Annotated in this window: 59 protein-coding genes and 1 tRNA gene (1 of these 60 running past the window's edge); 40 read left to right on the forward strand and 20 right to left on the reverse strand. The window is 66.2% G+C overall.

Annotated features, from left to right (window positions below; translation table 11 throughout):
* The 12 genes from AAG801_RS05125 to AAG801_RS05180 form a co-directional block, all read left to right on the forward strand.
* Positions 1–721: hypothetical protein (locus AAG801_RS05125; protein ID WP_341887456.1), on the forward strand; the 721-nt coding region annotated here is incomplete at its 5' end.
* Positions 718–3,705, forward strand: a complete 2,988-nt coding sequence (locus AAG801_RS05130; RefSeq protein ID WP_341887457.1) for a T6SS effector BTH_I2691 family protein — start codon at positions 718–720, stop codon at positions 3,703–3,705. The genes AAG801_RS05125 and AAG801_RS05130, both read left to right, overlap by 4 nt.
* Positions 3,698–4,780 carry a DUF6708 domain-containing protein gene (locus AAG801_RS05135; protein WP_341887458.1) on the forward strand — a complete coding sequence of 361 codons (1,083 nt, stop codon included), beginning with the start codon at positions 3,698–3,700 and terminating at the stop codon, positions 4,778–4,780. The genes AAG801_RS05130 and AAG801_RS05135 overlap by 8 nt, the downstream gene beginning before the upstream one ends.
* A 43-nt stretch (positions 4,781–4,823) precedes the next feature.
* Positions 4,824–5,183, forward strand: coding sequence for a hypothetical protein (locus AAG801_RS05140; protein ID WP_341887459.1), 360 nt, complete (start codon positions 4,824–4,826; stop codon positions 5,181–5,183).
* A complete protein-coding gene (locus tag AAG801_RS05145; RefSeq protein ID WP_341887460.1) occupies positions 5,180–5,698 on the forward strand; it encodes a hypothetical protein in 519 nt (172 codons plus the stop codon). Before AAG801_RS05140 ends, AAG801_RS05145 begins: the two co-directional genes overlap by 4 nt.
* 126 nt (positions 5,699–5,824) lie before the next feature.
* Positions 5,825–8,749, forward strand: a complete 2,925-nt coding sequence (locus AAG801_RS05150) for a type VI secretion system Vgr family protein (protein ID WP_341887461.1) — start codon at positions 5,825–5,827, stop codon at positions 8,747–8,749.
* The gene (locus AAG801_RS05155) at positions 8,746–9,882 is read left to right on the forward strand and encodes a hypothetical protein (protein WP_341887462.1); all 1,137 of its coding nucleotides are present in this window, start codon (positions 8,746–8,748) and stop codon (positions 9,880–9,882) included. Before AAG801_RS05150 ends, AAG801_RS05155 begins: the two co-directional genes overlap by 4 nt.
* A gap of 4 nt (positions 9,883–9,886) precedes the next feature.
* Positions 9,887–10,630 (forward strand): hypothetical protein, encoded by a 744-nt coding sequence (locus tag AAG801_RS05160; RefSeq protein ID WP_341887463.1) that lies wholly within the window; start codon positions 9,887–9,889, stop codon positions 10,628–10,630.
* 67 nt (positions 10,631–10,697) lie between these two features.
* Positions 10,698–11,663, forward strand: a complete 966-nt coding sequence (locus AAG801_RS05165) for a LysR substrate-binding domain-containing protein (protein ID WP_341887464.1) — start codon at positions 10,698–10,700, stop codon at positions 11,661–11,663.
* Between the two features lie 136 nt (positions 11,664–11,799).
* The gene (locus AAG801_RS05170; protein WP_318646642.1) at positions 11,800–12,384 is read left to right on the forward strand and encodes a Dps family protein; all 585 of its coding nucleotides are present in this window, start codon (positions 11,800–11,802) and stop codon (positions 12,382–12,384) included.
* A 102-nt stretch (positions 12,385–12,486) separates the two neighbouring features.
* On the forward strand, positions 12,487–13,350 hold the full coding sequence (gene ubiA / locus AAG801_RS05175; RefSeq protein WP_341887465.1) for a 4-hydroxybenzoate octaprenyltransferase: 864 nt from the start codon (positions 12,487–12,489) through the stop codon (positions 13,348–13,350).
* Between the two features lie 15 nt (positions 13,351–13,365).
* Positions 13,366–13,833 carry a MaoC/PaaZ C-terminal domain-containing protein gene (locus AAG801_RS05180; RefSeq protein ID WP_341887466.1) on the forward strand — a complete coding sequence of 156 codons (468 nt, stop codon included), beginning with the start codon at positions 13,366–13,368 and terminating at the stop codon, positions 13,831–13,833.
* Between the two features lie 6 nt (positions 13,834–13,839).
* Here the strand turns inward: AAG801_RS05180 and proC are convergent, their stop codons facing one another.
* The gene (proC, locus tag AAG801_RS05185; RefSeq protein WP_341887467.1) at positions 13,840–14,697 is read right to left on the reverse strand and encodes a pyrroline-5-carboxylate reductase; all 858 of its coding nucleotides are present in this window, start codon (positions 14,695–14,697) and stop codon (positions 13,840–13,842) included.
* Entirely contained in the window at positions 14,694–15,872 is a 1,179-nt protein-coding gene (locus AAG801_RS05190) for an esterase-like activity of phytase family protein (RefSeq protein WP_341887468.1), read from the reverse strand. The genes proC and AAG801_RS05190 overlap by 4 nt, the downstream gene beginning before the upstream one ends.
* 215 nt (positions 15,873–16,087) lie before the next feature.
* Here AAG801_RS05190 and rplN point away from each other — a divergent pair, with 215 nt between their 5' ends.
* The 18 genes from rplN (at position 16,088) to AAG801_RS05280 (ending at position 25,009) form a co-directional block, all read left to right on the forward strand.
* Complete coding sequence (gene rplN, locus AAG801_RS05195; protein ID WP_009124801.1) at positions 16,088–16,456, forward strand: 50S ribosomal protein L14; 369 nt, start codon at positions 16,088–16,090, stop codon at positions 16,454–16,456.
* 12 nt (positions 16,457–16,468) lie between these two features.
* Entirely contained in the window at positions 16,469–16,801 is a 333-nt protein-coding gene (gene rplX / locus AAG801_RS05200) for a 50S ribosomal protein L24 (protein WP_062474813.1), read from the forward strand.
* Positions 16,802–16,812: 11 nt separating this feature from the next.
* Positions 16,813–17,352 carry a 50S ribosomal protein L5 gene (gene rplE, locus AAG801_RS05205; protein WP_056576993.1) on the forward strand — a complete coding sequence of 180 codons (540 nt, stop codon included), beginning with the start codon at positions 16,813–16,815 and terminating at the stop codon, positions 17,350–17,352.
* Between the two features lie 8 nt (positions 17,353–17,360).
* On the forward strand, positions 17,361–17,666 hold the full coding sequence (gene rpsN / locus AAG801_RS05210) for a 30S ribosomal protein S14 (protein WP_101491467.1): 306 nt from the start codon (positions 17,361–17,363) through the stop codon (positions 17,664–17,666).
* Positions 17,667–17,686: 20 nt separating this feature from the next.
* Entirely contained in the window at positions 17,687–18,082 is a 396-nt protein-coding gene (rpsH, locus tag AAG801_RS05215) for a 30S ribosomal protein S8 (protein ID WP_056516708.1), read from the forward strand.
* A gap of 24 nt (positions 18,083–18,106) precedes the next feature.
* Positions 18,107–18,640 carry a 50S ribosomal protein L6 gene (gene rplF / locus AAG801_RS05220; RefSeq protein ID WP_099793808.1) on the forward strand — a complete coding sequence of 178 codons (534 nt, stop codon included), beginning with the start codon at positions 18,107–18,109 and terminating at the stop codon, positions 18,638–18,640.
* A gap of 14 nt (positions 18,641–18,654) precedes the next feature.
* Positions 18,655–19,020 carry a 50S ribosomal protein L18 gene (gene rplR / locus AAG801_RS05225; RefSeq protein ID WP_056577252.1) on the forward strand — a complete coding sequence of 122 codons (366 nt, stop codon included), beginning with the start codon at positions 18,655–18,657 and terminating at the stop codon, positions 19,018–19,020.
* A gap of 18 nt (positions 19,021–19,038) precedes the next feature.
* Complete coding sequence (gene rpsE, locus AAG801_RS05230; RefSeq protein WP_099793806.1) at positions 19,039–19,557, forward strand: 30S ribosomal protein S5; 519 nt, start codon at positions 19,039–19,041, stop codon at positions 19,555–19,557.
* A gap of 35 nt (positions 19,558–19,592) precedes the next feature.
* Positions 19,593–19,775, forward strand: coding sequence for a 50S ribosomal protein L30 (gene rpmD, locus AAG801_RS05235; RefSeq protein ID WP_019653974.1), 183 nt, complete (start codon positions 19,593–19,595; stop codon positions 19,773–19,775).
* An 11-nt stretch (positions 19,776–19,786) separates the two neighbouring features.
* Positions 19,787–20,218, forward strand: a complete 432-nt coding sequence (rplO, locus tag AAG801_RS05240) for a 50S ribosomal protein L15 (protein WP_101491466.1) — start codon at positions 19,787–19,789, stop codon at positions 20,216–20,218.
* Positions 20,219–20,245: 27 nt separating this feature from the next.
* Positions 20,246–21,559: a preprotein translocase subunit SecY gene (secY, locus tag AAG801_RS05245; RefSeq protein WP_101491465.1), complete on the forward strand. Its 1,314-nt coding sequence runs from the start codon at positions 20,246–20,248 to the stop codon at positions 21,557–21,559.
* Between the two features lie 64 nt (positions 21,560–21,623).
* Positions 21,624–21,737 carry a 50S ribosomal protein L36 gene (gene rpmJ, locus AAG801_RS05250; protein WP_013544106.1) on the forward strand — a complete coding sequence of 38 codons (114 nt, stop codon included), beginning with the start codon at positions 21,624–21,626 and terminating at the stop codon, positions 21,735–21,737.
* A gap of 23 nt (positions 21,738–21,760) precedes the next feature.
* Complete coding sequence (rpsM, locus tag AAG801_RS05255) at positions 21,761–22,126, forward strand: 30S ribosomal protein S13 (protein WP_101491464.1); 366 nt, start codon at positions 21,761–21,763, stop codon at positions 22,124–22,126.
* Between the two features lie 12 nt (positions 22,127–22,138).
* Positions 22,139–22,543 carry a 30S ribosomal protein S11 gene (gene rpsK, locus AAG801_RS05260; RefSeq protein WP_009124825.1) on the forward strand — a complete coding sequence of 135 codons (405 nt, stop codon included), beginning with the start codon at positions 22,139–22,141 and terminating at the stop codon, positions 22,541–22,543.
* Between the two features lie 130 nt (positions 22,544–22,673).
* Entirely contained in the window at positions 22,674–23,297 is a 624-nt protein-coding gene (gene rpsD, locus AAG801_RS05265) for a 30S ribosomal protein S4 (RefSeq protein WP_056576976.1), read from the forward strand.
* A gap of 142 nt (positions 23,298–23,439) precedes the next feature.
* A complete protein-coding gene (gene rpoA, locus AAG801_RS05270) occupies positions 23,440–24,429 on the forward strand; it encodes a DNA-directed RNA polymerase subunit alpha (RefSeq protein WP_101491463.1) in 990 nt (329 codons plus the stop codon).
* A gap of 86 nt (positions 24,430–24,515) precedes the next feature.
* Positions 24,516–24,914 carry a 50S ribosomal protein L17 gene (gene rplQ / locus AAG801_RS05275; RefSeq protein ID WP_056576970.1) on the forward strand — a complete coding sequence of 133 codons (399 nt, stop codon included), beginning with the start codon at positions 24,516–24,518 and terminating at the stop codon, positions 24,912–24,914.
* Between the two features lie 18 nt (positions 24,915–24,932).
* Positions 24,933–25,009 (forward strand) — tRNA-Met (locus AAG801_RS05280).
* Between the two features lie 202 nt (positions 25,010–25,211).
* Here AAG801_RS05280 and AAG801_RS05285 read toward each other — a convergent pair.
* Genes AAG801_RS05285 through AAG801_RS05310 form a run of 6 tightly spaced genes read right to left on the reverse strand, consistent with a single transcriptional unit; the run spans position 25,212 to position 32,161 of the window.
* Complete coding sequence (locus tag AAG801_RS05285; protein ID WP_101491462.1) at positions 25,212–25,610, reverse strand: RidA family protein; 399 nt, start codon at positions 25,608–25,610, stop codon at positions 25,212–25,214.
* A complete protein-coding gene (locus AAG801_RS05290) occupies positions 25,607–27,238 on the reverse strand; it encodes an AMP-binding protein (protein WP_341887469.1) in 1,632 nt (543 codons plus the stop codon). Before AAG801_RS05290 ends, AAG801_RS05285 begins: the two co-directional genes overlap by 4 nt.
* Positions 27,239–27,242: 4 nt before the next feature.
* Positions 27,243–28,436, reverse strand: a complete 1,194-nt coding sequence (locus AAG801_RS05295) for an acyl-CoA dehydrogenase family protein (protein WP_341887470.1) — start codon at positions 28,434–28,436, stop codon at positions 27,243–27,245.
* Between the two features lie 8 nt (positions 28,437–28,444).
* On the reverse strand, positions 28,445–29,299 hold the full coding sequence (locus AAG801_RS05300) for an enoyl-CoA hydratase family protein (RefSeq protein ID WP_341887471.1): 855 nt from the start codon (positions 29,297–29,299) through the stop codon (positions 28,445–28,447).
* Entirely contained in the window at positions 29,296–29,775 is a 480-nt protein-coding gene (locus AAG801_RS05305) for a MarR family transcriptional regulator (protein WP_101491458.1), read from the reverse strand. The genes AAG801_RS05300 and AAG801_RS05305 overlap by 4 nt, the downstream gene beginning before the upstream one ends.
* 1 nt (position 29,776) lies before the next feature.
* Positions 29,777–32,161, reverse strand: coding sequence for a bifunctional salicylyl-CoA 5-hydroxylase/oxidoreductase (locus AAG801_RS05310; RefSeq protein WP_341887472.1), 2,385 nt, complete (start codon positions 32,159–32,161; stop codon positions 29,777–29,779).
* Positions 32,162–32,280: 119 nt separating this feature from the next.
* Here AAG801_RS05310 and AAG801_RS05315 point away from each other — a divergent pair, with 119 nt between their 5' ends.
* Both AAG801_RS05315 and AAG801_RS05320 read left to right on the forward strand, forming a co-directional pair.
* Complete coding sequence (locus tag AAG801_RS05315) at positions 32,281–33,552, forward strand: class I SAM-dependent methyltransferase (RefSeq protein WP_341887473.1); 1,272 nt, start codon at positions 32,281–32,283, stop codon at positions 33,550–33,552.
* Positions 33,553–33,569: 17 nt separating this feature from the next.
* Entirely contained in the window at positions 33,570–33,899 is a 330-nt protein-coding gene (locus AAG801_RS05320; protein ID WP_341887474.1) for a DUF1840 domain-containing protein, read from the forward strand.
* A gap of 17 nt (positions 33,900–33,916) precedes the next feature.
* Here the strand turns inward: AAG801_RS05320 and AAG801_RS05325 are convergent, their stop codons facing one another.
* A complete protein-coding gene (locus tag AAG801_RS05325; protein ID WP_341887475.1) occupies positions 33,917–34,951 on the reverse strand; it encodes a tripartite tricarboxylate transporter substrate binding protein in 1,035 nt (344 codons plus the stop codon).
* Positions 34,952–35,022: 71 nt separating this feature from the next.
* Complete coding sequence (locus AAG801_RS05330; protein ID WP_341887476.1) at positions 35,023–35,952, reverse strand: LysR family transcriptional regulator; 930 nt, start codon at positions 35,950–35,952, stop codon at positions 35,023–35,025.
* Positions 35,953–36,075: 123 nt separating this feature from the next.
* Here AAG801_RS05330 and AAG801_RS05335 point away from each other — a divergent pair, with 123 nt between their 5' ends.
* Positions 36,076–36,852 (forward strand): SDR family oxidoreductase, encoded by a 777-nt coding sequence (locus AAG801_RS05335; RefSeq protein WP_341887477.1) that lies wholly within the window; start codon positions 36,076–36,078, stop codon positions 36,850–36,852.
* On the opposite strand, the gene AAG801_RS05340 is transcribed toward AAG801_RS05335, so the two are convergent.
* From AAG801_RS05340 to AAG801_RS05360, 5 genes are all read right to left on the reverse strand, one after another.
* Positions 36,840–37,289 carry a MarR family winged helix-turn-helix transcriptional regulator gene (locus AAG801_RS05340; RefSeq protein WP_341887478.1) on the reverse strand — a complete coding sequence of 150 codons (450 nt, stop codon included), beginning with the start codon at positions 37,287–37,289 and terminating at the stop codon, positions 36,840–36,842. The genes AAG801_RS05335 and AAG801_RS05340 overlap by 13 nt on opposite strands.
* Positions 37,290–37,316: 27 nt before the next feature.
* Positions 37,317–38,282 carry a transketolase C-terminal domain-containing protein gene (locus AAG801_RS05345; RefSeq protein WP_341887479.1) on the reverse strand — a complete coding sequence of 322 codons (966 nt, stop codon included), beginning with the start codon at positions 38,280–38,282 and terminating at the stop codon, positions 37,317–37,319.
* The gene (locus AAG801_RS05350) at positions 38,273–39,295 is read right to left on the reverse strand and encodes a thiamine pyrophosphate-dependent dehydrogenase E1 component subunit alpha (RefSeq protein ID WP_341887480.1); all 1,023 of its coding nucleotides are present in this window, start codon (positions 39,293–39,295) and stop codon (positions 38,273–38,275) included. Before AAG801_RS05350 ends, AAG801_RS05345 begins: the two co-directional genes overlap by 10 nt.
* 100 nt (positions 39,296–39,395) lie before the next feature.
* On the reverse strand, positions 39,396–40,622 hold the full coding sequence (locus tag AAG801_RS05355; RefSeq protein WP_341887481.1) for an ABC transporter substrate-binding protein: 1,227 nt from the start codon (positions 40,620–40,622) through the stop codon (positions 39,396–39,398).
* Positions 40,619–42,781: an alpha/beta hydrolase fold domain-containing protein gene (locus tag AAG801_RS05360; protein WP_341887482.1), complete on the reverse strand. Its 2,163-nt coding sequence runs from the start codon at positions 42,779–42,781 to the stop codon at positions 40,619–40,621. The genes AAG801_RS05355 and AAG801_RS05360 overlap by 4 nt, the downstream gene beginning before the upstream one ends.
* 63 nt (positions 42,782–42,844) lie before the next feature.
* Between AAG801_RS05360 and AAG801_RS05365 the strand changes: the two genes are divergently transcribed.
* The 5 genes from AAG801_RS05365 to AAG801_RS05385 all read left to right on the forward strand — a co-directional run bounded on the left by AAG801_RS05365 (position 42,845) and on the right by AAG801_RS05385 (position 48,378).
* Positions 42,845–43,576 carry a TetR/AcrR family transcriptional regulator gene (locus AAG801_RS05365; protein ID WP_341887483.1) on the forward strand — a complete coding sequence of 244 codons (732 nt, stop codon included), beginning with the start codon at positions 42,845–42,847 and terminating at the stop codon, positions 43,574–43,576.
* A gap of 468 nt (positions 43,577–44,044) precedes the next feature.
* The gene (gene xylF, locus AAG801_RS05370; RefSeq protein WP_341887484.1) at positions 44,045–45,073 is read left to right on the forward strand and encodes a D-xylose ABC transporter substrate-binding protein; all 1,029 of its coding nucleotides are present in this window, start codon (positions 44,045–44,047) and stop codon (positions 45,071–45,073) included.
* 147 nt (positions 45,074–45,220) lie between these two features.
* Positions 45,221–46,411, forward strand: coding sequence for an ABC transporter permease (locus AAG801_RS05375; protein ID WP_341887485.1), 1,191 nt, complete (start codon positions 45,221–45,223; stop codon positions 46,409–46,411).
* 1 nt (position 46,412) lies between these two features.
* A complete protein-coding gene (locus AAG801_RS05380; protein WP_095747145.1) occupies positions 46,413–47,216 on the forward strand; it encodes an ATP-binding cassette domain-containing protein in 804 nt (267 codons plus the stop codon).
* A 1-nt stretch (position 47,217) separates the two neighbouring features.
* Positions 47,218–48,378 carry an ROK family transcriptional regulator gene (locus AAG801_RS05385; RefSeq protein ID WP_341887486.1) on the forward strand — a complete coding sequence of 387 codons (1,161 nt, stop codon included), beginning with the start codon at positions 47,218–47,220 and terminating at the stop codon, positions 48,376–48,378.
* A gap of 19 nt (positions 48,379–48,397) precedes the next feature.
* Here the strand turns inward: AAG801_RS05385 and AAG801_RS05390 are convergent, their stop codons facing one another.
* The 4 genes from AAG801_RS05390 to AAG801_RS05405 are packed head-to-tail and all read right to left on the reverse strand — an operon-like array spanning position 48,398 to position 52,167.
* Entirely contained in the window at positions 48,398–49,399 is a 1,002-nt protein-coding gene (locus AAG801_RS05390; RefSeq protein ID WP_341887487.1) for a tripartite tricarboxylate transporter substrate binding protein, read from the reverse strand.
* 44 nt (positions 49,400–49,443) lie between these two features.
* Positions 49,444–50,325 (reverse strand): isocitrate lyase/PEP mutase family protein, encoded by an 882-nt coding sequence (locus AAG801_RS05395; RefSeq protein WP_341887488.1) that lies wholly within the window; start codon positions 50,323–50,325, stop codon positions 49,444–49,446.
* Positions 50,326–50,365: 40 nt separating this feature from the next.
* Entirely contained in the window at positions 50,366–50,881 is a 516-nt protein-coding gene (locus AAG801_RS05400) for a 3-isopropylmalate dehydratase (RefSeq protein WP_341887489.1), read from the reverse strand.
* The gene (locus tag AAG801_RS05405; protein WP_341887490.1) at positions 50,878–52,167 is read right to left on the reverse strand and encodes an aconitase family protein; all 1,290 of its coding nucleotides are present in this window, start codon (positions 52,165–52,167) and stop codon (positions 50,878–50,880) included. Before AAG801_RS05405 ends, AAG801_RS05400 begins: the two co-directional genes overlap by 4 nt.
* A gap of 124 nt (positions 52,168–52,291) precedes the next feature.
* On the opposite strand from AAG801_RS05405, the gene AAG801_RS05410 reads away from it, so the two are divergent.
* Positions 52,292–53,149 (forward strand): IclR family transcriptional regulator, encoded by an 858-nt coding sequence (locus AAG801_RS05410; protein WP_341887491.1) that lies wholly within the window; start codon positions 52,292–52,294, stop codon positions 53,147–53,149.
* Between the two features lies 1 nt (position 53,150).
* On the opposite strand, the gene AAG801_RS05415 is transcribed toward AAG801_RS05410, so the two are convergent.
* Positions 53,151–54,422, reverse strand: a complete 1,272-nt coding sequence (locus tag AAG801_RS05415; RefSeq protein WP_341887492.1) for a helix-turn-helix domain-containing protein — start codon at positions 54,420–54,422, stop codon at positions 53,151–53,153.
* 143 nt (positions 54,423–54,565) lie between these two features.
* Between AAG801_RS05415 and AAG801_RS05420 the strand changes: the two genes are divergently transcribed.
* Positions 54,566–55,193: the 5' portion of a PQQ-dependent dehydrogenase, methanol/ethanol family gene (locus tag AAG801_RS05420; RefSeq protein WP_341887493.1), read on the forward strand. It continues 1,502 nt past the right edge of the window; the window shows 628 of its 2,130 coding nt (coding positions 1–628); the start codon lies at positions 54,566–54,568; its stop codon lies off the right edge, out of view.

Genomic DNA, 55,193 nt, shown 5'->3' on the forward strand with positions numbered 1-55,193 from the left:
TACGTTCGACATGGCCTTGGCCGAGCGCGAGGCCTCGCAAGCCGATGGCCTGGCATCGGACGGCACAGGGATACACCGCATCAGTTGGCTGCAAACCAGCCTGTTTGCCGAAGACCTTGCCGAGGTGATGGCGTCGATGCTGCGCGTAAACACGTCGGGCTGGACCGACGCGCGCTACATGCGGCTTGCGGATCGCCGTGTCTTTGATTGGTTGCGGCATGTGGTGGGCGATGTGCGTGTCGCCTCGCAGTTCGGCCGCCTCCGGCGCTGGGTCTATCTGGATGCACGCGGACGGATCGTACAACTGACGCATGCGAGCGATGAGATCGCGCCTCTGCGTCTGACGGCTGAAGAATGGGCGCTCTTCATGCAGGGTGAGTGGATGCATGTGACTGCAGCTCGGTGGCTCGGCGAACTCGCGCGATCGGACGATCGCGCTCTGTGGGAGCGCGCGCGGCAAGACGACGGTATGTACGCGCGGATTGCAGCATCGCTCGACCGAACCGAGCTGGCGGTGCAGCGATGGCCCTCGCGCTTCGCTCATGCCCGAGATCGAAGCGCGTGGGCTGCCCTCGATCTGCTGCATCCTGGGATTGAACGCGATGTTCGCGCGCAGGCCGCTTTGCACGCGCCACCCGACGACGAGGGCGAGCCCGTTGAAACCATGCACACCCTGAGCGGCACCTTGCGCTCTTTGATGTTGAAAGGCACCCCCTCATGAGCATCACCCCCTCCCCCGCCGGCTGCGAGACCTGCAACAAGAGCGGCCTGTCGCTGCTCTTGCTGCGGCCCAGTCCGGTTGCGAAGAAAGGCCCGCTGGTGCCATTGGGCGCAGATGCCGTCACGTCCGATGAGGCGTTGGTCAAAGGGTTGGTTCCTAGCCGGGCTTTGACGGAGAGCCGCTATGCATTGCGCTTGCTGCGTGCTGGCTTCATACACGTCTACATCGAGACACCGCCTCCTGGCGTGAAGAACTGGTTGATCTACCGGGTCACCGAGAGCGCGGACCTCGTCGCGCAAGGAAATCCGGTTTTTGCGCAGATGCCACGACCTGAGGCCTGCTACCGCAAGGAACACAACGCGGCCGGCATGCGTCTGCTGCATATCCCGCAAGCGCACAGGATCGATGCCGTATGGATTGCCTACAGCGCCAACCTGTGGAACGACAAACTGCAAAAGGCCAATGCCGCCAATCCCCAGGTGATGCAGAAGGTCAGCCTTGCCGGTGGCTCGCCGAATACTTTCAAGCCGACGGTGGCGGCGCTCAAGGAAAAGGTTCTTGAATGCGCGTTGATGACCCTGTGCATCAACAAGGGCCTGGAGCAAGACTTTCGGTTCAACACTTTGGCCGTGAACGTGGAGAGCCTGGCTGGAAATTTGGTGAAAGCGGCGCAGTGCCACCCGAAGACCCAAGGCAAAGAACTGGCTGTAGTGCTACGCGACCCGGTGGGTCTAGCCGCCGAATTGAATGCCCTGAGGCTGCGGCGACAGGAGGTCAGCGACCAGTACCAGATGCGCCCCGAAAACCGGCAGCCCGTGGAAGTCAATAAGGCCATCGAACTCTTCAAGGGCAATCTTATCGCCGACATCGACGCGCGATCGATGGATGCGGTGTCACCTGTCATGACCCACGGGGCCTACACCGACATCATGCGCGTCAAGCCCAATCCCAAAGGGTGGCCGGAGGAAACGCAGTGGGAACCCATCGAGGACAAAGCGGAACTGCTTCAACGGGGTCCGGGGGCGGGCAGGGTGACCTTCCCTGACCAGCCACAGCGTGCACGGACATGGGCCACCAGGCAAGTCGAAGCGACGTGGTCCAGGATGGACAAGTACTACGACGAAGGGCACCGCAGTGCCTGGAAAACCGACTACGCCAAGCACATGGAAGAGCACCATCTCAAAGAGCTCAAACGCTTCGAGGCCGACTGGGGCGCAGCGCTCGAGGGCCATGTGCTGCCTTACTTTGCGACGCACTTTGATGCGAAAGACAAGAACGACCCGAAGGAGGTGGCGCGCCGCGGCTGCTGCGCCGGCGAGGTGTACAGCCGCGAAGCCTGGCTCGCCTACTCGCCCGCGCCCTTGACCAACGCATGCGAATGCGTGTTCGAAGCGCAACTGGACGCCGACATCCAGGACGATCGCGCCGTGATGCTGCGCGCCGTGATGGCCAACCAGGCCAGCCTGTGGGAGCAACTCGCCGCCGACTCCGGAGATGGGGACGGCAAGCGGGACAAGATTTACGACTTCATGAAGGGGTTGATTGGCGAGACGAAAGGCACGTTGACGCCACAGCGCCTGGCGTGGCTGACCAATGTCACCCTGGGCTTCTCGGTCGGCATCACCAGCGCGCTGGCCTCCGCTGCCATGCAAGGTGCCACAGCGGCCATCGACAAAGCCAAAGGCGCGCCGATCGATCCCAAGGCACTGGCTCGGTTGTCGATCGCTCAGAGCATGGCCCTCATTCACCGCGCAAGCGAAGAAGCGCTGGCCGCATCGTTGGCCGGCCGCAAGCCGAATGCGCCCGTGTTCTTCATCGCCCATTTCGACCCCGACACCGCACAGCAAATCATGCAAGGCCGAGGCCGGCCGGTGAACAAGAAAACCCGCCGCGAATGGGCCAGGAAAGGCCGCGTGGCCATCGGCATCTACAGCGACGCCGACACCGTGACCAAGCTCAACGTCAAGCCGGAAGTCGTCACGCGCGAACTGGCGATCCAGGCCCAGCAGGTGCACTTGCAGGAGCAGGCGCCCGCGTTCAAGAAGTCTCTGAGCGCGGGGGCCGTCGCCGGCAGCGTGATGGTGATGCCCGTGGAGAAATTCATGGGCATTTACGAAGCGCATCGCAAAGAAGCCATGCGCGCGCCCTCGCTCGTGATGGGATCGCTCAAGCAAGGCGCGCTATCGCTCGACGGGCGCCTGGCCGTGGGCAGCATGATCGCGCAGGGGCTGGGCATCGTGCATGGGCTGGGCAACTACAACAAGGCCAAGGAAGAAGGGGACGCGCAAAAGATACGGGATGCGCAGCTCAGCCTGGCGGATGGTGCGGCCGGGTTCGCGGGTGGATTTCTGGAGCTTGCGGGCGCCGTGTGGGAAGCGCGGTTGATCACGACGGTGGGCGAAGCCGGGGCCAGGGCCAGTCCGCTTTTGTCGTTCGTGCGTGGTCTGGCCTTCGGCGCAGGCGCAGCCGGCAATGCGGTGAATGCCGTGATGGCGTTCCGGGCAGCGGCGGTGCAGGAGGAGAAAGGGAACGTTGAACTAGGTCGTTGGATGTACCGAGCAGGCATCTTGTTCGGTGGCGGTGGCGTTCCTCTCAGCATCTTGGCCCTTCACTCCGCTGCCGAAGCCGCCGTCAAGCGCGGCCTGATCTGGGGCGCCGGCGAAGCCATGGTGTCACGTGTCGGCACGGCGCTGGCCACCCGTGCGCTGCTCCTGTCCGTGCCCGGCTGGGGTTGGCTGCTCACCGGCATTGCCGTGGGCCACACGGTCTATGTGGCCATGGTCACGCCCACGCCGTTCCAGCAATGGCTCAAGGGCTGCTACTTCGGCAAGCCCGATGGCGGTGGTGTGGCCAAGCGCGACAGCTGGACCGCGGAAGAGGACGCCCTCAAGAAGATGCAGGAAGAGGTGATGAGCGACGCAGAGAAACAGCAAAAGCAGCGGAAGGCGCTCAACGACCGGCTGCAGGAGACCACGCGTGCGTAAGAAAATCAAAATGCAGCCCGTTGACGTGGAGGCTGCGATCCTGGCCGACATTGCGGCGCGGCAGGCCGCAAAAGACGAGACAGCATCGGCGCCCATAGGCGGCGTGCAGCGGCGCTTCAACAGGAAGGACAGCGCCAGCGCCAATCCTTCGGCATTGGGCAACGTGTATGCGGTATACCCCGATGCGATTCAACTGATGGAGCCTTCGGGTTCGGCGCAGTTGCGAGGGCTTGGGTTGCTGGTGTTCTTGTTTGCAGGTGGTTCTTGCGCTTGGCTGCTCGTGGAGATGCCACAAGGTTTTTACTACTACTACCAAAAGCTTGGGTTCAGCTTCATGGATGTTCTGGTCTATGGCCTTCTCTTCTACTTCATCATCTTCGTCGCCCGCCACTGGATCGTCGCTGCCTGGCGCCTGGACATGTTCTCCGCCGACAACCAGCCCACTATCTTCGACCGCAAGCACCGTAAGGTGTATCGGCTGTTCACGCCGCCTGATGGCTCTCAGGACAAGTGGACGCAGAAATTCAAGCCGATCCGGCTGGATATGGTGGCCTATGACTGGAACGACCTCCGCGCCGAATACAGAGCCGAAGTGGTCACCAGTGGCCAGACCGTCAGCCGCATCCACCGGCTCGTGATGATCGTCCATGGCCAAGGCAAGGACGCCGATAAAACCATCGCCGAATTCAATATCGGCAACAGCATGGCGATGGGGCCGAATACCGTACCCATGCTGTGGGAGCACATCCGCCGCTTCATGGAAGAAAGAGGCCCTGGCGTGCCCGAAGGCGAGCCCTTGCAGAACTTCGAGCGCCCGAGAACCCTGTGGCAAAGCATGGGCGTGGTCAGCCCCTTCGGGCCGAAGTTCGGCTGGTGGTGGGAGGCCAGCCCGTTCCTGACCAGCGTGGTTCTGTTGGCCTTCCCGTTCTCCTTCCCTTTCGCCATGGCTTGGGCGGTCTGCAACCGGATCAGCCACATGACCATGCGCAAGACGATCTGGCCGGATGAGGTGCATCGGCGCATTGGGCAGGCGACGCGCAGCGCGGATGCACTGGGCTATTCATCCGATCGTTGATGGTCCCTATCCATTGAGAAGTTACCCGATTTCAGGAGCCGACTTGAAAGTCAAAAGCAACCAGATCGACAACGACGAATCTTCGATCGATCGGCCAATGGCAGCGCGTCATTTTCTCTTGGCGCTTCTGTACCTTTTGGCAGTCGTCGCTTGCGGCTTAGCCGCCTGGTTCGCATTTGCGGCGAACGCCAAGGCAACTCTGGCCTTGGGTGTTGTCGCGTTGATCTTGCAAGCGATCGCGCATTTCTACGCGAAAGCAACGGCGGCCTCAGCTACCGAGGGCAAAGGTCGGTCATTGCAGGCAGGAGTTGACGTCATGGAGCTGTGCTCCGCGTGCTACGCACAAGTTCCGATGGAAGCACCGGCGTGTCCTCATTGTGGAAAACACCGCCTAGCCTCATGAAGCGATTGCTGCTGTCTGTTGCAGTTTTTGTTGCAGTCCTCATCGCGTCGGCGGTGGCGTACCGCGGCTATCGGGTGAGCACGAGCACTTCCGACACTTCAACCGCGGTATCGAGCGATGAGAGCCGGGCCCAGGGAAGGCTGTTGGCGAAGCTTCGTTTCGATGCGCCGTCTTTTGGCGATTGCTCGGTCCATGACGCGTGGCTGGAAAAGTCCTCCACGTTCGTGACGCGCAGCTGGTTCGGCATTCGTCTGGGCAAAGAGACCATTCCGACAGCCGCCATCCATGTGGTCCTCAACATTCCCAAGGACCCATTCCAGTCTGCGGAAAGCTTGAGCTTCGACGAGACGAATCCGACCGCCTCCGACTTGGGGCTGACGGGTTCGTTCACCCAGACCGTCACGATCAACGCGACGCGCTACCGGCTGTTCGGATCGAACACCGTGTTTCCGCCGCCTGCGGTCATGAAATTCAGCTGTGGCACAGCAAACGCACATGCAACGTTGGCGAACTAGGATTTTTCCGGTCCGCGCGATGTCGATCGGCCAGTCCCTGAACCGACAGGACGGGAAGATCGCGCGCGGCCATGCATCGAACGAAGACCGGCATGACCGGCACCGACACCAGGGAGGTGGATAACCATGTCATCAGACACGTCAAGCAGCGTCATGCCGACCTATGGCGCCGCGCCATGGAAACTCGAAGGCCTGAACGTCGCGCGGCTTTCGGAGCAGGCGCGGCTCATCAAGCTGCAGCTGCCCGCGTCGGCGCCGCAGAACGCTGTCGTCGTCGAGCGCTTCACCGGCACCGAGGGCCTCAACGAGCTCTTCGAGTTCACCATCGACACCCTCGCCACGTCGAGCGAGTTCGATCCCTTCGCGCTGATCGGCGAAGAGCTGAGCCTGCGCCTGTTGCTGGCCAATGGCAGCTTTCGCACCTGGCACGGCTACCTCACGGCCGTCGATGCGCTGGGTGGTGACGGCGGCCTTGCGCGCTACCGGTTGCACCTGCAACCCTGGCTCGTCGCGCTCGGTCTGCGCCGCGACAGCTTCGTGTACGCGGTTAAGCACGTGCAGGACATCGTCAGCGAAGTGTTCGCCGACCACACGACTGCGAGCTTCAGTTTCGAAGTCACGCAGGAGATGCCCGTGCGGCCCACCTGCGTGCAGTACCGCGAGTCGGACCTCGCCTTCGTGCTGAGACTGCTGGCGGAAGAAGGCCTGAGCTTTCGCTTTGAGCATGAGCAGCAGTCGGCAAATGGCAGCAGCACGGGGAACAACACCACGCCCTCGCACCACCGCCTCGTGATCTTCGACCGCACGGCGACCCCACCCGATTGCGCCTTGCCGCAGATCCGCTTTCACCGCGTCGACGCCACCGAGTCGACCGACGCCATCACTGCATGGAGCAGCCGACGCCAGGTTGCCACCAACGCCGTCATGCGCAACGCCTGGGACGCCAGCGTGCTGCAAGCGCCCACCGGCGCGGTGCAGAGCGCGCTCGCGATGAGCGACGTGCCCGTGCTGGAGCACTACGACGGCGCCGGCGCGCAGCGCTACGCAGACAGTGCCACCGCCGCCCGTCGTGCCGAGCAGCAACTCGTAGCGTTTGAATCACGGATCAAGCGCTACAGGGCGGCGGGCAGCGTGCGACAACTCGGCGCGGGTGAACGCTTCACCCTCACGCAGCACGACCGCTACGAGGGCAGCCGATTCCTCGCGCTGCGTGTCTCCCACGAAGCCGCGAATAATCTCGGCGCGCAAGCGGCACAAGTGCTCGAAGCAAGCGAGCTCGAGAAGGGCAGCTACCGCAACAGCTTCGAAGCCCAGCCCGCCGAGGCGCAGGTCGTGCCGCTGTGGCGACCCAAGCCCACGGCCCCCGAGGCCATGGTCGCGCTCGTGGTCGGTGCCGATGACGACGAGGCACCGACCGCCGTCCACACCCAGCGTGATCATCGTGTGCAGGTGCGCTTCCATTGGCAGGCCCAGCGTGCGGGCCAGCAGCAATCGACGAGCAACGGACAAGGCAGCCTCGTCGCAGCCGGTCGCCACGCCAGCAACCGCCAGTCCGTCTGGCTGCGCGTGGCCGCGCCGGTGGCGGGCCCCAACTGGGGCGCCCACCACCTGCCGCGCGTCGGCTCCGAAGTGCTGGTGTCCTTCATCGAAGGCGACATCGACCGGCCGGTGGTCGCCCAGCAGCTCTACAACGGACAAGACCTGCCGCCCTGGTCGGCCGGCACCGATTCATCAGCCAACCATGCGGGCGTGCTCTCGGGCTGGCACAGCCGCGCGCTCGACGGCAGCGGCTACAACCAGTGGATCGCCGACGACGCGCCCGGCCAGGTACGCACCCGCCTGGCCAGCTCGCACGCGGCCAGCCAACTGAACCTGGGCCACCTCAACGCCCAGTCACCCGACGAGAGCAATCGCGGCGCCTGGCGCGGCACCGGCGCCGAGCTGCGCTCCGACGCCTGGGTCGCCACGCGCGCCGGCGAAGGTCTGCTGATCTCCACGCTGGCCCAGGAACGGGCGGCGGGCAGCGTGCAGGACACCACCAGCGTGCGCGGCCAGCTCGGGGGCGCGCTGCGCGAGGCGCAGAAGCTGTCTGATGCGGCCGGCGGTGCGAAGGCGCTGGCACTGAGCGCCACGGCGCTGCTGCAGCCGCTCATCGACGACATCGACCCGCAGAAGAACGGGCACTACCCGGGCAACGTCAACGGGCAGGACGCGCGCGAGCCGAAGGGCGGAGAAGGCGCAGGTTCGCGCGAAGGGCAAGACCCCGTACCTGCCTTTGCGCGTCCGCTCATAGTGCTCGATGCAGCCATGAGCCTGAACATGGCCACACCCGCCAGTGCCACGGTGTACGCGGGCGAGGCGATCCATTGGACCGCGCAGGCGCAGGCCCACGTTGCAGCGGGCAAGACCGTGAGCTTCGCGGCTGCCAAATCCATGGGCCTTTACAGCCACGAAGGCGGCATCCAGGTCATCGCGCAGGACGGGCCCGTGAGCGTGCAGGCGCATACCGACGAACTCGAATGGCTGGCCAAGGAAGGCTTCACGGTCACCAGCAGCAGCGACGAGATCCACGTGCTGGCCCAGAAGAAGATCACGCTCAAGGGTGGGCAGACGAGCATCGAGCTGGACGGGATGAACATCACACTGAAGATGCCCGGGCTGCTGGATGTGAAGGGGACGAGCAAGAGCTTTGTGGGGCCGAAGGGGAATCCGGCGGAGTTGATGGGGCTGCCGATGGGGTTGACTACCGAGCCCAAGCATTTCATCGAAGTCGAACGTCGCTACTACGACACGGATGCGGTCCAAGGGGCGGACGTCAAGGTGACGTTCTCGGACAAGAGCGTTCGCAGGGGCAAGCTGGGATCGGATGGGCAGTTGCGCTTCGATGGTGTGCCGGCCGGTGCCGCAGACATCGAGATCGGCGAAGACGCCAGGGAATGGCAAATCGATCCCGTCGAGGAGTCTCCGTCCAACCCCGCCTACGGGAAGGACGTGACACCTGAACAGGCCATGGCGCTCTACGCGCTGGTTTTCGGTTCGGAGGACAAATGAACGACGCGCTCGATTGGTTCTGGGGCGTCCTGCAGGGCGACTTCAACGAGGATGCCAGCCTGTCGCAAACAGTCGTCGGCAGCATCATCACCGCGATTCCCATCCTTGATCAGCTCGCGGACATTCGCGACGTGATTGCCAATTTGCACCAGCTCTCGAAAGACTCGGGCGACAAGTGGAAATGGATCGCGCTGGCCATCACGCTCATCGGCCTCATCCCGGTTCTGGGGAGCTTGCTGAAGGGGGTTTTCAAGTCGCTGGTGAAATTCCTCAAGCAGGGCGGCAAGTATGCCGACGAGGCACTGGAGACGATCCTCGCGATCATCCGTGGCGCCGGCAAGGGAGACCCGGTCAAGTGGCTCAAGAACCTGCCGATGGATCAGTATGCGAAGAATGCCGTCAAGCGGTTCGACGAGATCACGCAGAAGATCATTCTTGGCATCTCCGATGTGCGGCACCGGTGGCTGACCCGGAAGTTGCTGGGCGACAACGTGAAGCGGCTGGAGCTGGTCGAGCAGCAGATCGCGAAGTTGAGGGGCATGGGGCAGGCCAAGATTCCCGAAGTCATGCGGTTCCTCAAGTCCGAGCTCGACAAGCTGCTGGAGCGGGCCAAGCCCGCGAAGCTGGATGGCGCAACCGACACGGCCAATACCCTGGCGCACAGTGCCAAGCCGCTGCTTCGGCTCGACTATGAAGTGGCGGTCAAGCGCCGCGTCGGCGGCAAGGTGCAAAGCATGCGCGCCGCAGGCAAGAGCGAAGAGGAGATCGCGAAGGCCGCGAACGCCGAGCGCCGTGCGCTTGGCAAGGAATTCAAGGACAAGACCGACCCCGAGCTTCGGGAGGTCATCTACAAGCGCAACCAGGCGCTGTATGGCGACCCGCTGGGTCCGAAGTACGAAGACCTGAAGCGCGGCTATGTCATTCATCCCAAGACACGCGAGCGCGTGAATGTCGGCAAGGGGCAGCCCAAGACCGACGCCCAGATCATCGAAGGCGCCCAGAATGCAGGGGGCGACGACATGCCGTGGGACCTGATCATGGAGTTCTATCGCCAGAAGAAAACCGGTGACCCTGCGAAGGCGGCCAAGCTTCTCCGAGAAATCGACGCGATCGTCAACCGAGCAAAGAAATAGTTCCATGTGGCTCTACCTGCATCACACCGCCTCCGACCTCATCGACCTGGACCCCGCAACCGGCCGTTGGCGCCCGGTCGACGATGCCGAGAAACCGCCGGGCGCCTCGGTGCTCGCTGATCTGCCGGTCAAAGGCGGCTACACCATCGAGAACGACAAGCGCTACTACAGCTATTGGACGGACGACGAGAAGTTCGTTTTTCGCAGCGACGACGGCGCCGCGTTCGAGATCTGCCAGAAGCGTGGCGACGGCTCCGTGGTCATGCTCTCGCCCATCCTCCGAAGCGAGATCGCGCCTTCGCGGTATGGCGATGGGCGGTTGCGGCAAGGCTTCAGCCAGTTCCGGTTGATCGATGCTGCGACAGGCAATGTCGTCTTCGATCTGGACTACAACGCCGAGCGTTATCAGCGCCTGTACCAGTCCGACTTCACCGCCGCGGCGGCGGAGCAGGATCTGTCCGATTGGGATTTCTTCGTCGCCTTGCAGGGCGCCATCGAGATCTTCCAAGAGCGCGCCGCATCCGGCCGCGTCGCGTTCTCCGCGGAGGTCGATGGTTCGGCGCAGATCCAGGGGCAACGCATGCGCCGCGATGAGCTGCTGTTTGCAGATTCAGGCCAGAGCTGCCCACGCTCGGGCATCTGGGCCTGCCTGACCGATCTGCGCGTGAGCGTGGCCGTCACGCAGGGCGAACCGATGCCCTCGAATGGCGGGCAGTCGGTGCAATGGGTCTGGAGCCGCACTGCCTGAGCGCAGCCGCGACTTTTAACCCCGCCCCAGCCGGGTCACAAGCCCTTGCGCATAATTGACGCAAGCTATGACTCTCACCGAACTCAAATACATCGTCGCAGTCGCCCGCGAGCGGCACTTCGGCAAGGCGGCCGAGGCCTGTTATGTGTCCCAGCCGACGCTTTCGGTGGCCATCAAGAAACTCGAGGACGAACTCGAGGTCAAGCTCTTCGAGCGCAGCGCCGGTGAAGTGACCGTGACGCCGCTCGGCGAGCAGATCGTCCAGCAGGCGCAGAGCGTGCTCGACCAGGCCGCCAGCATCAAGGAGATCGCCAAGCGCGGCAAAGACCCGCTGGCCGGCCCGCTGAACCTGGGCGTGATCTACACGATCGGGCCGTACCTGCTGCCCGACCTGGTGCGCCAGGTGATCTCTCGCACGCCGCAGATGCCGCTGGTGCTGCAGGAGAACTTCACAGTCAAGCTGCTCGAGATGCTGCGCGCCGGCGAGATCGACTGCGCGATCATGGCCGAGCCCTTTCCCGACACGGGCCTGGCGATGGCGCCGCTGTATGACGAGCCTTTCATGGCGGCGCTGCCCGTGAAGCACAAGTTTGCCGACCGCGAGTCGATCACGTCGGAAGAGCTGCAGAACGAGACGATGCTGCTGCTGGGCACGGGCCACTGTTTTCGCGACCACGTGCTCGAGGTGTGCCCCGAGTTCGCGCGCTTCTCGAGCAACGCCGAGGGCATCCGCAAGAGCTTCGAGGGCTCGTCGCTGGAGACCATCAAGCACATGGTGGCCTCGGGCATGGGCGTGACGCTGGTGCCGCGCCTGTCGGTGCCGGCCGAGGCGCTCAAGCCCAAGGGCAAAGGCCGCAAGGACTCCGAGCAGATGGTGCGCTACCTGCCCGTGCGCGACGCGCAGGATCGCGACCCACCGATGCGCCGCGTGGTGCTGGCCTGGCGCCGCACCTTCACGCGCTACGAGGCGATTGCGGCGCTGCGCAACGCGATCTACGCGTGCGAGCTGCCGGGTGTCAAACGACTCTCCTAGCGATTCGGGGCCTTCGCCTACGCGCGGGCTGTTTGGGATCGCTGATCGCTGGGATAGAGTGAGGCTGTTGCGAAGCCGCCTGCCGGCTTTCAGAATTTCGGTGTTGTCACCCAACTTCAAGAAAGACCCCTCCGCCATGGCCAAACCCCCGAAAAAGACCAAGTCCCCGTCGCCCGCTTCTTCTGCCGGCAAGGTGCCCAAGAAGGGCGGCGCCGTCGTCGCGCAGGAGTCGGGCAGCCGCAATGCGCCGCTGATCAACATCGGCATCGAGCGCCAGGACCGCGCGGCCATTGCCGAAGGCCTGAGCCGTGTGCTGGCCGACACCTACACGCTGTACCTCACGACCCACAACTTCCACTGGAACGTGACGGGTCCGCACTTCAACTCGCTGCACGCGATGTTCATGACGCAGTACACCGAGCTGTGGGGCTCGACGGACGTGCTCGCCGAGCGCATCCGCGCACTGGGCCACTACGCGCCGGGCTCGTACGCCGAGTTCAGCAAGATCGCCACCGTGCCCGACGTGCCGCAGACCCCGCCCAAGGCGATGGAGATGGTGCGCATCCTCGTGAAGGGCCACGAAACGGTGTCGCGCATCGCGCGGGAGTTCATTCCGGTGGCCGAAGAGGCCGGCGACGATCCGACCGCCGACATGCTGACCGCGCGCTGCACGGTGCACGACCAGACGGCCTGGATGCTGCGCTCGCTGCTCGAGGACTGATGACGTCGGCCTGATCTCCCGGCACCTCTGATGTGTCGGGAGCCCCTTCAAAGAGAGCGGCACAATGGCCGCTCTTTTGACGTCTGCCTTGCCGCTTTTCGCATGCCTCTCGCCCGCCGTTTTGCGCTCTACCTCGATTTGATCCGCTGGAACCGGCCGGCTGGCTGGCTGTTGTTGCTGTGGCCCACGCTGGGCGCGCTCTGGTTCGCGGCCGACGGCTGGCCCGGTTGGCACCTCGTCGTGGTGTTCACGCTCGGCACCTTCCTCATGCGCAGCGCCGGCTGCTGCGTCAACGACGTGGCCGACCGTGAGTTCGACCGCCATGTGAAGCGCACGGCCCAGCGGCCCGTGACGAGCGGCGCGATGTCGGTCAAGGAGGCGCTGGGGCTGGGCGCGGTGCTGGCGTTGCTGTCCTTCGGGCTGGTGCTCACCACCAATCGCACGACGGTGCTGTGGTCGTTCGCGGCGCTGGCGATCACGCTGATCTACCCGTTTGCGAAGCGCTTCGTGTCGATCCCGCAGGCGGTGCTGGGCGTCGCCTTCAGTTTCGGCATTCCGATGGCCTTTGCCGCGGCGCAGTCGACAGTGCCGGCCTTTGCCTGGTGGCTGCTGGCGGGCAACCTGTTCTGGGTGCTGGCCTACGACACCGAGTACGCGATGGTGGACCGCGACGACGACCTGAAGATCGGCATGAAGACCTCGGCCATCACCTTCGGCCGTTTCGACGTGGCGGCGGTGATGGCCAGCTACGCGATCTTCCTGGCGGTCTGGATCTGGGCCGGTGCCAGCCGGTCGCTGGGGGCGCTCTTCTATGTGGGCATTGCCGTGGCGGCGGCGCAGGCGTTCTGGCACTGGCGCCTGATCCATGACCGCACGCGTGACGGCTGCTTCAAGGCCTTCCGCGAAAACCACTGGCTGGGCTTCGCGGTGTTCGTCGGCATCGTGGCCGGCTATGCCATCCGATAAAGCAAGAGGACGCACATGCTTGACCGCCTGACACAGAAGATCGGCCAGGAGGGCCTGTCCGAGTGGCATGCCATCACGCAGCAGATGGTCGACCAGTACGCGGTGCTCTCGGGCGATGGCGAAGGCGAGTGGATCCACCTTGATCCGGAGCGCGCAGCCCGCGAGGCGAGCTACGGCGGAACGATCGTGCCGGGCTTCTTCCAGGTCTCGCACCTGATCCGGCTGACCGACGAGGCGATGCGCACGCTGCTGCCCTTCGATTCGAACCACGCGCTGAACTACGGCTTCGACCGCCTGCGCTTCGCGAGGCCGATGCCGGTGGGCGCGCGCTTTCGGGCGCGGGTGCGCATTCTCAGCGCGACGCCCAAGGGAGAAGACGGTTTCCTGTTGAAGGAAGAGGTGCTGCTCGAACTCGAGGACGGCACGGTCACGCTGGCGGCCGAGTGGCTGTTCTTTCTCGGCCCGCGTGCGCTCGCTGGCTGACCCGCTTCAACCGCGGCCGAATTCCTCGCCCAGCTCGGCGGCCCGCGTCTGCGCTGCGCGGATGGCGGTCTTGAACTGCGCCTTGACGTTCGCGCCTTCCAGCGAGGTGATCGCCGCGTAGGTGGTGCCGCCCTTGGACGTCACGCGCTCACGCAGCACGGATGGTGGCTCGGTCGCGCTGTGCGCCAGCGCCGAGGCACCAGTGAACGTGCCGATGGCCAGCCGCTGGGCCTGGTCGGGCGTGAGGCCCATCTCGACGCCGGCTTCGGTCATCGCTTCGATGAAATAGAACACGTAGGCTGGGCCGGAGCCCGACAGGGCGGTCACCGCGTCGAGCGCGGGTTCGGTGTCGACCCAGATCAGTTCGCCGGTCGGCGCCAGCAGTTGGCCGACGCGCGCACGGTCGGCGCCGTCGACGCCCGGTCGCGCGAAGAGGCCGGTCATGCCCTTGCCCACCAGCGCGGGCGTGTTGGGCATGGCGCGCACCACGCGCTCGGTGCCGAGCCAGCGGGCGATGCTGTCGGACGGAATGCCAGCGGCCACGCTCAGGTGCAGGGCGTCGCCGGCAAAGGCGCGCACCGGGCGGGTGGCTTCTGCGAAGGTCTGGGGCTTGACGGCCCACACCACCACGTCGCAGCGCGCGAGGGCCTCGGTGGCCTCGGCCTGGGCCACGATGCCGAAGGACTGGGTCAGCTTGGTGCGGGCGTCTTCGAAGGGCTCGACCACCTCGAAGTTGTCGGCCGCAACGCCTTGCTGGATCAGGCCGCCGATGATGGCGCTGGCCATGTTGCCGCCGCCGATGAAGGCGATGGGGGGCAGGGGGCCCGGCGCGGTGCGGGGCAGGAAGGTCACGGCGATGGTCATGGTCGGTCGGTATAGGCGAAGGCGGCGAACTGCGTCACTTGCAGCGGGTTGAAATTGTCGTCGCTCACGACCACCAGCAGGCGGCGGCCGTCGGGCAGCGGTGGGCCCCAGCACATGCCCTCGGTGTTGTCGAGGCGCGAAAGGCCGAGGGTGGCGAAGTCGGCCACGAGCGTCTTGGCGGCCGGGCGGTGGTTGCCGGGCGCGAGGGTATCGATGGCGAGCACGTCGTCGGCGGCTCGGGTGTCTATTTCATACAGGCGCAGCGAATTGCCGGCGCCCGTGGCGTAGGCGCGCTCCAGCACCAGCATGCGGTGGGCGTCGAGCATCAGCACTTCGCTCACGCCGTTGTCGGCATAGGTGCCCGGCACGAGCGGGCGCAGCGGAATGGCGTCGGGCACGTAGGCGATCTGGCGCACGACGCGGCCGGTCGACAGGTCGACCTGGGTGAAGCGGCAGGGGCCGCCGGGGGCGGAGGTGGTCGGGGTCGAGCCGTCCTGGATCAGGGCGTTTTCCATCGCGAGCCAGGCCGAGCGGTCGTCGGGCGTGAGGGCCAGGCCTTCGAACGTCAGGTTGTCGCGCGGGCCGCGGCGCTGGGCCGGGTCCGGGGCGAACATCGCCGGCAGGGCGAATTCGCGCAGAAAGCGGCCGTCGCGCGCTGATTCATAGAGGGCGGGGCCGAAACCGCGGGCGATGTCGCCTTCGCTGGTCCACAGCAGGGTGCCGGCCAAGGGGCGCAGCCGCAGGGCTTCGGGGTCGGGAACGGGCAGGCCGGCGACTGCCTGGCGCCGCCCGGGCCAGGGGCCGCCACCGGGGCGTTGCAGTTGAACAACGCCGGTGGGTTCGGGGGCGGCGTCGGTCGGCAGGGGCCAGCGGGCGGTGTAGCAGCGCACGGGCGCCAGGTCTGACCGGTCATCGCTGAGAAGCAGGTACTCACCTTTGGCGGGGTCATAGTCGATGCCTGACAGGCCGCCTGCTGTGGTGCTCTCTATAGAGCGTCGATGCGCCCAGCGGGCTTCTCCCAGGCGCTGCAGCCGGCCCGTGTCTGAGGCCGGTGCTGCGCTGCGGCATCCCGCGAGCCCCAGTGATCCCAGCCCCAGCAGGCTTGCGCCGCCCGCCAGCAGGCGTCGGCGCAGCACAGAAGGCGGCGAAATGAGGGGGTGGGTGGGGGCGCGCACGCCACAAAGTCTAGCGGCTGTCGAAGTTCGCGTAATGAGGCAGTTGACATCCCCGGATATGGGTGCCACAATCGCGGGCTTCGCTTTCAAAAGGCGAAGCTTTCAGCCCAAAGCGGAAGCATCTCGAGTGGTTCGAGGTGTGGACGACGGGCCCAAGACTGACCGCGGTGTCTCCCTCCTGGAGGCTCATCGGTACAAGTTGGGAATATCAAGAAATGATCCAAACTGAATCCCGGCTCGAAGTGGCCGACAACACGGGCGCGAAATCCGTCCTGTGTATCAAGGTGCTCGGTGGCTCCAAGCGGCGTTACGCCAGCGTGGGCGACGTCATCAAGGTCAGCATCAAGGAAGCCGCTCCGCGTGGTCGCGTCAAGAAGGGCGAGATCTACAGCGCAGTGGTGGTCCGCACCGCCAAGGGCATCCGTCGTGCTGACGGTTCGCTCGTCAAGTTCGACGGCAATGCCGCCGTGCTGCTCAACGCCAAGCTGGAGCCTATCGGCACCCGCATCTTCGGACCGGTCACGCGCGAACTGCGCACCGAGAAGTTCATGAAGATCGTGTCGCTGGCACCTGAAGTTCTCTAAGGACACAACGCCATGAACAAGATTCGCAAAGGCGACCAGGTCATCGTGTTGGCCGGTCGTGACAAGGGCAAGCGCGGCGTCGTGTCGCTGCGCGCAGACGATTCGCATGTGATCGTCGACGGCATCAACCTCGTCAAGAAGCACACCAAGCCGAACCCCCTCAAGGGTACGACCGGTGGCATCGTCGAGAAGACCATGCCGATTCACCAATCCAACGTGGCGATCTTCAATGCCGCTACCGGCAAGGCCGATCGCGTGGGCATCAAGGTCACCCAAGGTGCCGACGGCAAGCGCGTGGCTGTTCGCGTCTTCAAGTCGAGCGGCGACGAAATCAAGTTCGCCTAAGAGGTACTCACATGGCACGTCTCCAACAACACTATCGCGAGAAGATCGCGAAAGACCTGACGGAAAAGTTCGGCTACAAGTCGCCGATGCAAGTTCCGCGTCTCACCAAGATCACCCTGAACATGGGTGTGGGTGAAGCAGTCGCCGACAAGAAGGTCCTCGACAACGCTGTCGCCGACCTGACCAAGATCGCTGGCCAGAAGCCTGTGGTCACCAAGTCGAAGAAGGCCATCGCCGGCTTCAAGATCCGCGAAAACCAGCCGATCGGCTGCATGGTCACGCTGCGTGGCGTGCACATGTACGAGTTCCTGGACCGTTTCGTCACCGTGGCCCTGCCCCGCGTGCGTGACTTCCGTGGTATCTCGGGTCGCGCATTCGACGGCCGTGGCAACTACAACATCGGCGTCAAAGAGCAGATCATTTTCCCTGAGATCGAGTACGACAAGGTCGACGCCCTGCGCGGTCTCAATATCAGCATCACGACGACGGCCAAGACCGACGAAGAAGCCAAAGCGCTTCTCGCTGGCTTCCGTTTCCCGTTCAAGAACTGAGGCGAACCATGGCTAAACAATCTTTGATCCAGCGCGAACTCAAGCGCGACAAGCTGGTTGCCAAGTTCGCTGCGAAGCACGCTGAGCTGAAGGCAATTTCCAACGACGCGAAGAAGAGCGACGAAGAGCGCGCAGCAGCCCGCCTGGGCCTGCAGAAGCTCCCGCGCAACGCGAACCCCACGCGCCAGCGCAACCGTTGTGCAATCACCGGTCGCCCCCGTGGCACCTTCCGTCAATTCGGTCTGGCCCGCGCCAAGATCCGCGAACTGGCTTTCAACGGCGACATCCCCGGTGTCACCAAGGCCAGCTGGTAAGCCAGGCAGGAGCAAACAACATGAGCATGAGTGATCCCATTGCCGACCTGCTGACGCGTATCCGTAACGCGCAGATGGTGGCGAAGCCCACTGTGTCGATCCCGTCTTCTAAGGTGAAGGCTGCGATTGCACAAGTCCTGAAGGACGAAGGCTACATCGACGGCTTCGAAGTGAAGACCGATGCCGGTAAGTCCGAACTCGTCATCACGCTGAAGTACTACGCTGGCCGCCCGGTCATCGAACGTATCGAGCGCGTGAGCCGCCCCGGCCTGCGCGTCTACAAGGCCAGCGCAGCCATCCCGCAAGTCCAGAACGGCCTCGGCGTTGCGATCGTCACGACCCCCCAGGGCGTGATGACCGACCGCAAGGCTCGCGCTACCGGTGTCGGTGGCGAAGTTCTGTGCTACGTCGCCTAACCGAGACATCGAGGAGTTACTGAAATGTCCCGAGTAGGAAAAATGCCGGTCGCCATCCCCGCAGGTGTGGATGTGTCGATCAAGGAAGACCAGATCAGCGTCAAGGGCACGGGCGGCACGCTCAACCTGGCTCGCAATGCGCTGGTGAATGTCGTCAGCAATGACGGCAAGCTGAGCTTCGAGCCCGCCAACGAATCGCGTGAAGCGAATGCGATGAGCGGCACGATCCGTCAGCTGGTGAACAACATGGTGGTTGGCGTGACCAAGGGCTTCGAGAAGAAGCTCAACCTGGTCGGCGTCGGCTACAAGGCTGCAGCGTCCAACAACAAGTTGAACCTGCAAGTCGGTTACTCGCACCCGGTCAACATCGACATGCCGCAAGGCATCACGGTGACCACCGCGACCCCGACCGAAATCGTGATCAAGGGTGCTGACCGTCAGCGCGTTGGTCAAATCGCCGCTGAGATCCGCGCTGTTCGTCCGCCTGAGCCTTACAAGGGCAAGGGCATCCGTTATTCGGACGAGAAGATCGTGATCAAAGAGACCAAGAAGAAGTAAGGGGCAGCAAAATGATGTTGACCAAAAAAGCACAGCGTCTTCGCCGCTCGCGCCAGACCCGCATCCGCATCGCGACGCAGGGCGTGGCCCGCCTCACGGTGAACCGCACCAACCTGCACATCTATGCCACCGTCATCTCCGACGACGGCACCAAGGTGATCGCAACCGCATCGACGGCCGAAGCCGAAGTGCGCGCAGCACTCGGCGCCTCGGGCAAGGGTGGCAATGCCGCCGCTGCCACCGCCATCGGCAAGCGCATCGCTGAAAAGGCGAAGGCTGCCGGCGTCGAGAAGGTCGCTTTCGATCGCGCAGGTTTCGCCTACCACGGCCGCGTCAAGGCGCTGGCCGAGGCAGCCCGCGAAGCCGGTCTGCAGTTCTAAACGGACACGAGATTCAAAATGGCAAAGATTCAAGCAAGAACGCAGAACGAAGGTCCTGAAGACGGTTTGCGCGAGAAGATGATCGCGATCAACCGCGTCACCAAGGTGGTGAAGGGTGGTCGTATCCTCGGTTTCGCAGCACTGACCGTGGTCGGTGACGGTGAAGGCCGCGTCGGCATGGGCAAGGGCAAGTCGAAGGAAGTGCCTGCTGCCGTGCAGAAGGCAATGGAAGAAGCCCGTCGCAACCTGTTCAAGGCTGCGATCAAGAACGGCACGCTGCACCACCAGGTGCAAGGCCATCATGGCGCCGCCAGGGTCGTGATGTATCCGGCTCCCAAGGGTACCGGCATCATCGCCGGCGGCCCGATGCGCGCCGTGTTCGAAGTCATGGGCATCACCGACATCGTGGCCAAGAGCCATGGTTCGTCGAACCCCTACAACATGGTTCGCGCCACGCTCGACGGGTTGAAGAACTCGACGACGGCCGGCAATGTGGCTGCCAAGCGCGGTCTCACCGTCGAAGAAATCTTCGCCTGAGCGCAAGCTCTCGCAAGGCTGAAGGAAGCATTCAAATGACGCAACAACAAACCCTCAAGGTGCAGCTGGTGAAGAGCCCGATCGGCACCAAGGAATCGCATCGCGCGACCGTGCGTGGCCTCGGCCTGCGCAAGCTCAACAGCGTGAGCGAGCTGCAAGACACGCCCGCAGTGCGCGGCATGATCAACAAGATCAGTTATCTGGTCAAAGTTCTGTAAGAGAGACTGATATGGAACTCAATGGCATCAAGCCGGCAGCTGGCGCCAAGCACGCCAAGCGTCGTGTCGGCCGCGGTATCGGCTCCGGCATCGGCAAGACCGCAGGTCGCGGTCACAAGGGTCAGAAGTCGCGTGCGGGCGGTTTCCACAAGGTTGGTTTCGAAGGCGGCCAAATGCCGCTGCAACGTCGCCTGCCCAAGCGTGGTTTCAAGTCGCACCTGCTGAAGTTCAACGCCGAAGTCACGCTGACTGCTCTCGAGCAGCTCGGCCTGGCCGAAGTCGATGTCTTGGCACTGAAGCAAGCCGGCCTCGTGGGCCAGCTCGCCAAGGTCGTCAAGATCATCAAGACCGGCGAACTCACCAAGGCCGTCAAGCTGACGGGCGTGGGTGCGACCGCTGGTGCCAAGGCTGCGATCGAAGCAGCCGGCGGCAGCTTCGCCTGATCACCTTCGGACTGAAAGAAGTTCTTCGTGGCAACTAACGCGGCAACGATCGCAAAAACAGGCAAGTTCGGCGACCTCCGTCGTCGGCTCGTCTTTTTGCTGCTCGCGCTCGTGGTCTATCGGATTGGCGCGCACATTCCTGTGCCGGGTATCAACCCGGACCAGCTGGCAGCGCTCTTCCAGGGCCAGCAGGGCGGCATTCTGAGCCTGTTCAACATGTTCTCGGGCGGGGCGCTCTCGCGCTTCACCGTGTTCGCGTTGGGGATCATGCCGTACATCTCGGCGTCGATCATCATGCAGCTGATGACCTACGTACTTCCGACCTTCGAGCAATTGAAGAAGGAAGGCGAGGCCGGTCGCCGCAAGATCACGCAGTACACGCGCTATGGCGCGCTCGGCCTGGCTCTGTTCCAGTCGTTCAGCATCGCAGTGGCCCTCGAATCGTCGGCCGGTCTGGTGATCGCTCCCGGTTTCGGCTTCCGCCTGACCGCCATGGTGAGCCTGACCGCTGGTTCGATGTTCCTGATGTGGCTCGGCGAGCAGATCACCGAACGCGGCCTGGGCAACGGCATCTCGATCCTGATCTTTGCAGGTATCGCGGCCGGTCTGCCGGGCGCTATCGGCGGCTTGGCTTCGCTGGTGACGACCGGTGCGATGAATCCCATCGTTGCGCTCTTCATCATCGCTGTCGTGGTGCTGGTCACCTACTTCGTGGTGTTCGTGGAACGCGGTCAGCGCAAGATCCTCGTGAACTATGCGCGGCGCCAGGTTGGCAACAAGGTCTACGGCGGTCAGTCGTCGCACCTGCCCCTGAAGCTGAACATGGCCGGTGTGATTCCTCCGATCTTCGCGTCGTCGATCATTCTGCTGCCGGCAACGGTGGTGGGCTGGTTCAGCACCGGTGAAGGTGGCTTCCGCTGGATCAAGGACATCGCAAGCGCACTGCGCCCGGGCGAGCCGATCTATGTGCTGCTGTATGCCGCTGCGATCGTTTTCTTCTGCTTCTTCTACACGGCACTCGTGTTCAACAGCAAGGAAACGGCCGACAACCTGAAGAAGAGTGGTGCATTCATTCCTGGCATTCGCCCGGGTGACCAGACCGCTCGCTATATCGACAAGATTCTGGTTCGCCTGACGTTGGCCGGCGCGGTGTACATCACCTTCGTCTGCCTGCTGCCCGAGTTCCTGATCCTGAAGTACAACGTGCCGTTCTACTTCGGTGGTACCTCCCTGCTGATCATCGTGGTTGTCACGATGGACTTCATGGCCCAGGTGCAAAACTACATGATGTCCCAGCAGTACGAATCGCTGCTGAAGAAGGCGAACTTCAAGACATCGTAGGGCTGTGTTTCAGTTTTGAGTCCGGGCGGTAGACCGCCACGTTAAACAGTTTTAGGAGAATGAAATGAGAGTTTCGGCTTCGGTCAAAACCATCTGCCGTAATTGCAAGGTCATCCGCCGTAAAGGTGTGGTGCGTGTGATTTGCACCGACCCGCGCCACAAGCAGCGCCAGGGTTGATTGAAGAGTATTAGAGGACGCACATGGCACGTATTGCTGGCATCAACATCCCGCCGCACAAGCACACTGAAATCGGCCTGACCGCCATTTTCGGAATCGGTCGCACCCGCGCCCGTCAAATCTGCGAAGCGAGCGGCATCGAATATTCGAAGAAGATCAAAGATCTGACCGACGGCGATCTCGAGAAGATCCGTGACCAGATCGCTCTGTTCACGATCGAAGGCGATCTGCGTCGCGAGACGACGATGAACATCAAGCGTTTGATGGACATCGGCTGCTATCGCGGCTTCCGTCACCGTCGCGGCCTGCCGATGCGCGGCCAGCGCACGCGCACCAATGCCCGCACCCGCAAGGGTCCGCGCAAGGCTGCGCAGTCCCTGAAGAAATAAGGATAGACAAGCATGGCTAAAGCACCTGCAAACAACGCCGCACAGCGCGTTCGCAAGAAGGTTCGCAAGAACGTTGCGGACGGTATCGCCCACGTGCATGCCTCGTTCAACAACACCATCATCACGATCACCGATCGCCAGGGCAACGCCCTGTCGTGGGCTTCGTCGGGTGGCCAGGGCTTCAAGGGCTCGCGCAAGTCGACCCCGTTCGCTGCGCAGGTCGCTTCCGAAGTGGCCGGCCGTGCTGCTGTCGAACAAGGTATCAAGAACCTCGACGTCGAGATCAAGGGCCCCGGTCCTGGTCGCGAGTCGTCGGTGCGCGCCCTGGCTGCGCTCGGCATCCGGATCAATTCCATTGCCGACGTGACGCCCGTTCCGCACAACGGCTGCCGTCCCCAGAAGCGTCGCCGCATCTGATCGTCAGTCCGCAAGGCGCAGCCAGCTTTCGAGCGGCTGCGCATTTGTTTTTTCACTAAGCCCACCGCCATCGGCACATCCGCCGACGGCTCCCGCAGGCAACTGCGGCAGATGACACCAAGGAAATACCGTGGCACGTTACCTCGGCCCCAAGGCCAAACTTTCCCGCCGTGAAGGCACCGACCTGTTCCTGAAGAGCGCCCGCCGTTCGATCCAGGACAAGGCCAAGTTCGACTCCAAGCCCGGCCAGCACGGTCGCACCTCGGGTCAGCGCACCTCCGACTACGGTCTGCAGCTGCGTGAGAAGCAGAAGGTCAAGCGCATGTACGGCGTGCTCGAGAAGCAGTTCCGCCGCTACTTCGAAGAAGCCGATCGCCGCCGTGGCAACACCGGCGCCAACCTGCTGTTCATCCTTGAGTCGCGCCTGGACAACGTGGTCTACCGCATGGGCTTCGGCTCGACGCGCGCCGAAGCACGCCAGCTCGTGTCGCACAAGGCGATCACCGTGAACGGCCAGTCGGTCAACATCCCGTCGTACCTGGTCAAGACCGGTGACGTGATCGCCGTGCGCGAAAAGTCGAAGAAGCAGAACCGCATTGTCGAAGCGCTGCAACTCGCCCAACAAGTCGGCATGCCGGCCTGGGTCGATGTGAACGCCGACAAGGCCGAAGGCACCTTCAAGAAGGTCCCGGATCGCGACGAATTCGCAGCCGACATCAACGAATCGCTGATCGTCGAACTGTATTCGCGTTGATTTTCTCTACCCGCCTGCGCGTCTGTGCGCCGGCGGGAGATTGATATTGTTGTTCACGTTCCTGCTCCGCACTCTGTTGCGGATCAGGCGCTTCACCAGCCTTACCGGTGTAACGAGCCGGGGGTATTGAGAGGAAGTCTGCATGCAAACCACCCTGCTGAAACCCAAGACCATCCAGGTCGAGCAACTTGCCCCCAACAAGGCCAAGGTCACGCTCGAACCTTTCGAGCGCGGCTACGGCCACACGCTCGGCAACGCGCTGCGTCGCGTTCTGCTGTCGTCCATGGTCGGCTACTCGGCCACCGAAGTCACGATCGCTGGCGTTCTGCATGAGTACTCGTCGATCGACGGCGTGCAGGAAGATGTCGTCAACATCCTGCTGAATCTCAAGGGCGTGGTGTTCAAGCTCCACAACCGCGACGAAGTCACGCTGAGCCTGCGCAAGGACGGCGAAGGCCCGGTCCTCGCTTCGGACATCCAGACCCCGCACGACGTCGAGATCATCAATCCTGACCACGTGATCGCGCACCTGTCGCAAGGCGGCAAGCTCGACATGCAGATCAAGGTTGAAAAGGGTCGCGGCTACGTGCCCGGCACGATGCGTCGCTACGCCGACGAGCCGACCAAGTCGATCGGCCGTATCGTTCTGGACGCGTCGTTCTCGCCCGTCAAGCGCGTGAGCTACACGGTCGAAAGCGCCCGTGTCGAACAGCGTACCGACCTGGACAAGCTGCTGGTCGAGATCGAAACCAACGGTGCGATCAGCGCCGAAGATGCGGTTCGCGCATCGGCTAAAATTCTGGTTGAACAGCTCGCCGTGTTTGCGCAGCTCGAAGGCGGCGAACTCGCTGCATTCGATGCACCCGCACCGCGCAGCGCCCAGCAATTCGATCCGATCCTGCTGCGCCCTGTCGACGAACTCGAACTGACGGTGCGTTCGGCCAACTGCCTGAAGGCCGAAAACATCTACTACATCGGTGACCTGATCCAGCGCACCGAAAACGAGCTGCTCAAGACCCCGAACCTGGGTCGCAAGTCGCTCAACGAAATCAAGGAAGTCCTCGCTTCGCGCGGCCTCACCCTTGGTATGAAGCTTGAAAGCTGGCCGCCGGCCGGTCTCGACAAGCGTTGATTTTTGTTTGAATTGAGCCCCTGAGGGCTCGTGCCCGGGCAGTACCTGATACGGCTGCCTGTTTAATAAAGTAAAGGAAAAGCACCATGCGTCACGGACACGGACTTCGCAAACTCAACCGCACCAGCTCGCACCGCCTTGCGATGCTGCAGAACATGATGAATTCGCTCATCGAGCACGAAGTCATCAAGACCACGGTCCCCAAGGCCAAGGAACTGCGCCGCGTCATCGAGCCGATGATCACGCTCGCCAAGAAGCCCACGCTGGCCAACAAGCGTCTGGCCTTCGACCGCCTGCGCAGCCGCGACAGCGTCGTCAAGCTCTTCGGCGAACTCGGCCCGCGTTTCGCAGCGCGTCCGGGCGGCTACACCCGCATCCTGAAGATGGGTTTCCGCGTGGGCGACAATGCCCCGATGGCGCTCGTCGAACTGGTCGACCGTGCTGAAATTAAAGATGCTGGCGCTGAGCAAAACGCCGCTGAATAAGCTATAATTTATACTTGCCGCGCGATGGAGCAGCCTGGTAGCTCGTTGGGCTCATAACCCAAAGGTCGCAAGTTCAAATCTTGCTCGCGCAACCAATTTAAAAGGCCCTTTGAGAAATCAAAGGGCCTTTTTCTTTGTCCAAATTCCTTTGGAAATTCCCGGTCGAAATCAGGCGCAAAAGAAAGCCCTCGCGAAGAGGGCTTTTCTGTTTCTGGACCGGCCCCGCAAAGGGCCGGTTTCGAGAATGTGCGCAGTGAAGGCGCCTGAGGGACTGCGCTGACGCTCAGCCCACTCAAATCAGTCCGGAATGACCGCCGTGACCTCGATCTCCACCTTCGCGCGGTGCTCCACCAGCGCCGCGACCTGCACGCAGGTCATCGCCGGGAAGTTGCGGCCCAGCGCGTCGCGGTAGACCGGACCGAGCTCGGCCAGGCGTCGGCTGTACTCGTCGCGATCCGTCACGTACCAGGTCATGCGCACCATGTGCTCGGGGCCGGCGCCGGCTTCGCGCAGCACCTCGGCGATATTGCGCAGCGCCTGGCCGCACTGGTCGATGAAGTCGTCGGATTCGAACTGCTGCTGGGCATTCCAGCCGATCTGGCCGCCGACGAACACTTGCGTGCCGCGCGCGGCGATGCCGTTTGCATAGCCCTTCGGGGGCAACCAGCCGGGAGGCTGAATCAGTTTGTTCGTCATGATGATGGTGTCTCGCTGTTGCGTTGTCTCAATTTGAAGCGCTGGAGTTTGCCGGTTTCGGTGCGCGGCAGCGCCGTCACGAACTCGATCTCCCGCGGGTACTTGAAGGGGGCGATGGTGGCTTTCACGTGGTCCTGAAGCGCCTTCGCCATCGCTGCGTCGCCGGTGTTGCCGGGCTTGAGCACGCAGAAGGCTTTCACGATCATGCCGCGGTCGGCGTCGGGCTTGCCGATGACGCCGCACTCGGCCACGGCCGGGTGCTTGAGCAGCGCATCTTCCACTTCCGGGCCGCCGACGTTGTAGCCGGCCGTGATGATCATGTCGTCCGCACGCGCCTGATAGAAGAAGTAGCCGTCGTCATCCTGCACGAACGAGTCGCCGGGGTAGTTCCAGCCGTTCTTCACGTAGTCGGCCTGGCGCGGATCGTCGAGGTAGCGGCACCCGACCGGCCCTTGCAGCGCCAGCTTGCCGACCGTGCCGCGCGGCACTTCGTTGCCCTGGTCGTCGACCACCTTGGCCGTGAACCCCGGTACCGCCTTGCCGACGGCGCCGCGGCGCACCTCGTCGCCGGCGGCCGAGATGTAGATGTGAAACACCTCGGTGCCGCCGATGCCGTCGAGCATCTCGATGCCGGTGGTGTCTTTCCAGAGCTGGCGCGTGGCGTCGGGAAGCGCCTCGCCTGCGCTCACGCAGATGCGCAGGCTCGGCGCTCCGTGCTGCCGGACGAAGGGCGCCATCTGGCGATAGAAGGTGGGCGCGGTGTAGCAGATGGTCGCGCCGACCTCGTTGATGAGCTTCACGAGCGCTTCGGGCGAGAACGATCCGTCCGGGAAGTACACCGACGCACCGGCCCACATCGGGAAGACCAGCAAGCCGCCGAGCCCGAAGGTGAAGGCCAGCGGCGGCGTGCCGACCACGATGTCGTCGCTGCGCGCGCGCAGCACGTGGCGCGGCCAGGTCTGGCACATGGCGACCACGTCGCGGTGCGTGGTGACGGGTGCCTTGGGCTTGCCCGTGGTGCCCGAGGTGAAGGCGAGCAGCGCGATGTCGTCGGCCGCCGTGGGGCAGGCCTGGAAAACGCCGCTCTTGCTGGCCGCGCGTGCCGACAGCGAATCGGGTGCGTCGGGCTGGTTGAAGGCAATCACCGTCGCGAGCACGGGGTGCACCTGCTGCGCAGCCACCAGCTCCTCGAGCAGGCGACCTTCGCACAGCGCGGCCACGGGCTGCGATTTCTCGATGATCTCGCCGAGTTCCTTGGCGCGCAGCAGCGGCATCGTCGCCACCGCAATCAGCCCGGCCTTGACCACGGCCAGCCACGACAGCGCCATCCACACCGAGTTGCCGCCACGCAGCAGCACGCGGTTGCCGGGCACGAGCCCGAGATCCTCGACCAGCACCTGGGCGATGCGGTTCACCTCGACGCCCGCCTGGGCGTAGGTGAGCACGCCGGCGGGCGAGCGCAGCATCGGCTTGTCACCGAAGCCCTTGGCGACCGCCTTGTCCAGCAGCTCCTCGACCAGGTTCAGCTGGTCGGGGAACTGCAGCTCGGGCAGGTCGTAGCGAAAGACCGGCAGCTGCGCGGCAGGCGGCAGGCGGTCATGAACGAAGCGATCGACTTGAGCAGACACGATTTCACCCCCGCAAAACGGATTTGCCGATGATCAGTTGCTGGACTTCCGTCGCGCCTTCGTAAATGCGCAGCGAGCGGATGTCCCGGTACAGGCTTTCGATCTTGGTGCCGACCTTCACGCCGAGGCCCCCATGCATCTGCAGCGCCATGTCGATCACGCGGCTCGCGTTCTCAGTGGCGCACATCTTGGCCATGGCGGCAGCCGCCGACACGTCGCCGACCGCCGGCGCGCCACGGCGCTCGGCGTCGTCGCGCATCCACGCGGCGCGGTAGGTCAGCAGCGCGGCGCTGTCGATCAGCGCGGCCATTTCGCCGAGCTTGGCCTGCGTGAGCTGGAAGTCGGCCAGCGTCTGGCCGAACATGCGGCGGCCCTTGGCGTGCGCGATGGCTTCGGCGAGCGCACGGCGCCCCATGCCGAGTGCGGCGGCAGCCACCGACGCACGGAAGATGTCGAGCGTGCGCATCGCGAGCTTGAAGCCGCCGTTCAGCGTGCCCAGCTGCGCCGTGCGCGGCACGATGCAGTTGTCGAAGCGCAAGGAGGCCAGCGGGTGCGGCGCCATCACGTCGATGTGGGCCGAGGTGTCGAGTCCCGGCGTCGTCGCGTCGACGATGAACACCGTGATGCCGCGCGTGCCGGCCGTGGGGTCGGTCTTCGCGAACACGCAGTAGAAGTCGGCGATGCCGCCGTTGCTGATCCAGGTCTTCTCGCCGTTCAGGCGCCAGCCGTCGGCGGTGGGCTCGGCGCGCATCGCCATCGCTGCCACGTCGGAGCCGGCTTCGGGTTCGCTGAGTGCGAAGGCCGCGATCTTCTTGCCTTGGCCCACGGCCGTGAGGTACTGCGACTGCTGTTCGGGCGTGCCGTCCAGCGTGATTGCGCCACTGCCCAGGCCCTGCATCGCGAAGGCGAAGTCGGCCAGTGGCGAGTGGTAGCCGAGCGTTTCGCGCAACAGCACGAGCGCGCGCGAATCGAGGCGTTCGAGCGCGCCGCCGGCACTGCCGGGCACCGCGTAGCGCAGCCAGCCGGCGTCGCCGAGACGGCGCACCCATTCGCGGCAGGCGGCGCGGTCGTCGCGCTCATCGATCTCCTGTGCGGCGCACCAGGGCAGCAGGTCGTTGGCGAGCGCGCGGTGCGCGTCGTCGAAGAACGGCAGCGCGAGGTGCGCGGTCGAAGGTGGGGCGGGGATCTTGGTCATCATGATGCGCGTCAGTCTCCGCCGAACACCGGCTTGCGCTTGGCCGCGAAGGCCTCGTAGGCGCGCTTGAAGTCTTCGGTCTGCATGCAGATCGCTTGCGCCTGCGCTTCGGCCTCGATGGCCTGGTCGATGGTCATCGACCACTCTTGCGCGAGCATCGTCTTGGTCATGCCGTGCGCGAAGCTCGGGCCTTCGGCCAGGTCGCGCGCGACCTTGGTGGCGGCGTCGAGCAGCGAGGCGCTGTCGTGCAGTGCGTTGAAGAAGCCCCAGGCCTGGCCTTCGTCGGCAGTCATGGCGCGGCCGGTGAACAGCAGCTCCGAGGCGCGGCCCTGGCCGATCACGCGCGGCAGCAGCGCGCAGGCGCCCATGTCGGCGCCGGCCAGACCCACGCGGGTGAACAGGAACGCGGTGCGCGTAGCGGGCGTGCCGTAGCGCAGGTCGCAGGCCAACGCGATCATCGCGCCGGCGCCGGCACACACGCCGTCGATCGCACCGACGATCGGCTGCGGGCAGTTGCGAATGGCCTTCACGAGGTCGCCCGTCATGCGCGTGAATTCGAGCAGCTCGGGCATGCGCATGCCGGTCAGCGGGCCGATGATTTCATGCACGTCGCCGCCCGAGCAGAAGTTGCCGCCGGCGCCGGTGATGACGATCACCTTCACGTCGGTCGCGTAGGTCAGCGCGCGGAACAGGTCGCGCAGCTCGGCGTACGAGTCGAAGGTCAGCGGATTCTTGCGCTCGGGGCGGTTCAGCGTGATGGTGCCGACGCCGGCCTCGAAACGCCAGGCAAAGTGCTCGGCCTTGTAGTCGGACTTGGGCTCGAATTGCGCGCGCATGGGATTGCTTGCGCCGATGTAGTGCTTCATGCGGTCTCCGCTAATTGGCTGCTGTGTGAATGTTGCTTGACCTTGCCGAGCAGCTTGTGAAGCTGCGCGATCTCCTTGGGGTTGAGGCTTGAAAAAGCCTCGACGATCCAGTCTTCGTGCTGCTGCGCCATCTCGTTGAAGAGCTTGCGTCCGCGCGGTGTGAGGCGCACGCGCCAGGCGCGGCGGTCGCCCTCGACGTTGATGCGCTCCACCAGCCCTTCGGTCACGAGCTGGTCGGTGATGCCGGTGACGTTGCCGCCCGTGACCATCATGCGGCGCGAGAGCTCGTTCATCTTCAGGCCGTCGGGCGAGCGCTCGAGTTGCGACATGAGATCGAAGCGCGGCAGCGTGGTGGCGAACTGCGCGCGCAGTCCGTTGCGCACCTGCTTTTCCACCAGCTGTGTGCAGGTGAGCATGCGCAGCCAGAGGCGCAGCGCCTCGGGGTGCTCGCTGTGGGCGCGTGCTTCGAGGTCCATGTCAGTGCGTCTCTTCGGTGTCGGCCGCGCGGCCCGCGGCAGCGGTGGCCGCGGCGATCTGCTGCTGCTTGGCGATCTCGCGGTACATCTGGTCGCGGCCGCTCAGGTACTGCTTGGGCCAGTCGACGTCGCGGCTTTGCAGCTTGGCGGCTTCGTGCAGCGTCCATGCGGGGTCGGCCAGGTGTGGGCGCGCCACGGCGCACAGGTCGGCGCGGCCGGCCGCGATGATGCTGTTGGCCTGGTCGGCGTCGGTGATGGCGCCCACCGCGATGGTCGAGATGCCGACCTCGTTGCGGATGCGGTCGGCAAACGGCGTCTGGTACATGCGGCCGTACACGGGCTTGGCGTCGCGCGTGGTCTGGCCCGACGACACGTCGATGAAGTCGGCGCCGGCCTCCTTGAAGAGGCGTGCGACCACCACGGCGTCGGCGTCGGTGTTGCCGCCGGGCGCCCAGTCGTGCGCCGAGATGCGCACGCTCATGGGCTTGTCGGCCGGCCACACGGCGCGCATCGCGCGGAACACTTCGAGCGGGTAGCGGCAACGTGCTTCGATGTCGCCGCCGTATTCGTCGGTGCGCTGGTTGGTGAGCGGGCTGATGAAGGCCGACAGCAGGTAGCCGTGCGCGCAGTGCAGCTCGAGCCAGTCGAAGCCGCATTCGACCGCGCGGCGCGTCGAATCGACGAACTGGTCGCGCAGCGTGTCCATCTCGGCGCGCGTGATCGCGGCCGGCAACTGGTTCTGTTCACCGTAGGGCAGGGCGCTCGCGCCGAGTACGGGCCAGTTGCCGCTTTCGAGCGGCTCGTCGGTGCCTTCCCAGCCCACGCGCGTCGAGCCCTTGGGGCCGCTGTGGCCGAGCTGGATCGCGATCTTCGCGCTCGACTGCGTGTGCACGAAATCGACGATGCGTTTGAACGCGGCCTGCTGCGTGTCGTTGTACAGGCCCGTGCAGGCCGGCGTGATGCGGCCTTCGGGCGTCGGGCTCGTCATCTCGACGCACACCATCGCGGCGCCGCCGAGCGCGCGTGCGCCCAGGTGCACCAGCAGGAAGTCTTGCGGCACGCCATCGATCGCACTGTAGGTGGCCATCGGCGAGACCACGATGCGGTTCTTGAGCTCGAGGCCGCGCACCTTCAGCGGCATCAGCATCGGTGCCATCGCCTTGCCGCCCGCCAGCCATTGTTCGTAGCCGCCGAGCCATTGCGTGTCGCGCACGCGCAGGTTCTCGTGGCTGATGCGCTGCGAGCGCGTGAGCAGCGAGTAGGCGAACTGCTCGATCTCCATGCCCGTGTAGCGCGGCACGTTCTCGAACCATTCGGTGGAGTTGCGCGCGGCGTTCTGGATCTTCAGCACCTCGACACTGCGACGTGCTTCATAGCCTTCGAGCACGTGGTCGAGCGTGCCGCCTTGTTCGAATTCGTTGGCCAGGTCGATCGCGTCTTCGAGCGCGAGCTTGGTGCCCGAGCCGATCGAGAAGTGCGCCGTGTGCGCGGCGTCGCCCATGAGCACGACGGGCACCGAACGGCCGTCGACGTCGATGCGGTGCGTCCAGCGCTCGCACACCACGCGCGGAAAGCGGATCCAGTTGGCCGAGCCGCGCAGGTGCGTGGCGTTGCTGATGAGCGCGTGGCCGCCGAGGTACTTGGCGAACAGCTTCTCGCAGAAGGCGACAGCCTCGGGCTGCTCCATCTGGTCGAGGCCGTGCGCCTTCCACACGGCCTCGGGCGTCTCGACGATGAAGGTCGAGGTCTTGTCGTCGAACTGGTAGGCGTGCGCCTGGAACCAGCCGTGCTCGGTCTCTTCGAATGCGAAGGTGAAGGCGTCGAAGGTCTGGTGCGTGCCCAGCCACACGAAGCGGCAGTTGCGCAGATCGACGTCGGGCTTGTACACGTCGGCGTAGCGCTGGCGGATGCGGCTGTTGAGGCCGTCGCTCGCAATGACGAGGTCGGCCTTGTACTGCGCGGCAATGGCCTGGTCGTCGGTGGCGTCGGTTTCGAACACCAGCTCCACGCCGAGTTCGAGGCAGCGTTCCTGCAGGATGTTCAGCAGGCGCTTGCGGCCGATGCCGCAGAAGCCGTGGCCGCCCGAGCGCACCTGGCGGCCCTTGAAGAAGACCTGGATGTCGTCCCAGTGGTGGAACTCGTTGCCGATGAGCGCGGCCGTGGGGCCGTCGGCCGCGCGCAGGTTGCCCAGCGTCTGGTCGCTCAGCACCACGCCCCAGCCGAAGGTGTCGAACGGGCGGTTTCGCTCCACCACCGTGATCTGCAGCGCCGGGTTGCGTGCCTTCATCAGCAGGGCGAAATACAGGCCGGCCGGACCCCCACCGATGCACAGGATGCGCTGGAGGTCCGAGGCGGGCGCGAGGCGGGGGGAGGTCAAGCTGTTCATGGTTGAATAGTTTAGGCATAAACAATCTGTTGTCAACGAGGAGTTCTCTGCAGAGCCCGCCGACCCGCTCCCAGGTGGGATGTCATGCAAATTCTTTGAAAAATCAATACCATGGACGGATGCAACACTTGATACCCAAGATCGAGTCGCAGCTGGCCTCGCTGCCCGTGCCCATCGCACTGGAGTTGCCCGACGGGCGCCGGGTCGCCCAGGCGGGTTCCCGCGTGACGCTGGCTTTCAAGGAGTGGTCGGTGCTGGCCAAGCTGGCCGGCCGGCAGGTCGGGGCCGTGGGCGAGGCCTACGTCGAGGGCAAGGTGCAGATCGAGGGCGCCATGCGCGACCTGATCGACGCCACTGTCGGCCTGTTGCCCGGCAACCCGGCCGAGACCGACACCAGCTGGTGGAGCCGCCTGCAGCACCGCGCCAAGTCGCGCGGCTCGCACTCGCTGCGCAAGGACGCCGCGCAGATCGAGTTCCACTACGACGTCTCCGACGATTTCTACGCGCTGTGGCTCGACCCGCGCCGCGTCTATTCATGCGCCTACTTCCGCACGCCCGAGCTCACGCTGGCGCAGGCGCAGGAAGCCAAGCTCGACCACATCTGCCGCAAGCTCATGCTGCAGCCCGGCGAGCGTTACCTGGACATCGGTTCGGGCTGGGGCGCGCTGCTGCTGTGGGCGGCCGAGCACTACGGCGTGGACGCCACGGGCATCACGCTGTCGAAGAACCAGCACGCGCATGTGCAGCGGCTCATCGAAGAAAAAGGGCTGCAGGGGCGCGTGCGCGTGGAGCTGCGCGACTACCGCGAGCTGCCCGACGATCTGCCCTTCGACAAGATCTCGTCAGTGGGCATGTTCGAGCACGTGGGCGCGGCCAACATGCCGACCTACTTCCACAAGATCCACACCTTGCTCAAGCCGGGCGGGTTGGTGCTCAACCACGGCATCACCTCGGGCGAGCTGAACTACCGCCAGCTCGGCGCGGGCATGGGCGACTTCATCGAGAAGTACATCTTCCCCGGCGGCGAACTGCTGCACGTGACGCACGTGCTGCGCGAGACCGCAGCAGCCGGGCTGGAGATGGTCGATACCGAGAGCCTGCGCCCGCACTACGCGCGCACGCTGTGGGCGTGGTCCGACGCGCTCGAGGCGCAGCTCGATGCCGCGCGCGAAGTGCTGGGCCGCAGCGGCGGGCGCCAGGGCGAGAACGCCGAGCGCATTCTTCGCGCCTACCGCCTGTACCTCGCGGGCTCGGCCATGAGTTTCGAGCAGGGATGGATCTCCTTGCATCAGATGCTGTCGACAAAGCCTGACGGCAATGTAGGGCGCGCAGGCGTCTTGCGCGGTGCGCAATCGGTGTACCCTTTTGCCCGTGACTACATCTACAAATAAGTGAGGACCCCAACACCATGCTCTACCGCTTCAAATCCCGGGCCGCTCCTGACTTCGTGATGCTCGAGGTGCATGCGCGCCAACTGCTCGACATCGTCGGCAAATCGGCCGCGCCGCAGGGCATCATCACGGTCGAGCAGATTCCGTCCGCCATCGCCGCCCTCGAGGCTGCACTGGCCCGCGAAAGCACCAAGCCCGCCGCGCACAACCACGACGAGCACGCGGTCGAAGGCCACGATGCCGACGCAGAGAAGCAGCATGTCGGCCTGCACCAGCGCGCCGCGCCGCTGCTGCACATGCTCAAGGACTCACAGGCCGAGAGCAAGGATGTGACCTGGGGGACCTGAGCCCCCCCGGCTCGTGATCAGTCCACCTTTGCGCCGGACTCTTTGACGACCTTCGCCCACTTCACGTGCTCACTCGCAATGAGCTTCGTGAAGTCTGCCGGCGAATTGCCGCTAGGGATCGCGCCCTGGGCCAGCATCTTTTCCTTGATCGCGGCTGTGCCCAGCGACTTCGCCACTTCCTGCTGGATGCGGTTCACGATCTCGGGCGACGTGCCGGCCGGCGCCAGCAACCCGAACCATGAGCTCGCCTCGTAGCCCTTGAGCGCGGGGCCGCCGGCTTCTGCCACCGTCGGCACATCGGGCAGCGCGGGCGAGCGTTGCGAACTGGTCACGGCCAGCGCCGTGAGCTTGCCGCCCTTGATCTGTGCCATCGACGACGGCAGGTTGTCGAACATCACATCGGCATTGCCGCCCACCATGTCCAGCAGCGCCGGGCCCGAGCCCTTGTACGGAATGTGGGCCATGAAGGTGCCGGTCATGCTCTTGAAGAGTTCGCCCGCCAGATGGATCGAGGTGCCGCTGCCGCTCGAGGCCATGTTCAGCTTGCCGGGATTCGCCTTCGCGTACTTGATGAAATCCTGCACGTTGCGGATGTTCAGCTTCTTGGCTGTTTCGGCGTTCATCTCCATCACGTTCGGCACCGCGGCCACCAGCGTGACGGGTACGAAGTCCTTGATCGGATCGAAGGGCAGCTTGGGGTACAGAGCGCGGTTGATGCCGTGCGTGCCCACGGTGCCCATCAGCAGCGTGTAGCCGTCGTTGGGGGCGCGCGCGACGATCTCGGCGCCCACGTTGCCGCCAGCGCCCGCACGGTTGTCCACGATGAACTGCTGGCCGAAGGCCTTCGACAGCTCGGGCGCGACCGCGCGCGCCAGGATGTCGGTCGTGCCGCCGGCCGCGAAGGGCACGACGATGCGCACCGGCTTGGTCGGCCAGGTGCCTTGGGCGTGCGCGGCGCCGCCCAGCAGCGCGAGCGTGGCCGCCGCCGTGGCGACCAGTGCGAAGCGGCGGGTAGATGAAGTAGCGGAAGGAGAGCGAGAGGTAAAAGTCATGCGCGTCTTTGTACAGGGGGGCGCCGCAGGCGTCGCGGGTAAAAACCCCGGCCTGCGAGGGCCATCGCCGCTCAACCCACCTGCATGCGTTGCGCGAACTGCGCCTCGCGAAAACGCGCCAGCACGAAGTCGACGAACACGCGCGTCTTCGGCGGCAGCAGCTTCTTGCTCGGGTAGTAGATCCACACGGCGCCCGAATCCTGGTACCACGCGGGCAGCAGCCGCACCAGCGCGCCGCTGCGCAGGCCGCGTTCCACGAAGGGCATCGGCAGCATCGCCACGCCGAGCCCTAGCAGCGCCGCCTGCGCGATCGCCTCGGGGTCGTTGAAGATCGCGCGCGGGCGCGTCGGCAACTCGACCATGGTTTCTTCGCCGCTCGCGTGCCGCAGCGTCCACGGCCGCAGCCGGCCCGTGGGCGAGGAGCGGCGCAGCAGCACGTCGAAGCGCGCCAGATCGGCCGGGTGCGCGGGCAGCGCGCGCCCCGCCAGGTAGGCCGGCGCCGCCACCGCGACCACGTGGATGCGCGCCAGCTCGCGCGCCACCACGCCGGGCGACAGCGCGATGCCGCCGCCGATGGCCGCGTCGAAGCCTTCGCCGATCAGGTCGACCTGCTGATTGTCGAAATGCCAGTCGGGCACGATGCCCGGGTAGCGCGCCAGAAAGTCGCCCATGAACGGCAGCACATGCTCGCGCCCGAAGGCCTGCCCCATGCTCACCTTGAGCGTGCCCGACGGCTGGCCGTCGTCCTGCGCGAGGCCCGCCACCGCGTCCTGCAGCGTGGCCAGCGCGCCGCCCACCTGCGCCAGGAAGCGCTCCCCGGCCTCGGTCAGCGTGAGCCGCCGCGTGCTGCGCTGGAACAGCCGCACGCCCAGCCGCGCCTCGAGCCGCGCCACGTTCTTGCTGACCGCCGCGGGCGTCAGCCCCAGGCGCCGCGCGGCCGCCGAGAAGCTGCCGCCCTCGGCGCTCTGCACGAAGGATTCGAGGTGATTCAGCGGTTCCATGTCGCGATTCTGGCGCCCATCTTCAACTTTGGGTTGAATCTGATCGGGCCGACTGATGACTACCGCAAAGGGAATGGAATTCCGACACTGAAGGCCTTCCTCCTCCAACTGATCGGAAAAATCATGGCTTCCACCTCTGTGTCCTCTTCGTCTTCCTCTCCCGTCCTGGCCGGCAAGGTCGCCTTCGTCACCGGTGGCTCGCGCGGCATCGGCGCCGCCATCGTGCGCCGGCTGGCGCGCGACGGCGCGGCCGTGGCCTTCACCTACGTCAGCGCGCAAGCCGAGGCCGAGAAGCTCGCCGGCGAAATCCAGGCCGCCGGCGGCCGCGCGCTGGCCATCCGTGCCGACGCCGGCGACGCCGCCGCGCTGACGGCCGCCATTGCCCAGGGCGCGCGCGCCTTCGAGCGGCTCGACATCCTGGTGAACAACGCCGGCGTGTACCTCGGCGGCGACCTCGACACCTTCTCGCTCGACGACTTCGACCGCACCATCGACGTCAACGTGCGCGCCACCTTCGTGGCCGTCCAGGCCGCCGCGCGCCACATGGGCGACGGCACGGGTCGCATCGTCAACATCGGCAGCATCAACGCCGAGCGCGTGCTGGACGCGGGCGCCAGCGTCTACGCAATGAGCAAGGCCGCCATCGTCGGCCTCACGCGCGGCCTGGCGCGCGACCTCGGCCCGCGCGGCATCACGGTGAACAACGTGCAGCCCGGTCCCATCGACACCGCCATGAACCCCGCCACCGGCCCGCGTGCCGCCTCGATGCACGACGTGATGGTGCTGCCGCGCCACGGCCGCGCCGAAGAAATCGCCGGCATGGTCGCCTACCTCGTGGGCCCGGACGGCGGCTTCGTCACCGGCGCCAACCTGAGCGTGGACGGCGGCTACACGGTCTGATCGGCAGCGACGTTGTCCGGCGCGCGCTCCACCGCGCGGATCAGCGTGTCGAGTGTCGCGCTCAGCCGGGCCAGCTCGCTGGCATCGACGCCCGCGAACAGCTCGGCCTCGCGCTGCCGCCCGAGCGCACCGACCGTCGCATGCAGCGCCTTGCCGGCGGCCGTGAGGTAGAGCCGGCTGCAGCGCTGGTCGGTCGGGTCGCCGCGGCGCTGCACGCGCTTGTGGCGCTTCAGGCCCGCCAGCGCGCGGCTCACGGCCATCTTGTCCAGGCCGGTGAGGTCGGCCACCTGCGCGCCCGTGAGCCCCGGCTGCGTGGCGAGCACGGCCAGCGTGCGCCACTCGTTCAGCGTGAGCTGGTGCTCGCGCCCCACGCGTTCATGGAACGGCCGTGCCGTCAGATTGACCACCCGCACCAGCTTGAAGAAGAGCGGGTCCATGGCCGTGTGTGTTTTCGCTTTCGCGTGTCAGCCGGCCAGCTTCTTCGCCGCCGTCACGATCGCGTCCACGCCGACGCGCGACTGCGCTTCCAGCACCGGCGCATAGCCGACCGGAATGCGCGGCGCGCCCAGCCGCGCGACGCGGCAGCCCATGGCCTCGGCCGCGCTCGCGGCGATCTCGGCGCCGAAGCCCGCGGCCTGCACCGCCTCGTGCACCACCAGCAGCCGCCCCGTGCGCGCGCACGACGACAGCACCGTCTCGCGGTCCCAGGGCCACAGCGTGCGCAGGTCGATCAGGTCGACCGCGATGCCCTCGGCCGCCAGCGCGTCGCAGGCCGCGGCGCAAGGCTGCATCTGCTTGCTCCAGCTCACGAGCGTGAGCGCGTTGCCCTCGCGCACGCGCGCCGCCTTGCCCAGCGGCACGACCAGCGTGTCATCCACCTCGCCGCGCACGCCCCACAGCGTCTTGTGCTCGATGTAGACCACCGGGTCGCCGCACTGCAGCGCCGCGCGCAGCAGGCCGTGGTTGTCCTGCGGTGTCGACGGGCTCACCACCACCACGCCCGGCAGGTGCGCGAACCAGGCCTCGAGCGACTGCGAATGCTGCGCCGCCGACGCGTCCCAGATGCCGCCCGGCATGCGCGCCACCAGCGGCACGCGGCCCTGGCCGCCGAACATGAAGCGGTTCTTCGCGGCCTGGTTCACCAGCTCGTCCATGCCGCACAGCGCGAAGTCGACCACGCGCATCTCGACCACGGGGCGCAGCCCCGCGAGCGCCATGCCCACGCCGGCGCCCATGATCGCGGCCTCGCTGATCGGCGTGTCGATCACGCGCTCGGCGCCGTACTGCTGCTGCAGTCCCTTGTACTGGCCGAAGATGCCGCCGCGGCCCACGTCCTCGCCGAGCACGACCACGCGCGGGTCGGCATCCATCTCCTGCTGCAGCGCGCGCACGGCGGCTTCGGAATAACTCAGCGTTGTCGTCACAGCCATTGGCCTGCTCCCGTGGTCTGCACGTCGGTGAAGGCAGCGCCGGGCTCGGGCCAGGGCGCGGCGTCGGCCACGGCGAGGGCGGTGTCCACCTCGTCGCGCGCGGCGTTCTCGATGGCGTCGAGCGTTGCGGCGGGCACGCCGGTGTCCAGCAGGTGGCCGCGGGCGCGCGCGATCGGGTCGGTCTCCAGCGCGGCCGCCAGCTCGGCCGGGTCGCGGTACGCCGCGAGGTCGACCGACACATGGCCCTTCACGCGGTAGGTGAGCGCGTGCAGCAGGCGCGGCCCGGCGCCGCTGCGCACCTCGGCCACCAGGCGCGCGGCGGCTTCGTGCACCGCGAACACGTCGTTGCCGTCGACCTGCGTGGCCGCGATGTCCATCGACGCGGCGCGCGCCGAAGCGCCATCACCGGCCGTCATCGGGCCGCTCGCGGTGGTCGCGCTCCAGCGGTTGTCCTCGCAGACGAAGAGCACGGGCAGGTCGTACACACGCGCCCAGTTCAGCGCTTCAAGGAACGGCCCGCGGTTGATCGCGCCGTCGCCGAAAAAGCAGACCGTGATGTCGTCGCCTTGCTTCAACAGCTTCTGTGCATGCGCCGCACCGACCGCGATCGGCAGGCCCGCTGCGACGACGCCGTTGGCACCGAGCATGCCGACCGAGAAGTCCGCGATGTGCATCGAGCCGCCCTTGCCGCCGTTGAAGCCTGTGGCCTTGCCGAACAGCTCGCACATCATCCGCGTGAGGTCCGCGCCCTTGGCCAGCGTGTGGCCGTGGCCTCGATGCGTGGAGGTGAGGTAGTCGCTCGCGCGCAGGTGGGCGCACACGCCCGCCGGCACGGCCTCCTGCCCGGTCGACAGGTGCAGCGGCCCGCGCACCTTGGCGGCGCCGCCCGCCTGCTGGCCGTAGGCGCTGACGCCGCCCTGGCTGGCGGTTTCGGCGGCGTTCTCGAAGGCGCGGATGCGCACCATGGCGCGGTACAGCGCCTCGTCGGTGCGGGGGGGAAGCTTCGATTCCATATGGTCTCCGGCGCTTGTGGGGGCTGCGCTTGGAGAAAAATCGTATCAAACGTGACGGAATCAGGTATCGGGCTTACCCGCCGCTGCCGGGCGATCTTCCTCAGGGCTTCTTGACCAGGTTGCAGCGAGATTCCGCCAGCGGCTGGAACGCCTGGTCGCCGGGCACCACGGCCTTCACGTTGTAGAAGTCCCAGGGCTCCTTCGACTCCGACGGCTTCTTGACCTGCACGAGCAGCATGTCGTGCACCATGCGCCCGTCGTCGCGGATGTGGCCGTTGGCCGCGAACATGTCGTTGATGCGCACCGACTTCATCTGCTTCATGACCGCGTCCGCGTCGTCGGTGCCGAGGGTCTGCACGGCCTTCAGGTAGTTGGTCACCGCCGAATAGGTGCCGGCGTGGATGAGGTTGGGCATCTTCTTCTGCTTCTCGAAGAAGCGCCGGCTCCACTCGCGTGTCTGCGCGTTGAGGTTCCAGTAGAAGGCCTCGGTCAGCACCATGCCCTGGGCCGTCGCCAGCCCCATGGCCTGGACGTCGTTGAGCGTGCCGCTCAGCGGCACGATGGTCTGCGTCTTGCCGAGGCCGAACTCGCGCGCGGCCTTCACGGCGCCGATCAGGTCGCCGCCCGCGTTGGCGATGGCCACGCCCTTGGCCTTCGACGACTGCGCCTGCAGCACGAAGGACGAGAAGTCCGATGCGCTCAGCGGATGCCGCGCGCTGCCGGTCACCTTGCCTCCCGCTGCGGTGATGGCGCCCGCGGCTTCCTGCTCGATGGAGTGGCCGAGCGCGTAGTCCACGGTGATGAAGTACCAGCTGTCGGTGCCCGACTTCGTCAGCGCCGCCACGGTGGGGCGCGACGTGGCATAGGCGTCCCACGTGTAGCTCACCGTGTAGGGCGAGCATTCCTCGTTGGTCAGGCGCATCGAACCGGGCCCGGTGGCGAACAGCAGGCGCTTCTTCTCCCGCGCCACGTTCGAGACGGCCAGCGCCACCGCCGAATTGATCGCGTCCACCACGATGTCGACGCGCTGCGTGTCGAACCACTCGCGCGCCTTGTTGGCACCGATGTCGGCCTTGTTCTGGTGGTCGGCCGAGACCATCTCGATGGCGAAGGCCGGCTTGGCGTCGCGCTTGAAGTCGTCGATGGCCATCTGCGTGGCCACCACCGAGCCGCGTCCGCCGAGCTCGGAAAAGATGCTGCTCATGTCGGTGAGCACGCCCACCTTCACGACCTGGTCCGAGAGCCCCGGCGCCGCGACGGCCGCGGGTGCGCACAGCGACAGCGCGCACGCGAGTGCGCAGGTGGTCATGCGGTGCGACGTGTTCATGCGGCCTCCTTCTGTTGCGACGACGCGCGCAAGCCGCGCGCCCAATGCCCGGCCTCGGCCAGCGTGCGCTGCGCCTCCGGCAGGAACGGGAACAGCGTGAAGACATGCACCGAGTCGGGCACGAGGTCCAGGCGCACGTCGACGCCCGCCGCGCGGGCCACCTCTGCGAAGCGCGTCGTGTCGCTCTCGAGCACCTCGCCCTGGACGGCCGACAAGAACAGGGGCGGCAGGCCGCGCAGGTCGCCGAACAGGGGCGACACCAGGGGGTCGGTGGGCTCGTGGCCCTGGAAATACGACGCCGCGAGCTGCGTGAGCGAGTCCCGATGCGCCGCCGGATCGTCCCCCGAGTTCTGCCGCACGGTGGGGCCCGACAGCGTCAGGTCGGTGAACGGGCAGACCGCGATCACGCCCGCCGGTTGCGGCAGCCCTGCGCGCGCCAGCCCCAGGGCCAGCGCGAGCGCCAGCCCACCGCCCGAAGACTCGCCGCTCAGCACGATGCGCGATGCCGCCACGCCGCGCGCGAGCAGGCCGCGGTAGGCCTGGAAGGCGTCGTCGATCGCGGCGGGGTAGGGGTGCTCGGGGGCGAGCCGGTAGTCGACCGTGTAGCAGTCGCCGCCCAGGGCCGCCGACAGCCGGCCGGCGTACTCGACCGAGCTCGCGGCCGAGCCCATCACGTAGGCGCCCCCGTGGAAATGAAGCACGACGGAGCCGGCGGGCTGCGGTGCGCCGCCGTCCACGCGCAAGGCCGGCACGCCGTTGAGTTCGACCGGCGTGACGCCGAGCGTGGCGGGTGCGGGAAAGTGCGTCGTGAGGAAGCGTTCGTAGGCCTCGCGCTGGCCCCGGTGCCCGCGCGCGATGTCTTCGGAGCCAATGGCGCTCTTCCATAGGTCGAAGGCGCGCTGGCTTTCAGGCCGCGCCATGCGCTTGCCTTCGCGTGCCGCGCTCAGGCCCACCACTTCGCCGGCCGGCTGTTGGGCCGCTTCCAGGATGTTGTGGCCCCACGCAAACGCCCACGAGGTTTCGGCGAGCGGATCGATGCGCGAGAGGCCGCGCCAGCGGCCGTTGCGGTGGCGCACCGACTCCTCGTCGGGCTCGTGCGACTGCTTCACGGCAAAGCGCGCGCCGGCCTGGATGCGCGTGGTGCGCGGCTGGCGGCGGCGTTCGTATTCGAGCAGCGCGGCCTCCACGCCATCACCGCCTTTGGCGCCATGGCGGTGCAGGCAGGTCGCGAGCACCCAGGCATCCTCGATGGATTGGCAGGCGCCCTGCGCGAGGTACGGCACCATCGCGTGCGCCGCGTCGCCCAGCAGCGTGATGCGTCCCGTGGTCCAGTGCTCGATGGGGTCGCGGTAGTACATGCCCGTGATGAAGCTCGAGTCCACCTGCTCGAGCATGTGCTGCACCGTCGGCTCGCTGCCGCGGAAGGAGTCGAGCATTTCGCCGATGTCGCCGCTCTCGGTCCACGATTCGCGTCGCACCTCGGTGGCGGGCACGGCGGCCAGGATGCTGTACAGGTCCTTGCGGACCCAGTACGACACGACGCTGCGCCGCAGACCGAACCAGTTGTTGCCGGCCACCGGCAGCGCCAGCCCTTCGAGCCGGGCGGCCGGGATCAGCGCGCGCCACATGAGGATGTTGGCGAACTGCTTTTCCTCGGGGCCGCGCAGCGCGGTGCGCACGGCCGAGTGGATGCCGTCGGCGCCGATCACCGCGTCGGCCTCGATGACCTCGCCGGTCTTGAGGACCACGCGGGCCCCCTTGGCGTCTTGCGAGATCGACGCGCATTCGGCGCCCAGGCGCACGGTGTCGCGCGGCAGCGCGTTGTAGAGCAAGGAGACGAGGTCGGCGCGGTGCACGTTGTACATGAGGGCGCCGTAGCGTTGCGCTGCCTCTGCGCCCAGCGGCGCGAGGTAGAGCAGGCGGCCCGTGTGCAGGTCGCGGTAGTCGTAACGCTCGGGCACCGTGGCGACCTGCGCCAGCGCGGGCTCGAGGCCGAGCTCGCGCAGCACCAGCGTGCCGTTGGCCGCGATCTGCACGCCGGCGCCGATCTCGGCCATCTGCGCGGCACGCTCCAGCACAATCGCGTCGATGCCGTGATGCCGCAGCGCCAGCGCTGTCGTCAGGCCGCCAATGCCGCCACCCACAATGAGAATCTTCATTTTGGACACCTGTTTTCCGTATAGTTAACCGAGTTCGGTTAGTTAAGTTAACTCGATAAACTTATGGCCCCATCGGTAAAAACCCTTCGTGCGGACGGCCTCGAGACGCGTGCGCGACTGAAGGAAGAAGCGCAGCGGCTGTTTGCGCTGCGCGGCATCGACGGCGTGTCGGTGCAGGACATCGTCTCGGCCGCCGAGCAACGCAACAACGCGTCGTTGCGCTACTACTTCGGCAACAAGCTGGAGCTGGCGCGCGAGCTGGTCGTGGACGGCGCGCGCGTCATCGACGAGATACGCCAAGCCATGCTCGACGCGCTCGAACGGGAGGGCAACGTGACCCTGCCCAGCGTGCTGGACGCGCTCACGCTGCCGCTGCTCGAGCTGTCGGAGCGCACGGGCCAGGCCACCTACATCCGCCTGATCGCGAACCTGCAACTCAACAACCGTGCGTTCCTGCGCGAGGCGCTGGAGGACAAGTGGAACGCCGGCTACAAGCGCTGCTTCGCGCACCTGGCGCGGCTGCTGCCCGACATGCCCGCCCCGATCCTGGAGCAACGCCTGACCCTGGCAGGCAACATCTACGGCAACGCCGTGTGGGCGGCCTGGGAGTCTTCGAAAGACAGCGAGGATCCCAGCCGCTTCTGGGAACGCAGCTACACCATCTCCAACGTGATGGACACGCTGCAAGGCGTGCTCGAAACGCCGCCTTCGGTGCGCACGCTGGCATTGGTGGAGGCGGAGTCGCCCGCGCGCAAGGCGACGGCGGGCGCCACGACCCGGCGCAAAAAGGCCTGACCCGCGCGAGCGCTGGGGCGGCATTGCCACCCCTTCAGGGGCTCTTTTTTGTCTGCGGACTTCCTGCTCTCTTCTCTATTTATTCTTCTTATTTAAGTTAGTAGTAGTAGATAAGGGTAAACCCGCCCTGTGGACAGGCCGCTTTTTCCCTTGTGTGACAACAACTTGTGACACCCGAGACACTGTGTACTCCTGTGCTTCCGTGGTGCTATCAAAAAAGGAACAACTTGGGCGCGGGCGTTCCCGCTGTGGATAACAGGGGGCTTGTCCGGAAACTGTCCCCAGAGTTTTCCGTTGCCTGCGGCTCACCGACGTGCCTGCGTTCCGATCGCCGCGCGTGCGCTTTCTTCCGCTCGGGAATTCCCGGGTGCCCATCGCGCGGCGGGAATGGGATAGTTAGTTCGCCACTCAAACTAACTACCCCGGCACGCCAGCACACGCTCGGCAAACCGTTCAGGAGAGACACCGATGCAACTGACAACGAAACACACCTTGGCCGCCATGGCGTTCGGTCTCACGGCCGTGGGCGCGATGGCGCAGACCGTGGTCGGCGTGAGCTGGTCCAACTTCCAGGAAGAGCGCTGGAAGACCGACGAGGCCGCGATCAAGGCGCAGCTTGAGAAGCTCGGCGCAAAGTACATCAGTGCCGACGCGGGCGGCTCGCCCGAGAAGCAGCTGGGCGACATCGAGGGCCTGATGTCCAAGGGCGCGAAGGCGCTCATCGTGCTGGCGATGGACAAGGACGCGATCCTGCCCGCCGTCACCAAGGCCACGCGGCAGAAGGTGCCGGTGGTGGCGTACGACCGGCTGATCGAGGCGCCGGGCGTGTTCTACATCACCTTCGACAACGTCGAGGTCGGCCGCATGGAGGCGCGCGAGGTGCTCAAGGTCAAGCCCAAGGGCAACTACGTGATCATCAAGGGCTCGCCGAGCGACCCGAACGCCGACTTCCTGCGCGCCGGCCAGCAAGAGGTGCTCGACGCCTCGATCAAGAAGGGCGACATCAAGATCGTCGGCGACGAGTACACCGAAGGCTGGAAGCCCGAGGTCGCGCAGAAGAACATGGAGCAGATCCTCACCAAGAACGGCAACAAGGTCGACGCGGTGGTGGCAGCCAACGACGGCACCGCCGGCGGCGCGGTCGCTGCGCTCACGGCCAAGGGCCTGCGCGGCATTCCGGTGTCGGGCCAGGACGCGGACTTTGCCGCGCTGAACCGCGTGGCGCTGGGCACGCAGACCGCGACCATCTGGAAGGACTCGCGCGAGCTCGGTCGCGAAGCCGCCACGGCCGCGGTGTCGCTCGCAGCCGGCAAGCCGGTCGAGAAGGCTGCGCCCTGGGCCGGCGGCGCCAAGAAGATTTCGCTGTCCTCGCGCCTGCTGACGCCGGTGCCGATCACGCGCGACAACCTCGACGTGATCGTCAAGGCCGGCTGGATCAAGAAGGACGAGCTCTGCAAGGGCGTCTCGGGTGCGAATGCACCCGCAGCCTGCAAGTAAGGCCGCAACCCGCGACGCGTTCGGCCATTTTCTGAACGGCTGAACGCGCCGCTCCATCTCTTCGCAACACAGCTTCCGACAGACCCGCAAGGGCCTGCCGGTGGGCGGTTGCGCACCTGTAGTCCGTCCTGAGGGGGCTTGAAAAAAATGAGCGATCCAACACCCGGCTGGTGGCGCCGCACCGGCATCGACCTGCGCCTGATCCTGATGTGCGTGCTGCTGGCCGCGATGGCGGTGGCGTTCAGCGTCATGTCGGGCGGCGTGTTCCTCTCGCCCGAGAACCTCTACAACGTCGCGCAGCAGACGGCCGTGGTCGGCATCGTCTCCACGGTGATGGTGCTGGTCATCGTGGCGCGCCATATCGACCTGTCGGTGGGCTCGGTGATGGGCTTCGTCGGCGTGCTCATCGCGTACCTGCAGTACACCTCGGGCTGGTCGTGGCCCACGGCCTGCCTCGCGGGGCTCGCGGTGGCGCTGCTGGTGTCGATCTACCAGGGCTGGCTCACGGCGGTGCTGGGCGTGCCCTCGTTCGTGGTCACGCTGGGCGGGCTGATGTCGTTTCGCGGCGCGGCCTTTCTCGTGGCCGACGGCAAGACGCAGCCGGTGAACGACGAGTTCTTCCAGCGCCTGGGCGGCGGCTACGACGGCGGCATCGGCGTCACCGCCAGTTGGGTGCTCGCGGCCTTCGTGGCACTGGTGCTGTTCGGGCGCATGGTGCAAAAGCGCCGCGCGCGCCAGCGCCACGACATGCCGACCGAGGCGCTGTGGCTCGACGTGCTGCTCACGGCCGTGCCGGTGGCGGTGGTGGCCGGCTTCGCGTGGGTGATGAACAGCTACCAGATCTCGTCCAAGAGCGAGCCGCAGGGCATTCCGATTCCGGTGCTGATCTGGGCGGCGGTGGCGATCGTGCTGTCGTTCATCGTGCACCGCACGCGCTTCGGGCGCTATGTGTTCGCGATGGGCGGCAACCCCGACGCGGCGGCGCTGGTGGGCATTCCCGTCAAGCGCGTCACGCTCATGCTGTTCGCGCTGCTGGCGGTGCTGGTGACGGTGGCGGCCATCGTGTCGATCGCGCGGCTCAACGCGGGCACCAACTCGCTGGGCACGGGCATGGAGCTGTACGTGATCGCCGCGGCCGTCATCGGCGGCACCGCGCTGGCGGGCGGCAGCGGCTCGATCTTCGGCTCGGTGCTGGGCGCGCTGATCATGCAGTCGCTCGACAGCGGCATGCTGCTGCTCGACGTACCCATCGGCAAGCGCATGGTGATCATCGGCCAGGTGCTGATCGTGGCCGTCGTCTTCGACGTGCTCTATCGCCGCAAGTTCGGGGAGAACTGACATGGCCGACATCGACAAGACGAAGCCCCTGGTCGAGCTGCGCGAGATCCGCAAGGCCTTCGGCGGCGTGAAGGCCGTGGACGGCGTGAGCATCAACCTCTACCCCGGCGAAGTGGTGGCGCTGCTGGGCCACAACGGCGCGGGCAAGTCCACGCTGATGAAGATGCTCGCGGGCGCCTACCCGATCGATTCGGGCGACACGCTCATCGCGGGAGAAAAGGTCCACATCCGCACGCCCGCCGAAGCGCAGGCGCAGGGCATCGAGACCATCTACCAGACGCTCGCGCTGGCCGACAACCTCGACTCGGTGGCCAACCTTTTTCTGGGCCGCGAAAAGATGACGGCGTGGAACACGCTGGACGACCACTTCATGGAAGTGCAGGCGCGCAAGGTGTTCCAGCGCCTGAACAAGAACTTCACCAACATCCGCATCCCGGTGCGGCGCCTGTCGGGCGGGCAGCGGCAGGTGGTGGCGATTTCACGTGCGCTGTACTTCAACGCGCGCATCCTCATCATGGACGAGCCCTGCGCCGCACTCGGCCCCGAAGAGACGGCGATGGTCGGGCGCCTCGTCAAGCAGCTGAAGGACGACGGTGTCGGCATCTTCCTGATCACGCACGACATGCCCGACGTGTTCTCGCTGAGCGACCGGCTCGCGGTGATGAAGAACGGCAAGCTCGTGGGCACTTACCGCACGGCCGATGTCACCGAGGACGAAGTGCTCGGGATGATCATTGCCGGCAAGCGGCCCGAGGGGCGGGAACAAGCGCATCACGCGGCAACTGCAGCCACCGCAGCGGCATGACATGAAGACCATCGGCGACCAGCAGCTGCTCAAGCGTCTGAACCGCAGCGTGCTGCTGCGGTTGCTGCGCGCGCAGCCGGGCTTGTCGCGCGCGCGGCTCGCGAGCGAAAGCGGGCTCACCAAATCGACCGTGAGCCTGCTGGTGCGCGAGCTGCTCGACGAGGGCTGGCTCAGCGAGTCGGGCGCGGCGGTGGCCGACGGGCTCGGTCGGCCATCGACACCGCTGCAGATCAACGTCGGCGTGCGCGCGCTGATGGGCGTCGAGATCGCCGTCGAAACGCTGCGCCTCGTGTGCGTCTCGCTGCAGGGCGAGGTGCTGCACGCGGAGGCCCAGCCGCTGGACGACGGCACGCCCGCCCGCGTGTGCGCGCAGCTCGCGCGCATGGCGGCTGCGGGGCATGCGCACCTCGACCGGCGCGGCCTGCGCCTGTCGAGCATCGGCGTGTGCGTGCCGGGCGCGGTGGACGATTGCACGGGCGTCGTTCGCTTCGCACCGAACCTCGGCTGGCGCAATGTGAACCTGCTGCCCGCGCTCGAAAAAGCGCTGGCCGCGGCGGGCCTGCCGGGGGTCACCGTGCAGCTGCAAAACGACGCCGATGCGGCCGCGCTCGGCGAGTACGAGTTCGCCGCGGGCGAGGGCGAAGACCCGCTGATCTTCGTCAGCAGCGACGTCGGCGTGGGCGCCGGCGTGGTGCTGAACGACCGCCTCTTCACCGGCGCGCAGGGCATGGCCGGCGAGATCGGCCACACCATCCTGCAGCTCGACGGGCCGCTGTGTTCGTGCGGCCGGCGCGGCTGCGCCGAGGCTTTCTTCGGCTCGCGCGTGCTGGCACGCGAAGGCGCGGACATGGCGCGCGCTGCCGCCTTCTTCGGCGTGCTGCTGCAGAACCTGTGGGTCACCTTCAACCCGCGCGCGATCGTGCTCGGGGGCAAGGTCTGCGCGGAGCATCCGGCGTTCGTGCAGACCGCGTTCGACGCCGTGAAGGGCTATGCGGAGCGCGCCGGCATGCCCGCGCCCGATCTGCGCACCGCGCGCTATGAAGCGCTCGCGCCCGCGGTGGGCGCGGCGGCGCTGGCGCTGCACGAATACTTAAGGCCGCTGCAGCCCGACGCCCGCACGCGGCGCGCGCGCGCGGCGCAGGGTCTTGCCACCGCCGCCTGAGCGTGGGTCGGGCCCGGTCTCAATCGAGTTGCAGGCCCGCTTCCTTTGCCGCCTTGGGCAGGATGGCCAGTTCGCGCTTGAGCACCTCGGCAAAGGCTTCGGGCGTGTTGCCGGTTGCCGGCGCCACGCCGCCCAGGTCGTTGAGCCGCTTGCGGAACGCCGGCTCGGCGGTGATCTTGGCGATCTTCTCGCCGAGCAGCTTGACCACCGGCGCGGGCGTCTTGGCGGGCGCCACCACGCCGAACCAGACATCGAAATCCACGCCGCCGGGCACGCCCTGTTCGGTCAGGGTCGGCACGTCGGGCCACAGTTCGGAGCGGCCGTTGCGCAACTGCCCGATGGCCTTGAGCTTGCCTGACTGGATGAAGCTGCGCACGTCGCCGGTGCCCAGCAGGCCCCAGGTCACTTCGTTGGCCATCAGGGCCTGCACCAGCGGCGCGCCGCCCTTGTAGGGCACGTGCGTGAAGTTGCCGTTGGCGTTGGCATTGAACGCTTCCGACGCCAGGTGCGAGAGCCCGCCCGCGCCGGCCGATCCGTAGGGAAGGCCGCCCTTGCCGGCCTTCTTGCCGGCGGCCAGCAACTCCTGCACGTTCTTGTACGGCGATTTTTCGGGCACCACCAGCAGCAGCGGCGCCAGCGACACGCGCGCCACGGGCACGAAGTCTGAGGCCTGGAAGCCGGCCTTCTTGTAGATGACGGGGTTGATCGACAGCATGCCCGTGAGCGTGACCGCCAGCGTGTAGCCGTCGGGGGCGCTCTGCGCCACATTGATCATGGCGATGTTGCCGCCGGCACCGGGACGGTTCTCGACCAGGACGGTCTGGCCCAGTTCTTCCTGCAGGCGCGGGCTCAGCATGCGCGCGGCCACGTCGGTGGCGCCGCCCGGCGGGTAGGGAACGACCAGGCGGATCGGCTTGCTCGGATAGGCGTTGCCGCCGCCTTGCGCCATGGCGACCATGCCCAGGCCCAAGGCCAGGGATCCCGCCGCGATGACACGGCCGATGAAAGTGAGAGTGCGCACGTGTGCTCCTGATTTTTCTTGAAGGGTGAACGAAGGGGTCGGGTTCAGCGGGCGTTGCCGGTTTCGTAGCGGGCCTGCCGCTCTTCGAGCGCGTGCCAGCCGATGAGGTCCTTGAAGTCCGTCATCGACGTCTGCGCGAAGGGCAGGTCGGCGAAATCGCCCGAGCGGCGGCGTGCCAGCTCGCGCAGGTTGGCCTGCACCGTGTGCACGGTGGTCAGCAGGCCCGCGATCGGATAGCTGGCGAAGGCCGCCACGCTTTCGATCTGTTCGCGGGTCAGCGCGGTCATCCAGGTGCCGGCCATCAGCATCAGCGACAGCCGGCGGCCGCAGGCTTCGCGCAACTGCACCAGTTGCTCGTAGCTGTTGAAGGTGCGCGAGATGGGCTGAATGAGGTCGGCGCCCGCTTCGGCGTAGCGGGCGGCGCGCTCCAGCGCCTCGCCGGGGTCCTGCGCATCGGTGCGCGCAACGATCAGCAGGTCGGGGTCGGTGCGCGCATCGAGCGCGGCCTTGATGCGCGCCAGCGCGTCGTTCATCGACACCAGCGTGGACGTCGGTGCGGCGGCCGGGCAACGCTTGGGACTGACCTGGTCTTCCAGCTGCAGCGCCGCGGCACCGGCTTTTTCGAACTCGCGCACGGCCCGGCCCACGTTGAGCACGCTGCCGTAGCCCGTGTCCGCGTCCACGAAGATCGGCTTGCGCACGACATTGGCCATGCGGTTCACGGTGGCGACGTTTTCGCTGAGCGTGTACAGCTCCATGTCGGGCTGGCCCAGCAGCGCGGCCGAGATGCCGAAGCCCGTGCTGAAGATGCCGTCGAACTCCGACTGGTCGACCAGCAGGGCCGACAGCGCGTCCTGCGCGCCGCCGAACCAGAGGGTCGGGCCGTGGGTGATGCGCTGGCGCAGCGCCTGGCGGGATGAGGTCATCGTGTGTCTCCAGAAAAAAAGTGCGGGCCGTTCAGCCCGCTCACCGCGTGGGAGCCATGCGGCGCTTCAGGTAAGGAATGAGTCCGCCCGCGTCCAGCATGCCGCGCTCGGAATCCGAGAAGGGCTGCAGTGCCAGGGTCTGGCCCGAGCGCAGGTTCTTCACTTCGTTCGTGCGCCAGTCGACCGCGAGCTCGTCGCCGCGCTGCGTGGCCGCGCGGATGCCTGGGCAGCTGACAAGCGGAAAGCCCATGCTCGTCTCGCCGCGGAAAAATCCGGGCGAGAACGACTCGGCGATCACCGCGGTGATGCCCAGGTGCCGCATGGCGCGCATGGCCGGGTAGTGCGGGTGGCCGTAGCCGAAGTTGTGGCCGCCGACCAGCAGGTCACCCGGCTGCACGCCGGCCGCGAAGCCCGGCGTGTAGTCGGCCATGGCCAGCGCGGCCAGCTCCTTCACGTCGGTGATCTTGATGTTGCGCACACCGACGATGAGGTCGATGTCGTAGTCGTCTTCCTCGAAGACCCAGGCTGCGCGGCCGTGCAGGTTCACGAGGCTCATGCAGGCGCTCCTGCAGCGGCTTTGGCGGCTTTGGCAGCTTCCGCCAGGTAGGGGCGCGGGTCGGCGATGCGGCCTTCGAGCGCGGATGCCGCAACCACGGCCGCGTTGCAGATGTAGATCTCCGAGTCCACGCTGCCCATGCGCCCCGGCGTGTTCAGCGTGCCGGTGGACACGGCGCGCTGGCCGTCGCTCATGGTGGCGATGCGCCCGAAGCAGTAGTCGCAGCTGGGCGAACTGATGAAGGCCCCTGCTTCGACCAGCACCTCGATCAGTCCTTCGCGCGCGGCGGCCGCCATGATCGCCTTCGATGTCGGCACCACGTGCAGCTGGAACCCCGGCTGGATGTGGCGACCGCGCAGCACGTCGGCCGCAATGCGCAGGTCCTCGAGCCGGCCGCTGGCGCACGAGCCCAGGTAGCCGGTGTGCACCTCCACGCCGGTGAAGTCCTTCAGGTCGCGCGTGTTGGCGGGGCTCGGCGGAATCACGACGATGGGTTCGAGCGCGGAGACATCGATCGTCAGCACCTGGTCGTACGCGGCATCGGCATCGGGGTACACCGGGTCCAGCGCGATCTTCGAGCGTCCTTGCACGTAGGCCAGCGTCTTGGCGTCGGGCGCGATGAGCATCGTGGTCGCGCCCAGGAACATCGCCTGGCCGCAAAGGGTCTGGCGCCCTTCGATGCTCATGGCGTCGATCACGGGTCCGCACAGCTCCACCACCTTGAAGCGGCACGAGGCCGGACCCATCACGCGGACCATGTGGTGGAACACGTCGCGCGCCATCACGCCGGGCTGCAGCGTGCCCGTCAGCTCGACCTTCACGGTCGCCGGCACGGTCATCGTGAGCGTCTCGGTCACGAAGGATTCGAGCACGCCCTTGCGCGCACCGAAGGCGAAAGTGCCGAAGGCGCCCAGCTGGCTCACATGGCCGTCGAAGTGCACGGCGAAAGCGCCCGGGGTGGCGTAGCCCAGTTCGGCCGCAACCTGGTGGCCGATGCCCTCGCGCTCGTGCACCGGCACGCCTTGCTCCTTGCCCCAGGCGCGGGTGACCTTGTGCAGCTCTTCTTCCTTCGGCGCGGTGGCCGGGACCATGTGGTCGATGAACAGCACGAAGCGCTCGGGGCTCGACACCTTCTCGATCCCGAAGTCTTCGCGCGTCTCCTTGAAGAACACGTCGGTGTAGCCGGGAAAGTCGTAGGCGATCACGAAGTCGGGTCGCGCCGTGATCTCTTCGCCCGGCACCACGCGCGGCCTTCCGGCGGCGCGGGCCAGGATCTTTTCGGTCATCGTCTGGGGCATCTTGTTCGGCTTTCGACTTCCACGATGTGGCAGTGCAGGGTGTTCAATGAATGCAATTACATTCGAGGGAATCCCTTCCCCATTGGGGAGCAACCCGAATTACTGCCGCATCGTGGAAACTAAACGCCGAACCGCCGCCGCAAAGACCGCCTCACCCCCGCCACCGGTCGCCGACGGCGCGCGCTCGGGCACGCAGAGCATCGAGCGCGTGGTGGGCATGCTGCGCGTGGTGGCCTCGCGCGGGCGGCGCGGCATGCGCATTGCCGATGTCGTGAGCCTCAGCGGCCTGCCGATGTCGACCTGCTTTCGCATGCTGCAGCGGCTGGAGGTCGAAGGCCTGCTGGTGCGCGACCTGCTCACCCGCAAGTACCACCTGGGCCCGCTGCTGCATGAGCTGGGCATGCTGGCCGAGCCGCGCTACCAGTTGAGCGAACTGTGCGAGCCCGCGCTGCGCACCATCGCCGAGCTGACGCACGACACGGTCTATCTGAGCGAGCGGCGCGGCCCCGAATCGATCTGCACCAGCCGCGCATTGGGTGCCTACCCGATCAAGGCGCTGACGCTGGACGTGGGCATTCGCCGGCCCATGGGCGTGGGCGCCGGCGGCCTCGCGATCCTGAGCGCACTGCCCGAGGCCGAAGCCGAGCTGATCGTGGCGGCCAACGAAGCGCGCTATGCCAAGTTCGGCGCCGCCTTCGAACCGGGCTTTCTGCGCGAGGCCATCGCGCAGACGCGCGCGCAGGGCTACTCGTTCCTGGACAGCGCGGCCACGCCGGGCGCCGCGGCCATCGGCGTTGCCTTTCCGCCCGACAACCCGATCGCAGCGGTGAGCGTGGCGGCCATTTCCAGCCGCATGGGGCCGGCGCGGCGCGCCGAGGTGGCGAAGATCATCCAGCAGCAGGTGCGTGCGATCTGCGTGCTGCTCGCCTCTGAATCTGTGGCGGCGCCTTCGGGGCGCGAAGGCGATTGAGCTAAGTCGCTGAAGCGGCGTCCGCTTCGTCGCTCCCATGCCCCCAACTGCGCAGCCGCCGATACAGCGTGCCGCGCGACACGTTGAGCTGCCGCGCCGCCTGCGACACATTGCCGCCGTGCGCAGCGAGCGTGTCTTCGATCAGCTTGCGGCTGTGCTCGCGCAGGGTTTCGGTGGGCGCTGTCGGCTCGATGTCGCTGACGGGGGCAAGCGCCACCGGCTGCTCCGCATGCACCTCGAGCACCGCAGGCGCATCGACCTGCGCGCTCGCCATGCCCGGCATCGCCACCGCATGCCGGAAGTCCGCACCGTCCGCGCCCTTGAGCTGCGCCTGCATCCACACGCCGAGCCCGCTCGCCAGCCGCAGCGGCTGCGCGGCCTCGCGCCGGCCCAGCCGCAGCAGGCTCGCGAGGTCGTGGCCCAGCAGGCACTCCACGTCGCGGTCGTCGGGCGCCTCGGGCAGCCGCCCCAGCAGCCGCGCGCCGGCGTTGTTGAGCCACGCGATGGTGCCGTCGGGCGCGATGCCTGCCAGCGCCTCGAGCGGCGTGCCGAGCAGCGTGGGGCTGGCCTGGAAGCGCAGGATCAGGTGGTCGCGCGACTGCGCCTGCAGCAGCCGGTTTTCGATGATGGTGGCGTGCAGCGCCACCATCGAGGCCGCGTCGAAGCCGAAGCGCCGCGCCTCCACCGTGAGGTCGAGCACGCCCGCGAGCCGGCCGCTCACGTCGCGGATCGGCGCCGCGGCGCATTGCATGTGGCACAGCACGTCGTAGTAGTGCTCGGCGCCGTCGACGGTGCAGGCCTGCCCGGTGCTGGCCACGATGCCCGGCGCCGTGGTGCCCACGACGCGCTCGGAGATGTTCACGCCCAGGCGCGCGGTCTGGCGCAGCACGGGCTGGTGCGTGCCGGCGGGCTGGCTCGTGACGTGCACCACCACGCCGTCGCGGTCGGTGAGGATCACGCGGCAGTCGGTGCCCGCGAGCATGTGCTCCATCTGCACGAGCTCGTGCCGCGCCACGTCGAGCAGCTCGCGGTTGCGCGCGAGCGTGGTGTGCAGCCGGCTGGGCGTGACGGCGTCGAAGGCCACCACGCGCTGCCGGTCGGCGTGGGTGCGGCTGCAGCGCATCCACGACTGGATGACCGCCTCGCCGACCAGCCCCGAGGGGCGCACGCCTTCTTCGAAAAACTGCTGCCGCGCCAGCGCCACGCGCTGCGCCGGCGTGCTGGCAAAGAGTTGGCGCGGCGCATCCGCCGTGCCGAGCCTGTCGAGCGCCATGGGTTCGCCACCTCTTCCGGGTTCAGGGACCCTTTCGAATGTGTTCCGCAATGGAACAAGGCTTGATTGGGGAAATCCCGGGGGTGAAGGCCGATGCCGTGCGAACGATCCTTGGGGCAGAACGACGAAGGAGACAGACCACGATGAAGACGACAACAAAGCCTCTTTCCGGGCGGCGCCTGCTTGCGGGCGCCTTGCTGTGCCTGGGCCTTGCGGCCCCGGCGCTGGCCCAGACGGCAGCCTCCCCGCAGGACCGCGCCGGTGCGGCCGCCAAACGCGTCGACAGCAACTTCGTGCGCGCCAACGCGGCGAAGAAAACGCCCGACTGGCCCAGCTACGGGCTCGACTACGCGGAGTCGCGCTTCAGCAAGCTCGACCAGGTCAACACGGGCAACGTGAAGCAGCTCGGGCTGGTCTGGTCGTACAACCTCGAATCGACGCGCGGCGTGGAAGCCACGCCGCTGGTGGTCGACGGCATCATGTACGTCACGGCCTCGTGGAGCATCGTGCATGCGATCGACACGCGCACCGGGCAGAAGATCTGGACCTTCGATCCGCAGGTCGACCGCACGAAGGGCTTCAGGGGCTGCTGCGACGTGGTCAACCGCGGCGTGGCGCTGTACGAAGGCCGCGTCTACGTGGCCGCCTACGACGGCCGCCTGATCGCGCTCGACGCTGCCACCGGCCAGAAGGTGTGGGAGAAGAACACCATCGACGGCCAGAAGGGCAGCTACACCATCACCGGCGCGCCGCGCGTGTTCAAGGGCAAGG

Source organism: Variovorax sp. YR752 (genome assembly GCF_943372545.1).

Bases quoted from the DNA above. Each gene is read 5' to 3' on its own strand.
- AAG801_RS05335 (WP_341887477.1), top strand. From the start codon at position 36,076: ATGGCTTCCACCTCTGTGTCCTCTTCGTCTTCCTCTCCCGTCCTGGCC.
- AAG801_RS05150 (WP_341887461.1), top strand. From the start codon at position 5,825: ATGTCATCAGACACGTCAAGCAGCGTCATGCCGACCTATGGCGCCGCG.
- AAG801_RS05310 (WP_341887472.1), bottom strand. From the start codon at position 32,161: ATGAACAGCTTGACCTCCCCCCGCCTCGCGCCCGCCTCGGACCTCCAG.
- rpmD (WP_019653974.1), top strand. From the start codon at position 19,593: ATGACGCAACAACAAACCCTCAAGGTGCAGCTGGTGAAGAGCCCGATC.
- AAG801_RS05395 (WP_341887488.1), bottom strand. From the start codon at position 50,325: ATGACCTCATCCCGCCAGGCGCTGCGCCAGCGCATCACCCACGGCCCG.
- AAG801_RS05380 (WP_095747145.1), top strand. From the start codon at position 46,413: ATGGCCGACATCGACAAGACGAAGCCCCTGGTCGAGCTGCGCGAGATC.
- AAG801_RS05330 (WP_341887476.1), bottom strand. From the start codon at position 35,952: ATGGAACCGCTGAATCACCTCGAATCCTTCGTGCAGAGCGCCGAGGGC.
- AAG801_RS05155 (WP_341887462.1), top strand. From the start codon at position 8,746: ATGAACGACGCGCTCGATTGGTTCTGGGGCGTCCTGCAGGGCGACTTC.
- AAG801_RS05355 (WP_341887481.1), bottom strand. From the start codon at position 40,622: ATGAACACGTCGCACCGCATGACCACCTGCGCACTCGCGTGCGCGCTG.
- AAG801_RS05320 (WP_341887474.1), top strand. From the start codon at position 33,570: ATGCTCTACCGCTTCAAATCCCGGGCCGCTCCTGACTTCGTGATGCTC.
- AAG801_RS05295 (WP_341887470.1), bottom strand. From the start codon at position 28,436: ATGATGACCAAGATCCCCGCCCCACCTTCGACCGCGCACCTCGCGCTG.
- rplN (WP_009124801.1), top strand. From the start codon at position 16,088: ATGATCCAAACTGAATCCCGGCTCGAAGTGGCCGACAACACGGGCGCG.
- rplQ (WP_056576970.1), top strand. From the start codon at position 24,516: ATGCGTCACGGACACGGACTTCGCAAACTCAACCGCACCAGCTCGCAC.
- AAG801_RS05385 (WP_341887486.1), top strand. From the start codon at position 47,218: ATGAAGACCATCGGCGACCAGCAGCTGCTCAAGCGTCTGAACCGCAGC.
- AAG801_RS05165 (WP_341887464.1), top strand. From the start codon at position 10,698: ATGACTCTCACCGAACTCAAATACATCGTCGCAGTCGCCCGCGAGCGG.
- AAG801_RS05180 (WP_341887466.1), top strand. From the start codon at position 13,366: ATGCTTGACCGCCTGACACAGAAGATCGGCCAGGAGGGCCTGTCCGAG.
- AAG801_RS05325 (WP_341887475.1), bottom strand. From the start codon at position 34,951: ATGACTTTTACCTCTCGCTCTCCTTCCGCTACTTCATCTACCCGCCGC.
- rpsN (WP_101491467.1), top strand. From the start codon at position 17,361: ATGGCTAAACAATCTTTGATCCAGCGCGAACTCAAGCGCGACAAGCTG.
- AAG801_RS05160 (WP_341887463.1), top strand. From the start codon at position 9,887: ATGTGGCTCTACCTGCATCACACCGCCTCCGACCTCATCGACCTGGAC.
- proC (WP_341887467.1), bottom strand. From the start codon at position 14,697: ATGACCATCGCCGTGACCTTCCTGCCCCGCACCGCGCCGGGCCCCCTG.
- AAG801_RS05130 (WP_341887457.1), top strand. From the start codon at position 718: ATGAGCATCACCCCCTCCCCCGCCGGCTGCGAGACCTGCAACAAGAGC.
- rpsH (WP_056516708.1), top strand. From the start codon at position 17,687: ATGAGCATGAGTGATCCCATTGCCGACCTGCTGACGCGTATCCGTAAC.
- AAG801_RS05305 (WP_101491458.1), bottom strand. From the start codon at position 29,775: ATGGACCTCGAAGCACGCGCCCACAGCGAGCACCCCGAGGCGCTGCGC.
- xylF (WP_341887484.1), top strand. From the start codon at position 44,045: ATGCAACTGACAACGAAACACACCTTGGCCGCCATGGCGTTCGGTCTC.
- AAG801_RS05345 (WP_341887479.1), bottom strand. From the start codon at position 38,282: ATGGCTGTGACGACAACGCTGAGTTATTCCGAAGCCGCCGTGCGCGCG.
- rpsE (WP_099793806.1), top strand. From the start codon at position 19,039: ATGGCAAAGATTCAAGCAAGAACGCAGAACGAAGGTCCTGAAGACGGT.
- rpsK (WP_009124825.1), top strand. From the start codon at position 22,139: ATGGCTAAAGCACCTGCAAACAACGCCGCACAGCGCGTTCGCAAGAAG.
- rpoA (WP_101491463.1), top strand. From the start codon at position 23,440: ATGCAAACCACCCTGCTGAAACCCAAGACCATCCAGGTCGAGCAACTT.
- AAG801_RS05315 (WP_341887473.1), top strand. From the start codon at position 32,281: ATGCAACACTTGATACCCAAGATCGAGTCGCAGCTGGCCTCGCTGCCC.
- rplX (WP_062474813.1), top strand. From the start codon at position 16,469: ATGAACAAGATTCGCAAAGGCGACCAGGTCATCGTGTTGGCCGGTCGT.
- AAG801_RS05350 (WP_341887480.1), bottom strand. From the start codon at position 39,295: ATGGAATCGAAGCTTCCCCCCCGCACCGACGAGGCGCTGTACCGCGCC.
- rplO (WP_101491466.1), top strand. From the start codon at position 19,787: ATGGAACTCAATGGCATCAAGCCGGCAGCTGGCGCCAAGCACGCCAAG.
- AAG801_RS05400 (WP_341887489.1), bottom strand. From the start codon at position 50,881: ATGAGCCTCGTGAACCTGCACGGCCGCGCAGCCTGGGTCTTCGAGGAA.
- ubiA (WP_341887465.1), top strand. From the start codon at position 12,487: ATGCCTCTCGCCCGCCGTTTTGCGCTCTACCTCGATTTGATCCGCTGG.
- AAG801_RS05365 (WP_341887483.1), top strand. From the start codon at position 42,845: ATGGCCCCATCGGTAAAAACCCTTCGTGCGGACGGCCTCGAGACGCGT.
- AAG801_RS05300 (WP_341887471.1), bottom strand. From the start codon at position 29,299: ATGAAGCACTACATCGGCGCAAGCAATCCCATGCGCGCGCAATTCGAG.
- rplE (WP_056576993.1), top strand. From the start codon at position 16,813: ATGGCACGTCTCCAACAACACTATCGCGAGAAGATCGCGAAAGACCTG.
- AAG801_RS05360 (WP_341887482.1), bottom strand. From the start codon at position 42,781: ATGAAGATTCTCATTGTGGGTGGCGGCATTGGCGGCCTGACGACAGCG.
- AAG801_RS05405 (WP_341887490.1), bottom strand. From the start codon at position 52,167: ATGACCGAAAAGATCCTGGCCCGCGCCGCCGGAAGGCCGCGCGTGGTG.
- AAG801_RS05415 (WP_341887492.1), bottom strand. From the start codon at position 54,422: ATGGCGCTCGACAGGCTCGGCACGGCGGATGCGCCGCGCCAACTCTTT.
- rplF (WP_099793808.1), top strand. From the start codon at position 18,107: ATGTCCCGAGTAGGAAAAATGCCGGTCGCCATCCCCGCAGGTGTGGAT.
- AAG801_RS05285 (WP_101491462.1), bottom strand. From the start codon at position 25,610: ATGACGAACAAACTGATTCAGCCTCCCGGCTGGTTGCCCCCGAAGGGC.
- rpmJ (WP_013544106.1), top strand. From the start codon at position 21,624: ATGAGAGTTTCGGCTTCGGTCAAAACCATCTGCCGTAATTGCAAGGTC.
- AAG801_RS05170 (WP_318646642.1), top strand. From the start codon at position 11,800: ATGGCCAAACCCCCGAAAAAGACCAAGTCCCCGTCGCCCGCTTCTTCT.
- AAG801_RS05340 (WP_341887478.1), bottom strand. From the start codon at position 37,289: ATGGACCCGCTCTTCTTCAAGCTGGTGCGGGTGGTCAATCTGACGGCA.
- AAG801_RS05375 (WP_341887485.1), top strand. From the start codon at position 45,221: ATGAGCGATCCAACACCCGGCTGGTGGCGCCGCACCGGCATCGACCTG.
- rpsM (WP_101491464.1), top strand. From the start codon at position 21,761: ATGGCACGTATTGCTGGCATCAACATCCCGCCGCACAAGCACACTGAA.
- AAG801_RS05145 (WP_341887460.1), top strand. From the start codon at position 5,180: ATGAAGCGATTGCTGCTGTCTGTTGCAGTTTTTGTTGCAGTCCTCATC.
- rplR (WP_056577252.1), top strand. From the start codon at position 18,655: ATGTTGACCAAAAAAGCACAGCGTCTTCGCCGCTCGCGCCAGACCCGC.